The 57,671-nt window shown below is 43.2% G+C and carries 55 protein-coding genes and 1 tRNA gene (1 of these 56 running past the window's edge); 29 read left to right on the top strand and 27 right to left on the bottom strand.

Annotation, left to right across the window (positions count from 1 at the left end; all coding sequences use genetic code 11):
- The 4 genes from B3S92_RS07745 to B3S92_RS07730 all read left to right on the top strand — a co-directional run.
- Window positions 1-195, top strand: partial view of a DUF1852 domain-containing protein gene (locus B3S92_RS07745; protein WP_296204574.1) — the end only. It extends 825 nt beyond the left edge of the window; only the last 195 of its 1,020 coding nucleotides appear in the window; its start codon lies off the left edge, out of view; its stop codon occupies window positions 193-195.
- 94 nt (window positions 196-289) lie between these two features.
- Entirely contained in the window at window positions 290-1,318 is a 1,029-nt protein-coding gene (locus B3S92_RS07740) for a methionine synthase (RefSeq protein WP_296204572.1), read from the top strand.
- 67 nt (window positions 1,319-1,385) lie between these two features.
- Complete coding sequence (locus B3S92_RS07735) at window positions 1,386-1,898, top strand: flavin reductase (RefSeq protein ID WP_296204570.1); 513 nt, start codon at window positions 1,386-1,388, stop codon at window positions 1,896-1,898.
- Window positions 1,899-2,028: 130 nt separating this feature from the next.
- Entirely contained in the window at window positions 2,029-2,850 is an 822-nt protein-coding gene (locus tag B3S92_RS07730; protein WP_296204567.1) for a sulfite exporter TauE/SafE family protein, read from the top strand.
- Window positions 2,851-2,946: 96 nt separating this feature from the next.
- Here the strand turns inward: B3S92_RS07730 and glmS are convergent, their stop codons facing one another.
- The 7 genes from glmS to hisF form a co-directional block, all read right to left on the bottom strand.
- On the bottom strand, window positions 2,947-4,794 hold the full coding sequence (gene glmS / locus B3S92_RS07725) for a glutamine--fructose-6-phosphate transaminase (isomerizing) (protein WP_296204566.1): 1,848 nt from the start codon (window positions 4,792-4,794) through the stop codon (window positions 2,947-2,949).
- A gap of 177 nt (window positions 4,795-4,971) precedes the next feature.
- On the bottom strand, window positions 4,972-6,339 hold the full coding sequence (glmU, locus tag B3S92_RS07720; RefSeq protein WP_296204563.1) for a bifunctional UDP-N-acetylglucosamine diphosphorylase/glucosamine-1-phosphate N-acetyltransferase GlmU: 1,368 nt from the start codon (window positions 6,337-6,339) through the stop codon (window positions 4,972-4,974).
- 220 nt (window positions 6,340-6,559) lie between these two features.
- Window positions 6,560-7,162: a phosphatidylglycerophosphatase A family protein gene (locus B3S92_RS07715; RefSeq protein WP_296204561.1), complete on the bottom strand. Its 603-nt coding sequence runs from the start codon at window positions 7,160-7,162 to the stop codon at window positions 6,560-6,562.
- Between the two features lie 51 nt (window positions 7,163-7,213).
- A complete protein-coding gene (gene thiL, locus B3S92_RS07710) occupies window positions 7,214-8,281 on the bottom strand; it encodes a thiamine-phosphate kinase (RefSeq protein WP_296204608.1) in 1,068 nt (355 codons plus the stop codon).
- Window positions 8,282-8,449: 168 nt separating this feature from the next.
- Complete coding sequence (gene nusB, locus B3S92_RS07705; RefSeq protein WP_296204559.1) at window positions 8,450-9,184, bottom strand: transcription antitermination factor NusB; 735 nt, start codon at window positions 9,182-9,184, stop codon at window positions 8,450-8,452.
- Window positions 9,185-9,328: 144 nt separating this feature from the next.
- Complete coding sequence (gene ribE, locus B3S92_RS07700) at window positions 9,329-9,847, bottom strand: 6,7-dimethyl-8-ribityllumazine synthase (RefSeq protein WP_077451546.1); 519 nt, start codon at window positions 9,845-9,847, stop codon at window positions 9,329-9,331.
- 164 nt (window positions 9,848-10,011) lie between these two features.
- The gene (hisF, locus tag B3S92_RS07695; RefSeq protein WP_077451547.1) at window positions 10,012-10,782 is read right to left on the bottom strand and encodes an imidazole glycerol phosphate synthase subunit HisF; all 771 of its coding nucleotides are present in this window, start codon (window positions 10,780-10,782) and stop codon (window positions 10,012-10,014) included.
- 297 nt (window positions 10,783-11,079) lie between these two features.
- Here hisF and B3S92_RS07690 point away from each other — a divergent pair, with 297 nt between their 5' ends.
- The 4 genes from B3S92_RS07690 (at window position 11,080) to B3S92_RS07675 (ending at window position 15,458) form a co-directional block, all read left to right on the top strand.
- Window positions 11,080-12,918 carry a Na/Pi cotransporter family protein gene (locus B3S92_RS07690; RefSeq protein ID WP_296204555.1) on the top strand — a complete coding sequence of 613 codons (1,839 nt, stop codon included), beginning with the start codon at window positions 11,080-11,082 and terminating at the stop codon, window positions 12,916-12,918.
- A 151-nt stretch (window positions 12,919-13,069) separates the two neighbouring features.
- On the top strand, window positions 13,070-14,125 hold the full coding sequence (locus tag B3S92_RS07685) for a homoserine kinase (protein WP_296204553.1): 1,056 nt from the start codon (window positions 13,070-13,072) through the stop codon (window positions 14,123-14,125).
- A gap of 144 nt (window positions 14,126-14,269) precedes the next feature.
- Window positions 14,270-14,527, top strand: a complete 258-nt coding sequence (locus B3S92_RS07680) for a DUF2007 domain-containing protein (RefSeq protein WP_296204551.1) — start codon at window positions 14,270-14,272, stop codon at window positions 14,525-14,527.
- 16 nt (window positions 14,528-14,543) lie between these two features.
- Entirely contained in the window at window positions 14,544-15,458 is a 915-nt protein-coding gene (locus B3S92_RS07675) for a class II glutamine amidotransferase (RefSeq protein ID WP_296204548.1), read from the top strand.
- Between the two features lie 42 nt (window positions 15,459-15,500).
- On the opposite strand, the gene B3S92_RS07670 is transcribed toward B3S92_RS07675, so the two are convergent.
- Entirely contained in the window at window positions 15,501-16,070 is a 570-nt protein-coding gene (locus B3S92_RS07670; RefSeq protein WP_296204545.1) for a YchJ family protein, read from the bottom strand.
- A gap of 113 nt (window positions 16,071-16,183) precedes the next feature.
- Between B3S92_RS07670 and B3S92_RS07665 the strand changes: the two genes are divergently transcribed.
- Window positions 16,184-18,313: a neutral/alkaline non-lysosomal ceramidase N-terminal domain-containing protein gene (locus B3S92_RS07665; RefSeq protein WP_296204541.1), complete on the top strand. Its 2,130-nt coding sequence runs from the start codon at window positions 16,184-16,186 to the stop codon at window positions 18,311-18,313.
- Window positions 18,314-18,464: 151 nt separating this feature from the next.
- Here the strand turns inward: B3S92_RS07665 and B3S92_RS07660 are convergent, their stop codons facing one another.
- The 3 genes from B3S92_RS07660 to B3S92_RS07650 form a co-directional block, all read right to left on the bottom strand.
- Window positions 18,465-18,848, bottom strand: a complete 384-nt coding sequence (locus B3S92_RS07660; RefSeq protein WP_296204540.1) for a DUF2147 domain-containing protein — start codon at window positions 18,846-18,848, stop codon at window positions 18,465-18,467.
- A 254-nt stretch (window positions 18,849-19,102) separates the two neighbouring features.
- Entirely contained in the window at window positions 19,103-19,438 is a 336-nt protein-coding gene (locus tag B3S92_RS07655) for a hypothetical protein (RefSeq protein ID WP_296204538.1), read from the bottom strand.
- Between the two features lie 141 nt (window positions 19,439-19,579).
- Window positions 19,580-20,416 carry a DNA/RNA non-specific endonuclease gene (locus B3S92_RS07650; RefSeq protein WP_296204535.1) on the bottom strand — a complete coding sequence of 279 codons (837 nt, stop codon included), beginning with the start codon at window positions 20,414-20,416 and terminating at the stop codon, window positions 19,580-19,582.
- A gap of 388 nt (window positions 20,417-20,804) precedes the next feature.
- Here B3S92_RS07650 and B3S92_RS07645 point away from each other — a divergent pair.
- Window positions 20,805-20,895, top strand: a tRNA-Ser gene (locus B3S92_RS07645).
- A 268-nt stretch (window positions 20,896-21,163) separates the two neighbouring features.
- Window positions 21,164-22,453 carry an iron-containing alcohol dehydrogenase gene (locus B3S92_RS07640; RefSeq protein ID WP_077451668.1) on the top strand — a complete coding sequence of 430 codons (1,290 nt, stop codon included), beginning with the start codon at window positions 21,164-21,166 and terminating at the stop codon, window positions 22,451-22,453.
- Between the two features lie 108 nt (window positions 22,454-22,561).
- On the opposite strand, the gene B3S92_RS07635 is transcribed toward B3S92_RS07640, so the two are convergent.
- Complete coding sequence (locus B3S92_RS07635; protein WP_296204530.1) at window positions 22,562-23,470, bottom strand: LysR family transcriptional regulator; 909 nt, start codon at window positions 23,468-23,470, stop codon at window positions 22,562-22,564.
- A gap of 155 nt (window positions 23,471-23,625) precedes the next feature.
- On the opposite strand from B3S92_RS07635, the gene B3S92_RS07630 reads away from it, so the two are divergent.
- Window positions 23,626-24,036 (top strand): DoxX family protein, encoded by a 411-nt coding sequence (locus tag B3S92_RS07630; protein ID WP_296204527.1) that lies wholly within the window; start codon window positions 23,626-23,628, stop codon window positions 24,034-24,036.
- Window positions 24,037-24,122: 86 nt separating this feature from the next.
- On the opposite strand, the gene B3S92_RS07625 is transcribed toward B3S92_RS07630, so the two are convergent.
- Window positions 24,123-24,254, bottom strand: a complete 132-nt coding sequence (locus tag B3S92_RS07625; protein ID WP_296204524.1) for a GNAT family N-acetyltransferase — start codon at window positions 24,252-24,254, stop codon at window positions 24,123-24,125.
- 390 nt (window positions 24,255-24,644) lie between these two features.
- On the opposite strand from B3S92_RS07625, the gene B3S92_RS07620 reads away from it, so the two are divergent.
- Together B3S92_RS07620 and B3S92_RS07615 are read left to right on the top strand one after the other, a co-directional pair.
- Window positions 24,645-25,577, top strand: coding sequence for a pirin family protein (locus tag B3S92_RS07620; RefSeq protein WP_296204522.1), 933 nt, complete (start codon window positions 24,645-24,647; stop codon window positions 25,575-25,577).
- A gap of 252 nt (window positions 25,578-25,829) precedes the next feature.
- Window positions 25,830-26,441 carry a nitroreductase family protein gene (locus B3S92_RS07615; protein ID WP_296204514.1) on the top strand — a complete coding sequence of 204 codons (612 nt, stop codon included), beginning with the start codon at window positions 25,830-25,832 and terminating at the stop codon, window positions 26,439-26,441.
- A 135-nt stretch (window positions 26,442-26,576) separates the two neighbouring features.
- Here the strand turns inward: B3S92_RS07615 and B3S92_RS07610 are convergent, their stop codons facing one another.
- The 3 genes from B3S92_RS07610 to B3S92_RS07600 all read right to left on the bottom strand — a co-directional run bounded on the left by B3S92_RS07610 (window position 26,577) and on the right by B3S92_RS07600 (window position 29,383).
- Window positions 26,577-27,392 carry an SDR family NAD(P)-dependent oxidoreductase gene (locus B3S92_RS07610; RefSeq protein ID WP_296204512.1) on the bottom strand — a complete coding sequence of 272 codons (816 nt, stop codon included), beginning with the start codon at window positions 27,390-27,392 and terminating at the stop codon, window positions 26,577-26,579.
- Entirely contained in the window at window positions 27,371-28,477 is a 1,107-nt protein-coding gene (locus B3S92_RS07605; protein WP_296204509.1) for a hypothetical protein, read from the bottom strand. The genes B3S92_RS07610 and B3S92_RS07605 overlap by 22 nt, the downstream gene beginning before the upstream one ends.
- A gap of 192 nt (window positions 28,478-28,669) precedes the next feature.
- Complete coding sequence (locus tag B3S92_RS07600) at window positions 28,670-29,383, bottom strand: RluA family pseudouridine synthase (RefSeq protein WP_296204506.1); 714 nt, start codon at window positions 29,381-29,383, stop codon at window positions 28,670-28,672.
- A 358-nt stretch (window positions 29,384-29,741) separates the two neighbouring features.
- On the opposite strand from B3S92_RS07600, the gene trxA reads away from it, so the two are divergent.
- The 3 genes from trxA to B3S92_RS07585 all read left to right on the top strand — a co-directional run bounded on the left by trxA (window position 29,742) and on the right by B3S92_RS07585 (window position 32,973).
- Window positions 29,742-30,068, top strand: coding sequence for a thioredoxin (trxA, locus tag B3S92_RS07595; protein WP_077452036.1), 327 nt, complete (start codon window positions 29,742-29,744; stop codon window positions 30,066-30,068).
- A 1,059-nt stretch (window positions 30,069-31,127) separates the two neighbouring features.
- Window positions 31,128-32,396, top strand: a complete 1,269-nt coding sequence (rho, locus tag B3S92_RS07590) for a transcription termination factor Rho (RefSeq protein ID WP_296204606.1) — start codon at window positions 31,128-31,130, stop codon at window positions 32,394-32,396.
- 337 nt (window positions 32,397-32,733) lie between these two features.
- Window positions 32,734-32,973, top strand: a complete 240-nt coding sequence (locus B3S92_RS07585; RefSeq protein ID WP_296204499.1) for a glycine zipper family protein — start codon at window positions 32,734-32,736, stop codon at window positions 32,971-32,973.
- 180 nt (window positions 32,974-33,153) lie between these two features.
- Here B3S92_RS07585 and ypfJ read toward each other — a convergent pair whose 3' ends face one another.
- Window positions 33,154-34,023, bottom strand: a complete 870-nt coding sequence (ypfJ, locus tag B3S92_RS07580) for a KPN_02809 family neutral zinc metallopeptidase (RefSeq protein WP_296204497.1) — start codon at window positions 34,021-34,023, stop codon at window positions 33,154-33,156.
- A gap of 715 nt (window positions 34,024-34,738) precedes the next feature.
- On the opposite strand from ypfJ, the gene B3S92_RS07575 reads away from it, so the two are divergent.
- Window positions 34,739-35,101 (top strand): hypothetical protein, encoded by a 363-nt coding sequence (locus B3S92_RS07575; RefSeq protein ID WP_296204495.1) that lies wholly within the window; start codon window positions 34,739-34,741, stop codon window positions 35,099-35,101.
- 209 nt (window positions 35,102-35,310) lie between these two features.
- On the opposite strand, the gene B3S92_RS07570 is transcribed toward B3S92_RS07575, so the two are convergent.
- From B3S92_RS07570 to rpmI, 5 genes are all read right to left on the bottom strand, one after another.
- Window positions 35,311-35,637 (bottom strand): integration host factor subunit alpha, encoded by a 327-nt coding sequence (locus tag B3S92_RS07570; RefSeq protein WP_296204493.1) that lies wholly within the window; start codon window positions 35,635-35,637, stop codon window positions 35,311-35,313.
- Window positions 35,638-35,871: 234 nt separating this feature from the next.
- Entirely contained in the window at window positions 35,872-38,283 is a 2,412-nt protein-coding gene (pheT, locus tag B3S92_RS07565) for a phenylalanine--tRNA ligase subunit beta (protein ID WP_296204491.1), read from the bottom strand.
- A 73-nt stretch (window positions 38,284-38,356) separates the two neighbouring features.
- Entirely contained in the window at window positions 38,357-39,472 is a 1,116-nt protein-coding gene (gene pheS / locus B3S92_RS07560) for a phenylalanine--tRNA ligase subunit alpha (RefSeq protein ID WP_296204489.1), read from the bottom strand.
- 217 nt (window positions 39,473-39,689) lie between these two features.
- Entirely contained in the window at window positions 39,690-40,046 is a 357-nt protein-coding gene (gene rplT / locus B3S92_RS07555; RefSeq protein WP_007394884.1) for a 50S ribosomal protein L20, read from the bottom strand.
- A gap of 92 nt (window positions 40,047-40,138) precedes the next feature.
- The gene (gene rpmI / locus B3S92_RS07550; RefSeq protein ID WP_007394883.1) at window positions 40,139-40,336 is read right to left on the bottom strand and encodes a 50S ribosomal protein L35; all 198 of its coding nucleotides are present in this window, start codon (window positions 40,334-40,336) and stop codon (window positions 40,139-40,141) included.
- 491 nt (window positions 40,337-40,827) lie between these two features.
- On the opposite strand from rpmI, the gene hisIE reads away from it, so the two are divergent.
- The 6 genes from hisIE to B3S92_RS07520 all read left to right on the top strand — a co-directional run bounded on the left by hisIE (window position 40,828) and on the right by B3S92_RS07520 (window position 46,587).
- On the top strand, window positions 40,828-41,754 hold the full coding sequence (gene hisIE / locus B3S92_RS07545) for a bifunctional phosphoribosyl-AMP cyclohydrolase/phosphoribosyl-ATP diphosphatase HisIE (RefSeq protein WP_414707012.1): 927 nt from the start codon (window positions 40,828-40,830) through the stop codon (window positions 41,752-41,754).
- A 127-nt stretch (window positions 41,755-41,881) separates the two neighbouring features.
- Window positions 41,882-42,136 (top strand): twin-arginine translocase TatA/TatE family subunit, encoded by a 255-nt coding sequence (gene tatA / locus B3S92_RS07540; RefSeq protein WP_296204482.1) that lies wholly within the window; start codon window positions 41,882-41,884, stop codon window positions 42,134-42,136.
- Window positions 42,137-42,190: 54 nt separating this feature from the next.
- Window positions 42,191-42,850, top strand: a complete 660-nt coding sequence (tatB, locus tag B3S92_RS07535) for a Sec-independent protein translocase protein TatB (protein ID WP_296204479.1) — start codon at window positions 42,191-42,193, stop codon at window positions 42,848-42,850.
- Window positions 42,847-43,695, top strand: coding sequence for a twin-arginine translocase subunit TatC (gene tatC / locus B3S92_RS07530; RefSeq protein WP_296204476.1), 849 nt, complete (start codon window positions 42,847-42,849; stop codon window positions 43,693-43,695). The genes tatB and tatC overlap by 4 nt, the downstream gene beginning before the upstream one ends.
- Before the next feature lie 308 nt (window positions 43,696-44,003).
- Window positions 44,004-45,518 carry a UvrD-helicase domain-containing protein gene (locus tag B3S92_RS07525; protein WP_296204473.1) on the top strand — a complete coding sequence of 505 codons (1,515 nt, stop codon included), beginning with the start codon at window positions 44,004-44,006 and terminating at the stop codon, window positions 45,516-45,518.
- Between the two features lie 97 nt (window positions 45,519-45,615).
- Entirely contained in the window at window positions 45,616-46,587 is a 972-nt protein-coding gene (locus B3S92_RS07520) for a tRNA dihydrouridine synthase (protein WP_296204470.1), read from the top strand.
- A gap of 120 nt (window positions 46,588-46,707) precedes the next feature.
- Here B3S92_RS07520 and B3S92_RS07515 read toward each other — a convergent pair whose 3' ends face one another.
- The 3 genes from B3S92_RS07515 to B3S92_RS07505 all read right to left on the bottom strand — a co-directional run bounded on the left by B3S92_RS07515 (window position 46,708) and on the right by B3S92_RS07505 (window position 49,802).
- A complete protein-coding gene (locus B3S92_RS07515) occupies window positions 46,708-47,133 on the bottom strand; it encodes an MAPEG family protein (RefSeq protein ID WP_296204467.1) in 426 nt (141 codons plus the stop codon).
- 81 nt (window positions 47,134-47,214) lie between these two features.
- Window positions 47,215-47,625 carry an OsmC family protein gene (locus B3S92_RS07510; RefSeq protein WP_414707014.1) on the bottom strand — a complete coding sequence of 137 codons (411 nt, stop codon included), beginning with the start codon at window positions 47,623-47,625 and terminating at the stop codon, window positions 47,215-47,217.
- A gap of 287 nt (window positions 47,626-47,912) precedes the next feature.
- On the bottom strand, window positions 47,913-49,802 hold the full coding sequence (locus B3S92_RS07505; RefSeq protein ID WP_296204463.1) for an autotransporter domain-containing protein: 1,890 nt from the start codon (window positions 49,800-49,802) through the stop codon (window positions 47,913-47,915).
- A gap of 479 nt (window positions 49,803-50,281) precedes the next feature.
- Here B3S92_RS07505 and B3S92_RS07500 point away from each other — a divergent pair, with 479 nt between their 5' ends.
- The gene (locus tag B3S92_RS07500) at window positions 50,282-50,803 is read left to right on the top strand and encodes an RNA pyrophosphohydrolase (RefSeq protein WP_077448780.1); all 522 of its coding nucleotides are present in this window, start codon (window positions 50,282-50,284) and stop codon (window positions 50,801-50,803) included.
- Window positions 50,804-50,960: 157 nt separating this feature from the next.
- On the opposite strand, the gene B3S92_RS07495 is transcribed toward B3S92_RS07500, so the two are convergent.
- Window positions 50,961-52,055: an NAD(P)-dependent alcohol dehydrogenase gene (locus B3S92_RS07495; protein WP_296204458.1), complete on the bottom strand. Its 1,095-nt coding sequence runs from the start codon at window positions 52,053-52,055 to the stop codon at window positions 50,961-50,963.
- A gap of 287 nt (window positions 52,056-52,342) precedes the next feature.
- Window positions 52,343-53,173, bottom strand: coding sequence for an NRDE family protein (locus B3S92_RS07490; protein WP_296204455.1), 831 nt, complete (start codon window positions 53,171-53,173; stop codon window positions 52,343-52,345).
- A gap of 231 nt (window positions 53,174-53,404) precedes the next feature.
- On the opposite strand from B3S92_RS07490, the gene lgt reads away from it, so the two are divergent.
- From lgt to B3S92_RS07470, 4 genes are all read left to right on the top strand, one after another.
- Window positions 53,405-54,289, top strand: a complete 885-nt coding sequence (gene lgt, locus B3S92_RS07485; protein ID WP_296204452.1) for a prolipoprotein diacylglyceryl transferase — start codon at window positions 53,405-53,407, stop codon at window positions 54,287-54,289.
- Window positions 54,290-54,319: 30 nt separating this feature from the next.
- The gene (locus B3S92_RS07480; RefSeq protein ID WP_296204450.1) at window positions 54,320-55,180 is read left to right on the top strand and encodes a thymidylate synthase; all 861 of its coding nucleotides are present in this window, start codon (window positions 54,320-54,322) and stop codon (window positions 55,178-55,180) included.
- A gap of 67 nt (window positions 55,181-55,247) precedes the next feature.
- A complete protein-coding gene (locus tag B3S92_RS07475; RefSeq protein WP_296204449.1) occupies window positions 55,248-55,829 on the top strand; it encodes a dihydrofolate reductase in 582 nt (193 codons plus the stop codon).
- A gap of 165 nt (window positions 55,830-55,994) precedes the next feature.
- The gene (locus B3S92_RS07470) at window positions 55,995-57,539 is read left to right on the top strand and encodes a phospholipase D family protein (RefSeq protein WP_296204447.1); all 1,545 of its coding nucleotides are present in this window, start codon (window positions 55,995-55,997) and stop codon (window positions 57,537-57,539) included.
- Window positions 57,540-57,671: the final 132 nt, after the last annotated feature.

Here is a 57,671-nt window from a genome sequence, read left to right as displayed (position 1 = left end):
CTAAACTACCAAGATTACTCGCTGACACAAGTGGTGTATGACCGTGAAGAGCGCAATCAACTGGCCGTGAAGCAAGGCAAATTTACTGAAGAGCAGTTTATTAAGCCGCATCAAGACACGCTTGATGAGTGGGCAGCCAGTTATGAAGTGAGCTACCCTGCTGAAGCCGGTAAATCGCAAAAAAAAGCCGCTTAATGGCTTGTTAATAGTTTGCAGATAAACACCCTGCAACGAAACCTTATTAACTAAATTTTTTGAACCCCCTATTAGAATAGAGAAGATAAATAACATGGCCCTATTATTACCGACTTCAACCGCTGGCAGCTTACCCAAACCTTCTTGGTTGGCTGAGCCTGAAAAACTTTGGTCACCTTGGAAGCTAGAAGGTGATGAGCTGATTGAAGCCAAACAAGATGCGCTGCGTTTGACCTTGCAAGAGCAAATCCACGCCGGCATCGATATCGTCAGTGATGGTGAGCAGACCCGCCAGCACTTTGTGACCACCTTTATTGAGCATCTTGATGGAGTGGATTTTGAAAATCGTGAGACCGTAAAAATCCGCGATCGCTATGAAGCCAGTGTGCCTTCAGTAGTGGGCGCGGTGAGCCGTCAAAAGCCAGTGTTTGTCGAAGACGCTAAGTTTCTACGTCAACAAACCGATCAGCCCATTAAGTGGGCCTTACCCGGTCCAATGACTATGGTCGATACTCTGTATGATGGCCATTATAAAAGTCGTGAAAAACTGGCTTGGGAATTTGCCACCATCTTAAACCAAGAAGCACGTGAGTTAGAGGCCGCTGGTGTGGACATCATCCAATTTGATGAGCCTGCTTTTAACGTCTTCTTCGATGAAGTTAACGACTGGGGTATCGCTACTTTAGAGCGTGCTATTGAAGGGCTAAAGTGTGAAACCGCAGTGCATATTTGCTACGGCTATGGGATTAAGGCCAACAATGACTGGAAAAAAACTTTGGGTTCAGAGTGGCGCCAATATGAAGAGGCCTTCCCCAAACTTCAACAGTCAAAAATTGATATTGTGTCGCTTGAATGCCAAAACTCACACGTGCCAATGGAGTTGATCGAGCTGATTCGTGGCAAAAAAGTAATGGTAGGCGCCATTGATGTGGCCACTAACATTATCGAAACTCCAGAGGAAGTGGCGGCTACCTTGCGTAAAGCACTGCAATTTGTGGATGCGGATAAGCTTTATCCTTCAACCAACTGTGGCATGACTCCTTTGTCACGCCAAGTGGCTCGAGGCAAGCTAAAAGCGTTAAGTGCCGGTGCCAAAATCGTGCGTGATGAGCTTACCGCTTAAGAGCTGTAACTGTATCAAAAGTGGCTAGTCTCTAGCCACCATGTTTTTTGAATTTAGGATTAAAGTAATGATTGAAGCTACTGACTTTAGAGAGGCCATGTCTTTGTTAACCACTGCAGTCAATGTCGTCACCACCACTGGTGATTCTGGCATGCACGGGTTTACGGCCTCTGCGGTGTGTAGCGTTACCGATACGCCGCCAACCTTGTTGGTTTGTATGAATCAAGCCTCTCGCTCACATAGCTATTTTGTTGAAAATAAAATCTTGAGTGTGAATGTGTTGGGCGCACAGCATGAGTCCATCTCCAATGCCTTTGCCTCCAAGCTCACTCAGACCGAACGCTTTGAGCAAGCCCAATGGACAAAGCTGACTACCGGAGCACCAGTGTTAGAAGATGCTTTGGTCAGCTTCGATTGTGAAATTGAGCAGATCCAACAGGTGGGCACGCACAGTGTGTTTATGTGCCGAGTGGTTGACATTAAACTCCCTGAAAACCAAGATAATGCTGAGCATAGCTTGGTTTACTTTAATCGCTCGTACCATCAGTTGGGCCAAGTGGCTGAATTATCGTTTGCTTAGCCCAAACAGTTATTATTGATGGTAGCTATTTCAGTTAAAAAGTCCTATATATAATATAGCTTTTAAACTAAACGGCTACCTAAATAAATTAGCCCTTCCCTCCATCTTTTAACTGAGAAGAATTTGCCCTGTGGAATTAATCATTTTTTTAATCATTGGCGCTCTGGCAGGATTTGCTGCAGGGCTATTTGGCGTGGGCGGTGGCACCATTATCGTACCGCTACTGTTTATTGTATTTACCCAAATGAATTATGATCCTGATACCATCATGCATCTGGCGTTAGGGACGTCACTGGCGACCATTATTGTCACCTCGATAAGCTCTCTTATGGCGCACAATGAAAAAGGCTCTGTGATATGGCCGGTTTTTAAAAATCTAGCTCCTGGCATGGCGCTCGGCTGCTTTTTTGGCGCAGGATTGGCCGGTCAAATTTCGGGCGTACATCTACAGATCATTGTCGGTATCTTTTTGCTGTGGGTGGCCTACAAAATGTTTTTCGGCGGCAAAAAACAGGCAGCTAGTAGTGTGAATGCTAACCATACTCCGGTGGTACTGCCCTCGAAACCTAAGCAATTAGCTGCTGGCGGGGTTATCGGCATTGCTTCTGCCATCTTCGGTATCGGCGGTGGCAGCTTGACTGTGCCTTACTTAACACGTTATGGGGTGGTAATGCAAAAGGCAGTTGGCACTTCAGCAGCGTGCGGATTACCCATTGCTATTGCCGGTGCATTGGGCTTTATGTTATTTGGGATGCAGCAAAAAATTGATGTTCCCAATACCATTGGCTTTGTGCACATTTATGCCTTTTTAGGCATTGCTTCCATGAGCTTCTTTACCGCTAAATTGGGGGCAAAAGTAGCGCATATTTTATCACCGGCTATGCTAAAAAAATGCTTTGCAGTGCTATTGACCCTTATAGGCTGTTATTTCCTTTATAAAGGCCTGCGTTAAGCTCTAACTTAATATACTCTGCTCAACCATGCAAACAATAAAGCCCCTACCAGATTTTGGCAGGGGCTTTTTTATAATCTTCTATCTAACCGGTAATTATTCGACTGTTACCGATTTAGCCAGGTTACGTGGCTGATCCACATCAGTACCGCGCATTACCGCCACATGGTAAGACAGGAACTGCACTGGCACACTATACACAATTGGGGCTAAATGCTCATTGACGTCTGGCACATGAATCACATGTAGACGCTCATCGCTCACCAGTTGGCTCGACTCGCTAGCAAATACAAACAGCTCGCCATGACGGGCGTGAACTTCTTGCATGTTTGCTTTTAGCTTATCTAACATGCTGTCTTTTGGCGCAAGCACTACGATAGGCATGTCCTTATCAACTAAAGCCAATGGACCATGTTTCAGCTCTCCTGCAGCATAGCCTTCAGCATGAATATAGGAGATTTCTTTTAGCTTTAGCGCCCCTTCTAAAGCCAATGGGAATTGCACCCCGCGGCCTAAGAACAGGGTGCTGTGTTTGGCTTCAAACTTCTGACCCATAGCTTCGATCGCCTGATCTAAGTTTAAGCTTCTATCAAGCTGACCTTTTAGCTTATGCATCTCAGTCACAATCTCAGATAACTGCTCTGGTTCCATGCGCTGCTGAACTTTACCCACCTTCAATACCAACAGCATTAAAGCTACCAATTGAGTGGTGAAGGCCTTGGTTGACGCTACCCCAATCTCAACACCAGCCAGTGTTGGGATAAATATATCGGTTTCACGAACTAGAGAGGAAGTTGCTACGTTACAGACACTTAAAGTAGTTAAGCCTTTAATCTCACCGGCCTTAGCTCTACGCTGGGTTTCACGAAGCGCAGATAAAGTATCGGCGGTCTCCCCTGACTGAGACAGACAAATAATCAAGGTATCATCCACTACCACGGGATTACGGTAACGGAACTCGCTCGCCACTTCCACAGAGCAAGGCAGGCGGGTTAAGTTTTCAAACCAATATTTGGCAATCAAACCGGCATGATAACTGGTACCACAAGCCAAGACTTGAATGTTACGAACTTTGGCCAAAAGCGCTTCATGACGCTGTAAAAACTCTTCTTTCAAATCGTTGCCAGTCGCCCCCATTTCAACAGTACGGGCCACTGCATCAGGCTGCTCATAAATCTCTTTAAGCATGTAGTGCTTAAACTCACCTTTATCAGCATTATGGTTTTTAGCATCTAACTCAGTAATGTTACGCTCTACAGGCTGACCGTCGGCAAATACCTGAATACTGTCGCGCTTAATAACCGCAATATCGCCTTCTTCAAGATACATAAAGCGGTTAGTTACTGGCAATAGTGCCAACTGATCAGAAGCAATAAAGTTCTCTCCAATACCCACACCGATAACCAAAGGTGACCCTAGGCGTACAGTAATTAGCTCATCCGGATTGTCCACATGAATGACACCTAAAGCAAAAGCACCATGCAATAAAGGAACAATCTTCTCAACGGCCTTTAATAAATTATTGGTTTCTTTATAGGCTTCGGCCACTAAATGCGCCACGACCTCTGTATCCGTTTCAGAAGTGAAGGTATAGCCTTTCTCTATTAATTCTTCTTTTAGCGGGCCATAGTTTTCAACAATCCCATTGTGAACCACCGCCACTTTACCTGAAACGTGTGGATGGGCATTGTGTTGTGCAGGCTCACCATGAGTCGCCCAACGGGTATGAGCAATACCGATATGACCTTTAAAGCTTTCACTATCATTTTTTACAGCATCTACTAAGGCTTGTACCTTACCCACTTGACGCTCACGGTGTAGCTCACCTTCATGGATAATGGTCAAGCCAGCTGAGTCGTAACCTCTATACTCTAAACGCTTCAGGCCTTCTAATAATACATTTGATATATTACGCTCTGCTACCGCACCCACTATTCCACACATAAAAAATCCTCAAATCATGGTTACTGATAAGGTATTACAATAGAGCCCATCCTGTTTGGCCTGCTCTGCTCTTTACTCATCAATATAATTAACTGTTACTAGCTGTTTAAATTCACAAAACTTTTTAATGGGCTTTTTGAGCCCATTTTCTTAAGTATAGGGACATCAATAATTAGATTAATTCTTTTTTTCAGGACGCTGATAGTTGTCTTTTTGAACCTGACGTCCTCGGCCAATCGCTAATGCCTTGTCTTCCACATTTTTGGTAATTACCGACCCAGCACCGATGGTTGCCGTCTCCCCAATATTAACCGGAGCCACCAAGCAAGCATTGGTACCAATAAAGGCATTATCACCCACAACGGTCTGATGCTTATTAACCCCATCATAATTACAAGTAATTGCCCCAGCACCAAAGTTAACGCCCGCTCCTAGCTGTGCATCGCCCACATAGCTTAAATGGTTGACCTTACTGCCCTCGCCAATGTGAGATTTCTTAATCTCCACGAAGTTACCCAAACGGGTCTTTTTGGCCAATACCGATTGCGGACGCAAATGAGCAAAGGGCCCAATCGTTGCTTCCTCTCCTACTTGCGCTTCATCAAAGACGCAGTAGGGTTTGATGTGCACGTTATCGCCAATTTGGGTGTCTTTAATGATACAACCCGCTTCAATAGTCACGTTGCTGCCTAAGCTTACTTTACCTTTAAACACTACGTTGATGTCAACAAACACATCCTGACCGACGCTGACTTCACCACGAATATCAACCCGACTTGGGTCAGCGAACTGTACCCCTTGAACCTGTAAATCTTCTACCAATTTAGCTTGCCAACTACGCTCAAGACTGGCCAGCTGTTGACGGTTATTTACCCCTTCAATTTCAAACTCATAATCGGGTTCAATAGCAGTAATTGCAATCCCATCCGCCACGGCCATTTTCACAATATCGGTTAAATAGTATTCTTGTTGAGCGTTGTCATTAGACAAGTTTGGCAAGTACTTATGTAATAAAGTATTGTCTACACAATAAATCCCACTGTTAATTTCACGAATCGCCTGCTCTTGCTCATTGGCATCTTTTTGCTCAACAATAGCGATAATATTACCCTGCTCATCACGTTTAATACGACCCAAACCAAAAGGATTATCAACGGTTAAGGTCAACATAGACATGCCTTCAACGTTGGCCTCTTTTAGACGCGTCAAAGTTTTGGCACTGACTAGGGGAACATCACCGTATAAGATTAAGCTTTTGCCCTCAGTTGGCAACTCTGGCAAAGTCACTTGAACTGCATGGCCTGTGCCTAACTGTTCCGTTTGCTCAACCCAAGTTAGCTCGTACTCTTGCATCGCCTGCTGCACCTGATTACCACCAAACCCATAGACCACAATAGTCTTGTCTACATTCACACTTTGACAGGTGTCTAGCACATGGGCCAATAATGGCTTGCCTGCCAATGTTTGTAAAACCTTAGGTTTGGCAGATTTCATACGGGTACCTTTACCCGCTGCAAGAATAATCGTCGTTAGTGTGGTAGTCATAAGCAGTTAACTCTTAGCGAAATAAAAAAAATAGCAAAAATCAATGGCTGATGGTAAAGGACATCCAAAAGCCGTTATTTATCTAAAATAATATATCAAAACTAATAAAATGGATTCAGTTGCACTATTGTTGCTCGAGGCTTCTTGTAAAATTTTTACCCAAAGCTCTGGTATTATATTCTCTGTCTAACTACTGATGCTAGGTCCCATGATTGTAAGGCTAAGCCCCATAACTGCTAGGGTAAAATGTCACAATACTAGCCACAATCATCAACCAAGCTACTAAAGCCATAATGCCGGCTAAAATATCATCTAACATGATGCCTAAGCCGCCCGTTAGTTTTCTATCCGCCCACCTGATAGGATTGGGCTTAGCAATATCAAAAAATCTAAATAAAATAAAAGACAGAATTATCGCAAGCCAGTAGTAGCCTAGGGTTAGATATTGCGGAGCATAAGTCATGATGAAAGACAGCGGCAATAAGCTGATCCATATGCCCGCCCATTCATCCCAGACAATATGCGGGTCATCGTGGACTTGCATCAATACCGAGGTTCTATCACAGATCCAAATACCTACTATACTTGCCATTAAGCTAATAACCAAGAAGGAAATAAAACCCAAGTGCAGTAAAGGCAAAGCTATCACTAATCCGCCTAAAGTCCCCCAGGTCCCTGGTGCCCGTTTCGGCAACCCACTACCCAAACCAATTCCCAGCCAATATACCACCTTATCGAGCAGACTGGCCCCTAAAGGCAGAGGAGGACATTCATTGGCTTTACTAATATCTGGCTTGTGGTTCATATTAGAATCTAGTGACATAGTCGCCCCCTCATAATCATTGGGCTAATTATATTATAGTTAAATATTGGGTTAGCTACTAAAGTGCTGATAGCCGTGTAAATTGGGAAAGCCATCAAAAGGATAAGGCGCTTGCTCGGTAACGGCAGTGCCTTGATAGGTAAGCTTAATAGCTGATGGCCCAAAGTTAGTGGTACCGACTGACTGCTCTTCCTCTTCCTCTTCCTCTAACTCTATCACCTCACCAATACAGGTTACCGGGGTAGACACTGAAGACAGTAAGTCTTGGGATAACTGCACCGATGCCGGCAGGGTGAATACCAACTCATAGTCATCTCCGCCTGTCAGCTGACAGCGTAGTCTTTCGGCCAACTCTACATGCTGTAAGGGCTTGCTTGTTGGCAGCTGGTCCAATTGTAGACTCATGGCCACCTGACTTTGCTGACATAAGTGCCCTAAATCCTGAACTAGCCCGTCGGAGACATCCATCATCGCCGTTGCCAAGCCAGTACTGGCAAGCTTTTGACCTAAGATGCTGCGCGGAGTGGGCATATGCAGTCGATGAGCCAGCTGCTTTCCAACCTCAGTTTCAGGATGATTAAGAGCGTAACTGGCATCGCCTATAGTGCCAGAAACATAAACCTTATCCCCTACCTTAGCCCCACTGCGATAGACAGGTTGAATGGCCACAGGCAGTATCCCATTTGCAGTGATACTGATAACCAGCTTATCGTTACGGGTGGTATCCCCACCAATCAGTCTTACGCCAAACTGCTTGCACGCATGAAACAACCCCTTGGCAAACTCCGCCAACCATGGCTCATTGGCAAGACGTTCAGGCAAAGCCAGTGCCAATAGAATACTGTGAGGCCTAGCGCCCATGGCCGCGATATCAGAAATATTAACCGCAACCGCTTTATAACCAATAGCAAAGGCCAATTCAGATACCTGCTGCCAATCTTCACTAAAGTGCCGACCTTGAACTAAAGTATCAACACAAGTGACCCACTGGCTAGGCGCATTGATGGCTACTACTGCAGCGTCGTCTCCCAAATCCTTGATAATGGCCGTATGTTCAATACTTGCTCCCTCGGTATCTTGGGCTTTGAAATAACGATAAATAATCTCAAATTCAGTCATCATTCTTCATCCTAAAGTTTGATAGAGTCACTACCTATTGTAGCCGCTTATGAAGCCCTTCTCTTTTAGAGCAAAGCCAAGACTACTTAAATAAAAGGCTATCTATCGAGATCAATAGATAGCCTTGCCTTTATATAGAAAACTTAATAAGCCCAAGCCTCTGTTCGGCTATTTTTTTGGTTTAAGCCCAATCCGTGGTTTTGGCTGGCGAGGCTGTTGATCTGCCTCTACAGCTTTTGGTGCTTCAGTCGACGCTTGCTCAGCATTGTCCTGTTCAACCATCGCCTCATCTGCTTGCGCCGTACTTAGCTGCTCCGCTTTGGCTTGCTGCTTTTTCTGCTTATAGCCTGTGCCTTTATCAGCTTCTACTTCAACGGTACGTAGCTCTGCAGCTAGTTTATCCATAACCGCATTGATAAGCTTATGAGCATCGGTTGCGCCAAAATGAGTATTTAGCTTCATGGCTTCATCAAGAACAACCTTATAAGGAATGTGTAAGCTGTGCTTTAATTCATAAGCACCGATAAGCAGCACCGCATGCTCCACCATGTCAATCTGATCAATTTGGCGGTCTAAATGCTGAGCAATTAAAGCTTCTAATTCATCAATTTGCTCAGGTATTTCACGCATCATGCTGTGATAATAACCCAGGTGTACGGTGTGCATAGCATTGCTGGCACGAGTACGCGCTGCAATATCATGAGGAGGGTTTTCTTTCCACTCACTCATTCCTGTTTGCTCAAAGCGATGATCCGTCATCAACCACTCGTACAGGCCTTGTAAAGCAAAACGACGTGCCTTACGCACAGCAGCGTGACTGGTCTTGTAACTAGATTCATTTATATCAAACTGGTCGTTTGATTGAGGGTTGTCTTTAGTATGTGCCGGATTTCGAGTGCTCATGTATATAAATACCTATCATCAAAGAGCGAGCTTTGACATTACTATGGGTTATTAACTAAAAATATTTTAGGGACAAAACCACCGCAGTCGAAACTGCGGCAGCAACTAACAGGATAAAAAAATTAACCGAATAGGAAAACTGATTTAGTCTTCTTCATCATAATCAACATCAAGTTGAGACAACACAGCGATCATCTCAAGCGCTACCATCGCAGCTTCAGCGCCTTTGTTGCCCGCCTTGGTGCCTGAACGTTCAATGGCTTGCTCGATGGTGTCTGTGGTTAAGATACCGTTAATGACTGGGATGTTATAGTCCATAGAGACGCTGGCTAGACCACTTGCAGAGCTATTGGCTACCACATCAAAGTGAGGCGTACTACCACGAATTACTGCGCCCAATGCCACAACCGCATCGAAACGGTCTGATTCTGCAGCACGCTGGGCGGTCAATGGCAATTCGAATGCACCGGGCACACGAATCACACTGATATTGCTGCCAGATACCCCGTGACGCAATAACGCATCAATGGCACCGTCTACTAGTGACTCAACAACAAACGCATTAAAACGACCCACTACGATACCGATACGAGCGTCTTTATTTTGATATAAATTGCCTTCAATATGAGTAATGGCTTCACGTTGCTTTTGTAAATCTTGCATAACGACATCCTAATCCGAATGATGATATAAAATTACAGCTATGATAACATTTTTTAAAGGCGGTTTTAGTAGCAATCGTTGTGAATAACTGGGTTAATAGCGACAAAAATGTAACTATTTCACCGCAGCCACTGCTGTGCTCTGTTTTGCCTTGATGAATGGCGCTATAGACGCATCTCAATACCCTGATCTGCCATAAACTGCTTCGCCTCTCCAATGGTATATTCTCCAAAGTGGAAAATACTGGCAGCCAGTACCGCATCGGCGCCGCCTTTGAGTACCCCGTCTGCCAAATGTTGCAAATTACCGACACCACCAGAGGCAATCACCGGGACATTAACGGTGCTAGTAATGGCTTTCATTAGCTCTAAATCATAACCTTGCTTGGTACCATCGCCATCCATCGAGGTGACTAGCAGCTCGCCAGCTCCCAAGTCAGCCATCTTAGCCGCCCAAGCTACAGCATCAATCCCCGTAGGTTTACGACCACCATGGGTGAAAATCTCCCATCTAGGCTCACCGTCTACATCGGCTACCCTTTTGGCATCAATGGCTACCACAATGCACTGACTACCAAACTTAGCAGCAGCTTCCTCAACAAACTCTGGGGTAAACACCGCCGCTGAGTTAATCGCTACTTTATCGGCACCGGCATTGAGTAAATTACGGATGTCTTCAATTTTACGTACACCGCCGCCCACAGTTAAAGGCACAAATACCGTCTCAGCAATGCGTTCAACCATGTCATAGGTGGTATCTCTGCCGTGATGGGTCGCGGTAATGTCTAAAAAAGTGATTTCATCCGCCCCTTGCTCGTTATAACGACGCGCCACTTCTACTGGATCACCCGCATCCTTAATATCGACAAACTGTACGCCTTTAACCACACGGCCATTGTCTACGTCCAAACATGGAATAATTCTTTTTGCCAACATTGCCTTCATCCTGTTTCTAAAATTTTGAACAAATACTGCTTTAAGTGAGTGCTGTTTTTTTGTTTAATCAACCTGCATTATGCCTAGTATCGCTCTATACCTCTAGCCCTGCCTTCATTTTAGCAAAAAAATAACCCAAAATAGGGTCATTGTCTTTGGATAATAATTATTGAAGGACTATTGAAACACTAGAACCGATTTTTAATTGATAAATATTAGCTGTCGCACATGGTTTACTGCGGCTATTTAAGCTAATCTATAAAACCATTGGCCTGATTAGCCTGGCTGTGTGCCCTTATGAAAATGAAAAACCGTTATATTAACAGTATGGTGCCTACCTTTGTCCTGCGGCACCTCAAAAAAACAAAGTACCTTGGGCTTGCTCTGCTGCTGGTAGCCCTGGTCTACTCTTTTGTCATGAACTCAGCTTGGATGGTTCTGTGTTATGGACTGGCTTTGTTTTTATTTGGTATGCAGTGTATTGAAGAAGGGTTACACAATACTGCTGGGGGTACTTTAGAGCGAGTAATGGCTAAAAGTACGGCTACGCCGACTAAAGGGTTTTTGTTTGGTATTTTTTCGACCTTTCTTTTGCAGTCAACCACTCTGGTCTCGTTACTCACTATCGCCTTTTTAAGCACAGGCATGATTACCTTGTCTGGCGGTTTAGCCGTTATATTGGGCACTAACTTAGGGGCAACCAGTGGTGCTTGGCTTCTGGCCTTAGCTGGTCAAAGTGTCAGCTTAAGTCCTGCAGCCGTTCCGATGTTGGTGGTGGGCGTTTTTATTGGCTTTTTGGACAAGCGGCTTAAATTTTTTGGGCAAGCCTTGGTTGGTATTGCCTTAATTTTCTTAGGGATTGACTCAATTAAGGATGGCTTTGGCGCCTTTGCTACTATTGAACTCAACAGCATTGAAGCCAGTGGCATTAGCCAAGTTCTGCTATTTACCCTACTTGGCTTTTTACTGACCTGTGTTTTACAGTCCTCGCATGCCACAATAATCTTAATCTTAGCGGCACTAGCCGCCGGTCAGATCACACTCACCCAAGGTTTTGCAATTGCCTTAGGCTCCAACTTAGGCAGTAGCTTTACCACCGCTTTGGTAGGCATGCTGAGCAGCGATCGAAATGGGCAGAGACTGGCTCTCGCCCATTTAATCTATAACTGGATTACCGCACTACTGGCCCTAATACTATGGGTGCCCTTAACTTATAGTGTGGCTTGGGTCGCAAAAATGGCGGGAATGAACTCTCCCTTATTACAACTGGCTTTGTTTCACACCTTATTCAACGTTTTGGGAGTATCGGTATTTTGGGGCATTCAGAAACAGTTTATTGAAAAACTAAAGTTGTTTTTGCCCGATAAAAGACCGAAAAAACAGCTGCCTGATGACTCTGAGGCCGTTTTGCCGCTTCACCTTCACAGAAACATGTTAAAGGCCACAGACACGGCTATTTCTGCGGTCATTCAAGAAATTCAGCACTTAACTACTTTAGCACTAGAGGTGATTTGTCACGCCATTTATGTACCTAATGCTGAGTTATACCGTCCCACAGGCCGGCTACCCGACCCCAAACCTCCGCTTAAGCTAGATGTACAAACCATCTATGAGTGGCAAATAAAACCCCTTTATAGCGAGATTTTAAACTTCACCAGTAAGATTGATATCAATCCTCATGGCAAGTTACAGAAGAAGTTGACCGAGGCTCATATTGCCGCTTTCCACGTGGTAGAAATAGTCAAACAAAGTAAGCACTTACAAAAAAATATGCACCAATTTTTAAGCAATCCTGACGCTGAGGTTCATCAAGATTACATGGCGCTGCGCCAAAGCCTGTTTGAGATGTTGCTTAGCTTTAACGCGGTCCGCTCTTTGTTTCAGCCCAGCAAGGAGTTAGATCCTGAGTCTTATGCCAAACTACTTGCAGAAAAACAACGGGCATTAACCGCCTTTATTGAAAGCAGTGAAGAGACTCACTTACCTCATGCCCAGGTATTGGAAAAACTCAGAGAAAATAAAATAGACAAGATGCAGGCTTCCTCCTTAATCAATGACATGAACTATGTGCGCCGCATTAAAACGGGACTATCGGAGATACTAATTAGTTTAGACAATAGCCAGTTTAGACAATAGTAAATTATTACAGCAAATTGTCATCAAAGCTGATAGCTGCTACTTGCCGACTTTTAAGTATAATGAGAGTATAGTTAAATACTCAATTACCCCTTATTTTTTTAGTTTATCCCACTACTTATTCTTTAACCCTAACTATTAAGAGAGCCTCATGTCTGTTTATACTCACCTTTCAGATGACCAGTTCAAAGATTTTTGTCAAATGTTTGGCGTTTCTTTTGCCAAGGCCATTCCTATCACCCAAGGCATCAAAAACTCTAACTGGTTTATTCAAACCACAGAGGATACAGCAGACAGCCCCTCTTACGTATTTACCTTGTTTGAAGAGCGTCCTCCCGAAGACATTGCCAAAATGGCCACCATCTTGAACCGTCTAAAAGATACTTTGCCAGTTGCTGCGCCTCTAGCCAAAGTAGCGTCTAATACGGACGGATCTTCTACAGCTGAGGGCTCCTCAACGGCTGAAGGCTCCTCTCCTTATGTGGCTCACTTTGAAGGTAAGGCCATTACTTTAGTGCCTTGTTTATCTGGGGGACATCCCAAGCAAACCACACCAGATATGTGTTATAGCATGGGGCAGGCATTGGCCACATTACACAACGTGCTACAAAGCTTAACGCCAGCCGAGGAGTATGGCGTGCCTTTATATCCTTGGGATCAGGTGCGTGATCGTGAAACTCAGTTTATGCCCGCCGATGAAGCCAAGCTGATGAGCGATATTTGGCAAGCTTATGAAGAGCTACCGCTAGAGTCTTTACCAAAAGGCCTTTGTCACCTAGATATGTTCGCTGATAACACCTTATGGGATTTGGAAGACGGTAATGAGAAGCTAACCGGTCTCCTGGATTTCACAGAAGTTAGTGTGGAACATTATGTAATGGACATTGCCATCACTATCAATGACTTCTCTACCACCTGGGGCGACGCAAATGATGGTGAGAGCGTTAATTTTAACACCGAAAAGAAACAGGCTTTTATCGAGGGCTATCAAAGCAAACGTCCTTTGAGCGCAGCTGAAAAGCAGGCACTCCCAGTAATGTTGGCAATGGCAGCCGTGACTTTCTGGCTATTAAGACTTAATGTGATTTACTACAACCGTGAACAAGGGCGTACCGGCGATAGTATCATGGTAAAAAACCCAGATTTGATGAAGCGCTTGGCTGCTTATCACTGGAATCAAGTTGGCATAAAAATTGGTGAAGTATAAATTTGTTTCACGTGAAACATACCTGCTGAATTGCTGACTATTATCATTAAATAACAGTTACTCAGAATAGCTAATGACTTAAACCGGTTAAAAACTCAAAATAGCCAAACACTCAAATAACGTTTCACTAATAGGGATAGAACCATGAGTAATCAAGTTGATGATTGGTACAAGTTGGTAGGTTTTGATACAAATATTCAAGCCGAGCTTCATGCCAACTTACTTAGAAACAACGGTATTGAGGTAGCGTTGCAAACTTTAAGTGCGATACCGGGTATGAATTCTGGAGCTGTACTTTGGGTCCAAAAACAAGAGTTGGCTAAGGCAAAACAAATTTTAGACAGTATTGAGGTGGATCAAGTTTCTGATTTCACTCAACAACCAGATAATGAAGAAGATTAAAGGCGGTATAGTGTAAATGTGTCAATTATTAGGTATGAATGCCAATACACCAACAGATATTGGCTTTAGTTTTACCGGCTTTCATAATAGAGGCGGTAATACCGATCATCACAGTGACGGCTTTGGCATTGCTTTTTTTGAGCCGAGCGCCTGTGATCTGTCCGATCAAAGCCCCGCTCAAAAGTCTGGCAGAGGTCTTAGAGTATTCCATGACGATAAACCCAGCTTTCGCTCACCCGTCGCAGAGTTGGTAAAAAACTACCCAATTAAAGCATTAAACGTGGTTGCTCATATTCGAAAAGCCACCCAAGGCACCAATTGCTTGGCCAATACCCACCCTTTTGTGCGTGAAGTTTGGGGTGAGCAGTGGGTGTTTGCGCATAATGGCCAAATGAATGAAGGCTTTATTAAGCGCTGTCAACGTCTGCAAGACAATGGCAATAGTGAGTATTGTCGCCCTGTGGGCACCACAGATTCTGAAGCCGCTTTTTGCTATTTGATCAATCGCTTGAAGTCTACTTACAAGCAGCGTCCATCGGACCAAGAGCTGTTCAAATTTTTGACCACTCAATGTCGATATTTGGCTGCCAATGGGTTATTTAACTGTTTATTATCGAATGGGGATTGGCAGCTGGCTTATGCTAATTCGCTGCTTTTTTATTTAACCCGTAAAGCCCCTTTTGGTGAAGCCAAGCTTGCCGATGATGACTTATCCATTAACTTTAGCGATGTCACTACCGATAAAGACAAAGTCAGCATCATTGTTACCGTCCCTTTAACAGAAAACGAAGAATGGCAACAGTTGGCAGTTAATGAATGCTTAGTGTTCCGTGATGGGGATATTGAATTTAGAGACACGCCGAGCTTACGTAAATACTTGACCATTGAAGAAGGCATCGCTATTGCTAAAGAAGTGGGCGCCAGCTTATAGCGTCTAAGCCTAAATCTCCACAACGGTATCCATTTGGGCAGCCTATAAAAACGGGCCACAACAGCGTTTGACCTTCTCTCCTGACCCACAATTACAAGGCTGTTTTTGGGTCAGGGTCATGCCGACGGTAGGGTCTAAAAAATACCAGCTCTCTGCCCCATTAGTTTCATTTTTTGATGAAGATTTGCGGTCTTTTATTTTAACGAAAGTCGACAACTCATGATGAGCCGATAACTTAGGACTGCCTAACTGGTCCTCATAATAATAAGCTTTAAATTCTACTTGAGCATGGCGCTTACTTACTTTGGGGCTATGATTGATAATCTCCAATCCCGCCCATCTGGTCTGCTCTGCCCATGCTTTAATTGCCGGTTTGTCTAATAAGGCTTGCTGGGCTGGCAGGGTGGTTTTTATGATATAGTCGGTCAAAACCATCACAAAAGCTGAGTATCGTGAGCGCATTAGAGCCTCGCTACTATCAGCACGCTTCTCACCTTGATGTAACGGCTGGCAACATTCACTGTAGGCCAACTCATCGGAGTTTGAGGTAGCTGGCACAGTAGCGTTAGGAGTAATACGACAGGGACAAGTTTTCGATACTTTCGAGACCATAGGGGGAACCCAAATATAAAAAAGAGTAGTTATTGTATTCAGTGATAAATTAAACACTTAAACTTCTACTTAAGCAATCCCATGCCCCCTCATTTTTACCAAGAGCAATTGTTATGCTACTTACTTCACTTTGTGCTGCCACCGTTACTTTGAACTCAGTCGCCTGTCTTAGTGACGTAGACAACTCTACCGCTGATTTACCCTCTGTTTCAGCCCAAACTATGGGCATAGACTCCCCCTCTATAGCAAAACCTACCGCCTCAGAATATTTAGTAGGCGCTGGCAAAGCGGACATTACCGGTCCTGCGGCTGAGACAGGCATGTTTGGTTATGCCGCAAAGCAAGTCGTAACCGGCATTAATGACCGCTTATATTCTCGAGCTTTTATTATTGCTGAAGCCGATGCGGAAACAAATCGCATTGTTTATGTCTCTGCCGATTTGGGGGCCATGTTCACCGCAGTAAAAGTTGAAGTGATTAAACGTCTGCAAGTGGAATTTGGCACACTTTATACTGATGAGAACGTTATGCTCACGGCGATTCATACTCATGTGGGCAATGGCGGTTACTCTCATCAGAAGCTGTATCAGCTTGCCAGTCAAGACGATACACAAGCAGGCTATAGTCAGCAAACCTTTGAGGCCATAGTTGACGGTATCGTCCGTTCAATCAAACGAGCACATAACAGCCTAGTCCCTGGTAAATTAAGCCTAGCTCAAGGTAAGTTAGCAGAGGCCACCCGCAACCGCTCTTTGGTCGCTTATCACGCCAATCCAGAGGCCAAAGATTTTGACAGTAGTGTCAATGAAGTTATGACTCAGCTGCGCCTTGATGCCGCAGATGACACCCCTTTAGGACTCATTAACTGGTTTGCGATCCATCCCACCAGCTTTAGCAACCAGTTTAGTCATTTGAGTGCTGACAACAAAGGTTATGCCCAATTGGGCATGGAAGCTAAGCTGCGCCAACAACATAACCCTAATTTTGTGGCAGCCTTTGCTAACGCAGATGAAGGGGATGTGGTAGCCAGTGGCGGTAATGCCTATTCAGCGCCTGGCTATGAGGGAAGTGAGAATGAATGGGAAAACGTAATTCGAGATGGGTCTTTGCAGCTAAAAAAAGCAACTGAACTGTGGAACCAAGGTCACCCGGTCTCAGGACCCATTGATACTCGATCGCGCTGGATAAACCTGGCAGGGTATGAGGTCAGTGAAAACTTTACCCAAGGTGACGGGCCCCAAAAACTATGTGTTCCTGCTCGTGGCTATTCGTTTGCATCCGGTGCTGAAAATGGGCCTTCCGATATACCCGGCATCTATGAAGGCATGACCAAAGACACTCTGAGCATAAGTGATAAAGTTAATAAGACAGATAGATCCGTATTAGGCAGTGCCACTCGAGCTGCTTTTGGGGTGGTGGGCTCGGTTAGCCAAGATGCGTGTCAGCTTGAGAAGCCCGTTCTATTACCGACGGGTAAATGGGGCTGGGTCAATAGTCAGCAGCCTGTGCAGTTAATGCGTATCGGAAACTTGGGGCTCATTGCCATACCTGGCGAGCCCACCACCATGGTCGGACGTCATTTACGACAAGCCGTAGCTAAAGAGTTAGCCCCTATAGGGGTAGATACTTTGGTGGTCGCCGGTTTGGCCAATAATTACAGTGGTTATGTTACTACTCGAGCAGAATATGCACAGCAACACTATGAAGGGGCTTCTACCGAATTTGGCCCGTACCAAGCCAGTGCGTATCAGCAAGAATATGTACAGCTGGCTCAAGCCCTGCGTGAGGGTAGCAAAGTAACCAGTGAAATTAAGCCACCAGACCGCTCTAATAAGCGTTTCGCCGAAAGACCTGGCGTGACCTTTGATGATAAGCCAGTGAATCAAGCTTGGGGACAAGTACTTATTCAGCCCAAAGATAGTTATCATCATAATGAGTTGGTCAGTGTTACCTTCCGGGGAGCACACCCAAAAAACAACTTACGCACTGAAGATACTTTCTTAAAAGTACAGCGTTTGCATCAAGGTAAATGGAGGGACTATTTAACCGATACTGATTTTGAGACCCGCTATACCTGGGAGCGTGAAGGCATTGCTTATAGCAAGGTAACCATTGATTGGCATATAAATTCGGATACCCCGCCAGGCACTTATCGCATCATGCATTTAGGAGACTGGAAAAATGGTTGGGACGGCACCATTACCCCGTATGCAGGCGTTTCTCACTCTTTTAAAGTAGAGTAACTATCAACATCTCTTTTCTGTCTTACCTTCGGAAAGCCATAATCCCTAAAAAAACAATCCCTCAAAAGCAGTCCCTCAAAAAACAGCCACAAAAAAAGCCAGATATCACTATCTGGCTTCTTTCTTAATTTAGCTAATTAACTTGGCTAAATTATTTTTTCTTCCACGTTTGGCTACGTGAGAATGGACCTAAGTGGCCTTTTAGTTTTAAATCACTACCTTTTAGCTCAGCAGTTAAACGATACGTTTTATCGTTTTCTGGGTCAGTGATTTGACCACCGCTATATTTGCCACCACCGTCAGCTTTTAGACCTGACATCACAGTACGGCCTACGAACTTCTTGCCTTCAGGACGGTTGGTAGAGATAATCTTACCAGTTAACACACCGCCAGATTCTGTGATTTTAACAAGTGCTTTTGGTTCGCCATTGTCATAAGTTTGCCAAGTGGTATTGGCTAATGGATCAGCAGCCATAGCTACTGTAGCAAGACCTAAAGCTGAAAGTGCTAATACTGATTGATTTAAAAGTTTCATACTACGATTCCTTTCGAAAAAATATTCAAAGTTAGTTTTTGCAGTAACCTAATTGACTTGGAGTTCAAATATGGAAAACCACTACTTACTATTATTGCTTCGTGATTGAGATATCTTAGACACTGAATTTGATTCGGTCAAGACGTTTTTTTATTAAACTACCCTGAAAGGTATAGTTAATTATAACCATTAATCATTAAAAAAAAAGTTTTAAATCAATTAATTATTACCCTTCTATTTTTTAACGGTTATAGTTATGAAAAAGGATTGTCTACTTCCTTACTGAATGAGTCTTGGTTATCTAATAAGCCTTGTTTATTAGAATTTTCTGTAAAATCACCTGCTTGCTTAGCAGACTGCAGCTCGGCAACAATAAGATTAAATAGCTGTTGTAGCTTTAATGCTTCGCTCAGCCCCTGCTCATTTTTAGTAATCTCAATATCACCATAAGCAATAACTCTATCAGTTTGGTTCTCAAAGACCAGCTCACCGATTTGTAGACTTTGATGATCATTCTCATAGGGTTTGAAAGCAAATGGTGCAGCATTCAACGTTTCTTGTTCTGCACTATTTTCAGTAGATTGCGTCATAGCGACTCACTCCTTTGGTCTATTTAACCTATTTAGATGGGGTATCAGTGCTTACTTTTATCATGAATTAGGTTGTTATCAAAGCATTACTTCGCCTTGCCAATCTCCATTAACCAACCCACAGGATTTAGGGTCAAGCCCTTATTTTTTCAGAAAATTATCGACAAACCAGCGTAAAATCTCAATTAATATCAAATACCACAGTGGCTCATCCTCAGGCGGCTTTGTTTGTTTTTCTCTATCGGCAATATCTCCCACCTTGACCGGTAACGGCATCGCTGTCGACTTTGCTGTGGCTTCGATACCAGGAAAAACATCAATATTAGAGCGTAGGGCTAGCTCATCAACACTAATTATCTCAACCCGCTGTGTCTCGTCATTGGGCGCATAGTAGACACCAGCCTGGCCTGTGGCAGGGATATAGACCGCTTTAAAAATATGGGTCGGTATTAATACGCGGTTGTTTAATTGGGTTAGCTTTTTGCCACTAAACACCACTCCAGTAATGACATAGGCCTCCCCATGCTTTTTGGTTAAGTAACGGGTGACCGACTCAATATTTCTCCAGAGATAACGGTTGTTTTCCGGACTCTGAGGAATAATATTGGCCAGACTAAAGCTGTCATATTGTTGATTGACATTGGCCATGTCCCCATTAGGGGCTAAGTGTCCTCGATCATAGCCTGAGCCTTTGTAATCAGAAAGCTGAGCCCGCATGGCACTTGGCAACCGACTTTCACTGTGGAAACTGTCCTCACGTGGCAAGTCTTCGGCTTGATACAGGCGCTCACGGGTTAAATACTCTGCTGACCATAATGGCGTTCTCGACAGACCTGAATATAAGGTGGCAAATCCATTAAAGCATAAAGGGACGCTTTTATTCAGTATTTTTTGATCTAAGTAATCTGGTGCCTGAGCTTGATAAAAGTTCTGACCACAGTCTTTAAAGTCTGTGGCCCAAGCTGATATTGAAAACATCAAGCTCACAATTATTATCAACTTCGTGATAATCTGTCCAGACAGTCGATAGAGACTGACTTCTCTTGAGTCTACTTTCAAGACAGCTGTATTGCCCTCTCTCCTTTCTGGCCGATTTTTTATCTGTATTTGGCCTGTTTTGTTTCCCACTTTTATCGCCTCTAGTTAACCCCACCGAATCCTACTATTTTATGGTAACCGCTGTCTTTCGGTTACTGCTTACCCAAAGGTAGGCTATGCTAGCAACCAAGGTAGACCCTGTAAAGTTTTTAACCACATTAAGCGTCAGTATATGACGTCCAAGAAAGTTATTTGTTATTAGTTTCGAATTAAACCCATCAAAGATGACAATTGTTTTGGGTTTAGGTATACTATGGGGCTTCAAAACGGTGAAGTGGCTGAGTGGTCGAAAGCGCACGCCTGGAAAGTGTGTATACGTTAATAGCGTATCGAGGGTTCGAATCCCTCCTTCACCGCCATTATTTTTATCTCTTCTGTTTTACCTCTTTTGTGTTTATCTCCGCTCTCTAAATCCATATATCCTCTTATCTGCCTGATATAACGGCAAAATAATTTCTAACCGTATTTAATGCCTGGTTTTTACCGCTCTTTAACTTTGTTACTTCAAAGTTAGACGCTATAGTCACGCTCTTTTACCTACAATTTATTTCCTTAATGCTTGCAACCTGTTTACTATATCTATACTGTTATTACTCTTACATTTAGCAATATGAAAAGGATTTTTGTATGCCAGTTAGCAAGGCAGTTGCCACTTTACAACACGCTTTCACTCCCAAAAAATTGAATCATGCTGGTTATCTGGCCGTCGCTAAAACTCGCGCCAAAGCCTTGCATGCCTTCGCCTTAGTGGTTCCTATTCCTAGACCTCAGCTATTTATTGGTGATCAGTCCTGCTTTGAGCTGTGCGATATGATGATCAACGAAGGGGCGACTAAAATTTTAATCGTCACCGACTCTGTTCTAAATCAGCTAGGGATCCCTGATAAAATAACCGACTACCTACAACAAAAGGGAATTGGTTTTCATCTATACGATGGCATTACCCCAGACCCCACTTTTAGCGTGGTTGAGGCCGGTATCAAGCACTCAGTAGATAATAACTGCGACGCCATCTTAGCATTAGGTGGGGGGTCGGTGATTGATGCGGCAAAAATTATTGCCATGAGTCAGGCCAGCAAGCGGAAACCACAAAAACTAATGGGACTACTTAAAGCCGGGAAAATGATGCCCCTTTACTGTATCCCTACCACAGCAGGGACGGGCTCTGAGGCTACGCTAGGGGCGGTGGTTTCTGATGACAAGACACATCAAAAATCTCTATCTATTGACCCAAGAATGGTGCCGCGAGCGGCTGCCATTGATCCGGTCATCATGAAAGGTATGCCACCACATATTACTGCTGATACCGGTATTGATGTGCTAACCCACGCTTTAGAGGCCTGGATGAGCGTTAATGCCAGTAGTGAAACTGACTATTACGCGGCTTCTGCAACCCGCACTGTATTTCAGTATTTACCCGTGGCCTATAAAGACGGCGAAAACTTAAAAGCCCGAGAAGAGATGGGTATTGCTGCCCATTATGGCGGTATTTCTTTTAATAAAGCCGGTTTAGGCTACGTGCATGCCATTGCTCACCAGTTAGGTGCCTTTTATAGCATTCCTCACGGTCGCGCCAACGCCATTGTTCTACCGCACATCCTAGATGCCAACCGGGATGTTTGTGAACACAGACTGGCTACTTTGGCTAAAAAAGCTGGGGTGGTAGATACCGCTCAATCTAAAGCTGATGACGGTAAACTGGCAGATTATTTAATCGCTCAAGTCAGAGCTTTAATCGAAGAGACCAATATTGATCGTAGCGTAAAAGGCATCAATGAAGCTGACTTCATAAAGATTGCTAAAGCAGCAGCCGTAGAAGTGAGAGACACTTATTCAGTGCCAAGATACTTCACCCAAGCTGAGATTGTTAAAATCTTACATGACATCAAGGACATCAGCGACTCGCTAAGTAAATAACAGCCTTAATAAATGGGTTTCAAAGCCCATTAATAGCAATAGCCCCTTACCATCTTGATAAGGGGCTATTTTTTATTTACTCATCTCAGATAAGCTTTAGCAAATATTTTAAACATTGTCCCAGTAAGGCTCATCCCCAATTTGCTCAATAATATAGTCAATTAATAACCGGCAACGCTGTGATAAAAATCTATTTTTTGGGTACACCGCATACGCATTTAAGGTGGGAAACTGATGGTCTTCCATAATCGGAACCAGCTCCCCTTTTGCCAGACTTTGATAAGCAATAAATGTCGGAGTAAACGCAATACCATGCCCTTTAATGGCCATATCTAGTAAGAAGTTGCCATTATTGGCTTTAAACCTTGACGTCATCTCTACCCTATGTTTTTTTCCTGTAGGGTCGATCACCTCTAATTCGCCTTGCTTATTGGTTAATCCATACTGTAAAAAGGCGTGCTGTTTTAATGCCTCTACACTGTCAGGCACGCCGGCCTGTTTCAGGTATTCAGGACTGGCACAAAGCACCCGCCGAATCACCGTCAGTCGCTTGGCCTGATAAGAGGAGTCTTTCAGCTCACCAATACGGATGGCCAACTCATAGCCTTCCTCCACTAAGTCAATGTGCCGGTCAGAAAAGTCGAGTTCAAAGCTTAACTGGGGGTGCTGCTGAGCAAAGTTATGAATGATTTCATCTAAATGCATTAATCCAAAAGACAAAGGAGCGGTCAGTCTCATCTTGCCTTCTAGCTGAGAGGACAGACCACTGATTTGCTCATTTAACAGATCCACCTCGCTGAGAATACTACAGGCCTCTTGATAATACTTCTGACCCGCTTCTGTCAGAGTCGAATTGCGGGTCGTGCGGCTAATTAACTGGGTATTCAAACGCGTCTCTAACTCTTTTAAGCGTCTACTTACTGCAGATTTTGCGATATTAAGTTGGTCAGCTGCATTGGTAATGCTTCCAGAATCAACCACCTTGATAAACATTGCCATGTCTTCGAACTGTCCCATAACCTCTCCCCTGTGTCTTTATTACGACTCTATTGTTCTTATAAAAAGAACTATCATTTGCAATTATTGATGTTTATTGAAATAAAATCAACAATTATAATGGCTTCATTACTTAGCAACTGTAAACAAAATTATTTTATATTTAAGGAATTGTTATGAACACTTCAGTAAACAATGCCAGCGCCCTATTGGGTCGTTTTTTATTAGTAGCCATCTTTATCTTTTCAGGTATTGGCAAAATCACCGGTTATGCGGCCACTCAAGGCTATATGGAATCCATGGGCGTACCGGGCTTCATACTGCCTCTGGTTATCCTGTTAGAAGTCTTTGGGGGTTTAGCCATTTTGGTTGGCTTTAAAACACGTTTGGTCGCTTTCTTAATGGCCGGATTTAGTATCGTTTCCGCCCTTATCTTCCACGCTGACTTTGGGGACCAAAATCAAATGATGAACTTTATGAAAAACTTAGCGATGGCAGGTGGCTTCTTAATGATTGTGGCTCATGGCCCAGGCGCTTATTCAATCGATGCGCGTAACCAGACACAGCCTACAACACACGGTTTATAGGTCGATACACAGCATAAAAGTCTAAGTTAGCGGCTGGGTTAGTTAAATCACCCAGCCTATATATAACCTATAACTAACTACCGTTATTATGGCGCTGCCTTATGAAATACAGAGTTATCTTGGTACTCAGGATGCTTATCAATATAAGACTTAACGAAAGGACAAATGGGTTTAACGCGTAGATTTTTTGCTGCTGCATCTTCTAAAAGAGACTTCACTCTTATTTTTAGTTAATTTGCGCTAATCCAATTGATTAAATTTAAGGGTGGTTTTTAGAGTGTTGCGAACAAACAATAAACGGTTATCAGCACTACTTGCAATAATAATTATAACCATTATTATGTAGTCATGTTAAATATCTATCCTATTTTATTAATTTTTTATTGTTTGTCTTAATAGTGAAATAAGGATAAGTTATGAAAACAATAGATCAAGTGGCTAATACCTGATAGTGCTCAAAGGGGTCGGATAAAAAGAAACCATAACTTTGGTTTTGCTGATTATTACGCCCTTACGAGATTGACGATGCGTAAGATTTACACCATGAATATGCCACATAATCGTTAACTGCTAGCCCTTACCCCCTTAATAAAAATGATAGGTGCTTTATGAAAACTGAAATATTAGACCCTCGTTTGGCAGATGTTGGCGGTATTCCTATCGCTCGCTTTTTACCCAATAAAGGAAAAGAGCCTATTGGCGCTTGGTGCTTTATGGATCACGCAGGCCCTGCCGAATTTGGCGATGAGGAAGAAGGTATGCAAGTGGGTAGACACCCGCATATTAATTTGCAAACTTTCAGCTGGATGATTGAGGGAGAGGTGCTTCATAAAGACAGCCTAGGGAACGAGAAAGTCATTACCAAAAACCAAGTGAACGTGATGACTGCTGGTACCGGTAACGATCAAGGCATTAGCCACACCGAACAGAGTGTGTTCCCTGATACAGGTGGCTCTGCAGAGGCTTGGCGGGGTATGAATATGGTGCAACTGTGGATTGCGCTACCTCTGGATCAAAAAATAGAGCGAAATTTTCATCACTACCCTGAGCTGCCAAGCTGGAAAGAGCAAGGCGCTGAATATGTGTTGACCACAGGGGATTACACCACCCCTGAAGGAGAAAGCTATAGCGCTCCAACTATTCAGTACAGCAAACTTATTGGCTTGGATGTGCATTTGGTTGAAGATACCGAAGTATCTTTGGTGCTAGAGCCAGGCTTTGAGTACGGAATCTTAATGGTCGTTGATGGCGTCGAGTACCAGGGCAAAAAGTACGAACAAAATCAGCTGATTCGCTTTGATGACGTTAGTCAAAAGACCGTTATTAATGTTAAAGGCCACAAAAGTGCCCGCTTTATGCTACTCGGCGGCGAGCCTCTAAATCAAAAGGTACTGCTGTGGTGGAACTTTGTCGCTGACAATAAACAAGATATAGAGCAAGCCATTATCGACTGGAACAATCATCACCCTCGTTTTGGTGAGGTCGATTCTGAATTAAAAAGATTAGAAGCACCCACGTTACCAGAAGGTTTTAAAGGCTGATTGTGTAACCTAAATTCACTATAAATAGCTATTGTTAAATAATTTTTACATAAATTACATGGCAGTTTAGGTCTAATATTTTATAATTAATCCCAATTAATTCATCAAAATATTAAGCAAGGCACAGACCTTAACTGAGCACAGTAGTCCTAAAAAAGTCTTATTAAAAAAGCTTTAAAAAGGAGCAACTACTGACAGTAATTAAACCTTAATGTTTTAACCCCATCCCTATAAATATATCGGAGAATAATTATGTCAAACTTACAAAATTTACAAACACTGGCTGAAGCCCGTCGTTCAATCTATGCTCTAAATGATCAGCTACCGGTAGACAAAGACCAAGTTGTGGCTCTGGTAGAGCATGCTATCTTGCATACCCCTTCTTCTTTTAACTCTCAATCCACTCGTTTGGTGGTTTTATTCGGGGAAGACCATAAAAAACTATGGCAAATCACTGAAGACACGCTACGTAAGATCGTAAATGATGACGAGAAATTTAAAAGCACGGAACAGAAGTTAAATGGTTTTAAAGCTGGTGCAGGTACGGTGCTTTTCTTTGAAGACCAAAATGTTGTGAAAAACTTGCAAGAAAACTTTGCCTTATATGCTGACCGTTTCCCAGTTTGGTCAGAGCATACCAGTGCCATGCATCAGTATGTCATTTGGACCGCCTTAGCCAGCCTAGACATCGGGGCAAACTTACAGCATTACAACCCAGTAATCGATGAAGAAGTGGCCAAAACTTGGAACATTGACCCTAGCTGGAAACTTACTGCGCAGATGGTATTCGGTGGTATTGAGCAAAAAGCAGGCGACAAAGAGTTTGCACCAATCGACAGCCGTTTAAAAGTTTATGGTAAATAATTCAATAAACTAGCTCTAAAATTCAAACTAAGTCTAACAACCAAAAAAGCAGCCCCAGTTCTGGGGCTGCTTTTTTATGACGATAGCTTTTTATAATGATCGCTTTTTAGTAACTATCACAATAAGACTATATGGTTATCTACTTTTGGCCTGACGCTTAATGCCTTGCTTCTGGAAGATATCGATGAAGCGTCCTGAGGTTTGCGGAAAAATATTGGCAAACTTAGCCACTACGCCGCGGCTTTGGGGCAGCATTATTTCCATAGGACTGCTTTTTAATGCGGTCCCTAATATCGCGTCTACCACCTCATCGACCGTTAAAGTACGGTTACCAGAGAAGGTTAAGGCCGCTTGTTCCTTGTCTTTTTGCTGATCAAGCATGGGGGTTTGAACCGCATCAGGACAAATTGTGGTTACTGCAATACCATACGGTGCCAACTCTATACCGGCTGCCAATGAATAAGAGCGTACCGCATACTTACTGGCGCTATATAAAGACAGACCTGGAACCGGTGACAAGGCGGCCATAGAAGCCACATTAATAATATGTCCTTTGCCCTGGTTGCGCATCGGCTCTATGACGCTTTGAGTTCCGTAAATGGTGCCCTTTACATTGATGTCAAAGTGGAAATCCACTTCATCTGGAATGACAATATCTGTCACCCAATTGTCTTTCAACACGCCCGCCACATTACACATAACATCGATGCTTGACCACTGGGTTAATACCTTACTTATTAACTGTTGCCACTGCTCAACACGCCGTACATCAAGCGGATACAACATTAAGGTGCCGCCGTCATCAACCAGCTTATGCTCAGTATAGTGGCTTTTTAAAGCCTCATAATCAATATCACAAGCACAGACTTGCTGCCCTTGATCGAGTAAACGCTGACATAAAGCCAGACCAATCCCTGAGGCAGCCCCGGTTACGATATAAGTTTGCGCCACAGGCCACCTCGCTTGCTATTGGTTTCAGTTTTTGGGGTGAAGGTCCCAAACTCTAACTCGCCCATCCGTGCAGTCGGTGTGGTCCCTGGGAATAAGTAGTATCCGGCTGACTCAGAAGACAGGGCCATATTAAAGAAGCGCTCATCTTTTGGATAAGGTCCTGCCACAGTTTTTTCTTGAATCATGGACAGATATTGGTCTACCCCAAACTCCAAGGTATTGCCATTCATCACCACCTCAGACTGCGTCAATTCAGCGTAACGGGCTAGGCCTTTAATTTGGGAATGTTGCGGTGCATATGAGTCCATACTTACCCCGTTTTCTGAGGTAACCAACAGACCTTGATCAGTATGGGCAACAATAGAGTGATTGCCTTCGGTATGACCTTTGGTGCGCATCAGCGCTACTGAGCCATCGCCTAACAACACATCCCCATCGAGCAATTCAATACGGCTGTCGTCAATACCCTCGATGCCGTCAGGACAATACCATTGGTTTTGCCAAGGCAGTAAGGCTTGGGTACTCTCCCACTCCTCTCTCATCACCAACAATTTGGCATTGGGGAATATCGCAGCTTGTCCTGCTCCCCCAAGCCAACGGGTAAGATTCTGGGTATGTAGATGGTCATAGGTGATGTAATCGACATCTTCCGGTGCCAATCCTAGGCTTTTTATAGCCTCCAGCACGGTATTGCTTTCTTTGACAATCATTTTTTCGACAGGCTTTGAGAACATGCCCATGTCTTCTGACATCTGATAGAAATAAGGGGTGTCTCTTTGGTGTTCCCAGTCAGAAGGGCTGACCAAAAGTGTCTTTAACCCCTCTTCGCTATCAAACTGAATAACAAACAGCTTATTACAGATATGAATATAAGGCGTCGGCAGCGCAAAGGCATTAAGATAGCCATACTTGCTGGGATAAGGAATGCGAATTAACTCAAAAGTCTTATAGAATTTAACTTTTGGGTTGGCAAGCATTGTCTTGCGAAAATCTTCGGCCGCAGCACGCACATCCTCAACCCTATCTAGGGGCTTGGCAGCGTCACGGGCCGATTTAAAGTGAGAAACTGAGTGAATAATACTCATGATACGGTCCTTGTTATCAGTGGGTTATAACATCCTTATATAAAATACTACTTGTGACAAACTATTAAAAGCCTCAATTGAGACTTTAGCAGTTTTTAATAACAAAAAATTAGTAAACCTCTAACTAACCAGTCGTAGCTACCCCTTAATCCTAGCTACTATTTAACTATATACTATTCAACTAGCTACCTTTTAAAAGGGGACTGCGCTTTCCCAAGCCATCCAAGTATTTCTAGTAGGATGCTTGAGACGCAGCTTATGGGCGTGTAAGTTCAGTCTTGGTGACAACTCAAGCGCTTCCCCTTCCGCATAGATAGGATCACCGATGATGACATGGCCTAAATGCACCATATGTACCCGCAATTGGTGACTACGTCCGGTCACTGGATGTAAGGCGACACGAGTAACCGGCTTACCTTTGCGTAGCTCATGATGTAGCACTTCATAATGGGTTAAAGCATGTTTCTTCCACTCAGGGTCAGCAACATGCTTGGGTTTAATGCTCGGCTCATAACGCACTGGGATATCGATCTCGCCCTTTTTGCCCGGTACCGCCAACGTGCCTTCGACAATCGCCTGATATTCTTTTTGGGGAATACGCTCGATAAACTGTTTGCTAATGTGGGTCTGAGCTGCTTTGTTTTTGCCAAATATCATCAGTCCCGAGGTGTCCATATCTAAGCGATGAATCAGCTTAATTTCTGGATTGGCGCGCTCTAAACGAGAAAGCAAGCTGACCTTTAAATCTTTGCCATCAATACTTAGCAAGCCCGCAGGCTTATCTACCAACAGCAAATCTTCATCTTCATAGACGGTAACTTCCGTCATAAAGTCTTTAAAAAACTGCTCATCACGTTCAGCTTCTTCTAGGTTTAATTGGTTTACAGTTTCGATCGATATTGCCATAACAGGTCACAAATTTAAGAATAAAAAGAAATAAGCCTCGTGGCTTTTTTACCAAATAACAAGGCCTCAAAAGCTTCAAAAATAACAATGTCTCAAGAAGTAGGCCACAATAAGAAGGCGTCAAAGTATACCATCAATCCAACTGATACCAATTATTAACCATACTTAACGGGGCAAAGACATAACTTGGGACAATAAATGGTAATATAGACATCATGATTCAGGCTAGGCGGCTTTTAGCGATAACTCTATAAAACTCAGCAATGAGGATTGCTAATATAAAGCAGTAAATTATAAAATCACCGCTTTTGTCTGTACTTATTTACCAAGATTTTAACACCAATAAAAGGAATAAATTATGTCAGATTTAATCGTTAACTCAACCGACTCAAACTTCGAACAAGATGTGGCTCAGTCTGATGTGCCAGTATTGGTAGATTTTTGGGCAGCTTGGTGTGGTCCTTGTAAAGCCATTGCTCCAGTACTAGAAGAGCTTGCTGAAGACTACAAAGGTAAAGTAAAAGTCGTTAAAGTTGATGTGGATGAAAACCCAGAAACTGCTAGCCGTTTTGGTATCCGCAGTATCCCAACTTTAATGGTATTTAAAGGTGGCGAAAAAGTAGATATGGTTATGGGCTTACAGCCTAAAGCTGATCTGGCTGCCTTATTAGATAAGCACCTATAATTAATCAACTGGTTATTTTAGTTGATAAAGGGTGATGTTGTTATAAATCACCTAGAAAGCGGTTGTCGTTGACAGCCGCTTTTTTTTGGGCCTAAAAGCAGTAGAGGTAGGTGATATTCTCAACATTGTTCCCATATTGATAATTGCCCTAGCCTGCCATAAACCTTGCTAATACAAATGGTTAATCTTAGCCAAATCGCCATTAAAATATATTTTAAGCCAACAAAACCATTGACATGACGCGGGTAAACACCGTATAGTTTGATTCCTAGAGAATATCTATTGTCAATTTGCGAATCTCAATAGAGAGTCCCCCCTACTTAAGGGGCTTTTGTTGCGAATATATGCTTATCTGCACAAAATCATCACTCAATTATCCCTGTCTTAATACCTCTGTTATCCCTTGCGTATTAGCTAACTGACACGCCTATTGAGAGTTAATCACTGATGATTTGATGCCAGATATTGACAACCAAAATATCTTTTCTCGCTTTCTAGTTTTACCGTATATCCTATCTGTATCCAATAACCGATTATTACTAAAAAATAGGTTTGGCCCTTATTTAGAGATTTATTTAAAAATTATCTGCTAGATTTTGTTTGTCTTATTGAGTCCTTCTAGTCTCGATATTTATATATAGACATAAAATATGTAGACATTAACTTACTCCAATCATTTGTTAGAGCTAAGGGCTGATCCAGTCTACTCCCGCAAGTGATTAATCAATCCTATTTAAGCTTAATACAGATAGCAAAGCCTTCTTTATCTTTATTCACTTTTCTGGCGGTTATTTAACCAGTGGCTTTGGCTAGAAACAATAAATACAAGCAGTAATGCCTCTAAACTTACACCTAATGGAAATTAGATCTTATTGAGCTAAGTAAGAACTATTCATGTTAATGACGCACTCTTTTTCCTATCTTTATTTTTCACCAACTCTATCAACGTGTGGCGATATTTTACGATCGCAGGCACTTTTATAACCTATTGCATATGCTTAATTTAAATAGGCGTAACGGCAGCTGACTATGACTCAACAACAATCAAACGAAACCTCTATGAACCTCACTGAACTAAAAAAGAACTCCGTTGCTGATCTGCTAAATATTGCCAAAGAAATGGGGCTCGATAACCTTGCGCGTAGTCGCAAACAAGACATCATTTTTGCTATCTTAAAAAAACATGCCAAAAATGGGGAAGCCATTTATGGTGATGGCGTGTTAGAAGTCCTTCCTGATGGATTTGGCTTTCTTCGCTCTTCAGAAGGCTCTTACTTAGCGGGTCCTGACGATATTTATGTTAGCCCGAGCCAAATAAGACGTTTCAGTCTAAAAACTGGGGACTCTATTGCCGGGACTATTCGCCCACCAAAAGATTCAGAACGTTATTTTGCCCTACTTAAAGTCGGTGAAATTAACTTTGATACCCCAGATCGCTCACGCCACAAATTAATCTTTGAAAACCTAACCCCGCTATTCCCTACTGAGCAATTAAAGCTTGAGATGGGTAATGGCACTACCGAAGACTTGACGGGCCGTGTAATCGATTTGATTGCTCCCATCGGTAAAGGTCAACGCTCTATTATCGTCGCCCCGCCAAAAGCTGGTAAAACCGTCTTATTACAAACTATTGCTCAGTCCATTACTCGCAATAACCCAGAGTGCTATCTGATTGTGCTGCTTATCGATGAGCGCCCAGAAGAAGTGACCGAAATGCAGCGCACTGTGCGCGGTGAAGTGGTTGCCTCAACCTTCGATGAGCCGCCACAGCGTCACGTTCAAGTGGCTGAAATGGTAATCGAAAAAGCCAAACGTCTGGTAGAGCACAAACAAGATGTGGTCATTTTACTGGACTCTATTACCCGCCTGGCACGTGCATACAACACCGTGGTTCCCTCCTCTGGTAAAGTCTTGACCGGTGGTGTGGATGCCAATGCCCTAGCCCAGCCTAAGCGCTTCTTTGGGGCGGCTCGTAATATCGAAGAGGGTGGCAGTTTAACCATTATCTCAACGGCGCTGATTGATACGGGTAGTAAAATGGACAGCGTTATTTTTGAAGAATTTAAAGGTACTGGTAACCAAGAAATCACTCTTGAACGTGATTTGGCGGAAAAAAGAGTCTTCCCAGCGATTAACATCAAAAAATCGGGCACCCGCCGTGAAGAACGTTTGTTAGATGAGGATACGCTACGTAAGGTTTGGATTCTACGTAAGCTACTGCAGCCTATGGATGGGGTTCAAGCCACTGAATTCCTACTAGATCGCTTAAAAGAATCTAAGACGAATGATGATTTCTTCGATCAAATGAAACGTAAATCGCAAAACTAGTCCTTAATCAAAAGTAATTAAAAGCTTAAATAAAAGACTGCCTTCGAGTGGTCTTTTTTTTATGCCCCTTTTTCCGCAACCTTTCTTCATCATTGTCACATCAGTGTAACAAGCGTTACGTATCAGACGCAAAGCCCAGTCATTTTAATACACTTAAATATTACAAATGTTCTAATATAGGGTTTATATACTCAGTGACTCACCAAAATTTAAGTAACCTTCCTTATAGTATTTAAGCATAATAGTATTTCAGCTTATACTTATAGTAGGTCTGCTTATAACAGGTAAGCTCTCCTCCCTTTTTATTTTTTGTTTATCTTTTGACAAGGAAGACACCATGAAACTATCTAAATCTATTGCTCTAGCGACCATGACCAGCTCTGCCCTGTTTTTAGCAGGCTGTAACTCTACAGGTGGCTACAATACCATGAACAATACTGCTAAAGGTGCTACTGCCGGCGCGGTTGCTGGTGCTCTAATTAAATCTAAAGGCAACAGTAAAGATATCGCTAAAGGTGCCGCAACTGGTGCAGCTATTGGTGGTATCAGTGGTTATGTAATTGACAACACTAATTAATAGTCGTCCCTACTATTAATTAGTTGACTATATAAAGTTAAATAAAAAAAAGAGCCTGCAATGCAGGCTCTTTTTTTGTGTTGGACTTTAATTTTATAAAAGAGAATATTATTAAAAATTGCAAAGCAATGGGCTACCTATCTACACAGTCTATAATTAAACAGCCCCTAAAGTATTTGTTTAAATAGCTCCGGAGAAGGTGTCGCAACTGCGTATATCGCCACTTTGAAGACCACGAGTGAACCAATTTACACGCTGCTCACTGGTACCATGGGTGAAATTATCTGGCATAACAGTCCCTTGAGTTAATCGGTCATCACCAATTTGACTGGCCGCATTCAAGGCCTCTTCAATATCCCCTTCTTCTAAGAACTGAACCCGCTGTTGGTTGCGGTTGGCCCAAACCCCAGCATAACAGTCCGCCTGTAACTCTTGACGTACTGAAAGTTGGTTGCCTTGAGTTTCACTAAGCTGACGACGGGCTTCATTCACTTTTTGAGAAGTGCCTAACAAAGTCTGTACATGGTGACCCACCTCATGAGCAATCACATAAGCTTGGGCAAAGTCACCTGCTTTGCCTTGGTTTTCAGCATCCCCTGAACCTTGTTGATCCCCAGCAATCCCTAAGTTATTGCTCATTTCAGCAAAAAACGAGGTATCCAAATAAACCTGCTGATCTGCTGGACAATAAAAAGGACCTGTGGCTGAAGTAGCACTACCACAAGCTGAGTTCACTCGGCCATTAAATAAAACCAGTTGAGGCTCTCTATAACTACTGCCCATCTCTTGGAATATTTCTTGCCAAACGGCTTCAGTATCTGCCAATACTACAGCGACAAACTGAGAGTCTCGGCTCTCGTCATTCAAGGGCTGAGTACTGGTGCTATTTCCCGCGGTGATCGATTGACCCGTCTGGAAGGCAGTCATTGGGTTAACCCCAAACACCAACCATAACACCAGACCAATAATAATACCAAAGATACCGCCACCAGCAGCCTTACCGCCACTCATACGTACGTTTGAGCTACCACTTCTATCACGCCATTTCATAGACCTTCGCCTTAATCATTACTTTAATGTTAGGGGGATATTCCTAATAGCCCCAATATTTTTTCTAGCTATAAACTGTTTTTATATGGCTATCTTATGGTTATCTTATAATTTTGCCAATTACCCTAATAAACAGGTTAATCTCATAGTAAGTCAACCCTCATAGGACGGTCTCTAAGCCATTATCAGATAAATAGCGATTATATAAACCGCTTTTTTTGAAAATATACAATCTTTTACTGCTCATCATTATAATAATTTGATGCACGTCGTTATAATAAAAAGTATAATTAGCAGATATTGGACAGTTAGGCCATAAATTATTGCCTTAACACCCCTATATTTACATTTAGTCACTTTTTAGCTAAATTATTTTGTGGCTTTTTACAACTAAATCTATATTATATACAGCCATATAACGTTAGAGTTTAGTTTACCTGCCAATTTTATAAATAGCTGTTTTGTATATTTATGGGCTTGGTAGTTGAAACAAAGTGGTAAAATTTTTCCGTGAGTTTCGTTAAAAATTGTATCTAAATATAATGTTTAACCAAATTTACTTTAATTTGTAATATTAGTGATGTATAATCGCTAACGAATTCTGACCCTGCAAAATTATATTTATTTAAAGTTAAATGACAGCAATACTTTCTATTTCTGCGTAACTTTTTATAAATTGTTGTGTCAGTTATATTTCACTTTCTTGGAGAAAATTATGAAACTTAAGCTACTTGCACTTTCAGGCTTAATGGCAGCTACTATGGGTTTAACAGCTTGTGACAGCAACAAAGAAAACGCTGTTGAAGACATCAACGACGCTCAAGAAGAGCTAAAAGACGCAGAAGTACAGTTAGACCAAGCTGAAGCTGAAGGCGAAACTGTTGGTGCTGAGCAAGAAGTTGTTGCTGACGCTCAAGACGCTGCTGCTGAAGCTGAAGTTGCTGCTGCTGCTGGTGATGCTGAAGCTGCTGAAGAAGCTAACAACATCGATACTGATGCTACTGACGCTGCTGCTAACGAAGCAATGGCTGAAGGCGAAGCTGCTGCTGACGCTACTACTGAAGCTGCTGCTCAGTAATTTAGCTATAAAAAATCTATTGTCTAGTGAATTTACTAACAATAGTGCAAAAAAAGAGAGCCTTTTGGCTCTCTTTTTTTATTTCTACAATGAGTTTGTTAAGGTGCGGCTGATTAATTGATGGCCATAAAAAAACCAATGACTGATAAAGAGTACTGCTATCCGACTCTTACTCTATCATTGGCTTATTTTAATTTTTAATGTCTAGGCTAAGCTTCAGACTGAAGCTGATAATCCTCTACTTGGCGACGTAGCTTTTGCCCCGCTTTAAAAGTAACCACGCGACGAGCGGAGATTTGCACCTCCTCACCTGTCTTAGGATTGCGTCCTGGTCGGCTTTTTTTATCTTTTAAAATAAAATTGCCAAAGCCAGAAAGCTTAACATCTCTACCCTCGACTAAATTATCATAAATCTCATCAAAGAATGAATCTACTAACAGCCTTCCTTGCTGTCTTGTAAAACCAAATTTGCCAACCAAATGATCAATAATATCCGCCTTGGTTAACGTCTGTGTTTCTGAGTTTTTTACTGTCATTACGGCTTCCTTATCGTGTAAAACTCTTGAAATGGTCTAAAAAGACCTAGAATTATTATAATACAAACGCCTTTTAAGCTTCCTACTCGCCAGGCCTTCTCCTAATACGTCAATTAATTTCAACGCAAAATTTAGGAAGGGGGCACTCCCCCTCCTAAAATAAGTTAACCGCTAATTGATAGGGTTAACTGTATTCCAAAATTAAACAATGCTTTTTAAATCAAAGACGGGCTGTTAGCTGTCTCTTAACTGCGCCCCATGTTGACTTTGTAAGGCATCAATGACACGCTGCATAGCTTGATTCACAACTTCATCAGACAAGGTCTGAGTAGCATCTTGCCAAATTAAGGCAAAGGCTACTGAACGCACGCCTTCTGCAGTATGTTCACCTTGATAAACGTCAAATAACCAGTGCTGCTGTAACAGCTCACCACCCGCTTCACGAATGGTTTGCGATAAAGCCTGACGCGGGATCTCTGCGTCAACTAATAAAGCAATATCACGACGTACCTGTGGGAACTTAGAAGGACTAACAATATTTTGAGTCGCTCTAGCCTCTTCCAAGATAGGCGCTAAGGCCAATTGAGCTACCCAAGTCGTAGGTAGGTCAAGCTTTTGTGCCACGGTTGGGTGCAATTGACCCAACCAGCCCACTACTTCGCCATCAATCAGTAACTCAGCGCTTTGGCCAGGGTGTAAAAATGCCATCTCACTGCGCTGATAGCTTATGCGTGACTCTTCTAAAGTTGCCGGTAATAACTGCTGCACATCACGCTTCAAATCAAAGAAGTCCATAGCACGGTTGCTGTGTGCCTGCTCTGGATTAACCTCTCCCGTAGCCACAATCGCTATGCTTGGGGTTTGTACCAACTCATCTATGGTAGCCCCCACGAAACTTAGGCCCGTTTCAAAGAAGCGGACGCGAGGCTGCTGACGATTCAAGTTGTACTGAACACAAGGAATTAAGCTTGATAACAACGTACGGCGCATCACTGCCAAATCTGCAGAAATAGGATTGGCCAAGGCTAACACATTGCCTAACTTAGCATCATCTAAGGCCTTTTCCATTTTTTCATCGCTGAAACTAAAGCTGATCGCTTCCATATAACCGGCATCTACCATGGCTAGCTTTAAGCGGTGGGTTAAGTCTGCGCTATCATCGTAACGCATATCAACGCCCAAGTTAGGCAGAATGCTTGGAATATTATCATAGCCGTAGATACGCGCAATTTCTTCAATCAAATCTTCTTTGATTTCAATATCGAAACGATGACTTGGGGGCAAACAGCTTAGTACCGTTACGCCATCTTGTTGTTGCTCTTCTACTTCAATCTCAAGCTTGGTCAATATTTCAATAATACGCTGTTTTTCAATCTCTATGCCAATTACTTCTGACACTTTATGCAGAGGTAGCTTAACCGCGCCTCTTTTTGGCAGCTTATCAAGATTTTCAACCACAGTAATATTGCCTGCTTTGCCGTTGGCGACAGTGCTAATTAGGTTAACCGCACGATTTAAAGCCTGCCTAGGCAGCTCAAAATCCACCCCACGCTCAAAACGTTGTGAGGCATCGGTATGCAGTCCAAAGCGGCGGGCACGGCCGGCTATGGCCAACTGATCAAAGAAGGCACTTTCTAACACAATATTGGTAGTGCTGTCGGTGACACTGCTGCGCATGCCGCCCATGATTCCGGCCAATGCCAACGCCCCTTCGTCATCGGCAATGACCAACTCATCACCTTTGAAAGTGATGGTTTGTTCGTTTAGCAGCTCAAGGGTTTCGCCTTCTTTAGCAAGACGAACCTGAATGCTGCCCACCAGCTTATCAGCATCAAAGGCATGTAACGGCTGACCTAACTCTAACAGTACATAGTTGGTCACATCCACTAAGAAGTTATGCAAGCGCTGACCACTTTGTAATAAAGCTTTTTGCATCCAATCTGGCGTTTCAATACTGCGATCAATGTCCAAAATAGGCTGGACTAAATAACGGGGACAAGCTTCAACAGCATCAACGGTTACCGCTTGTGTCGCTTCCACTTCGCCTTGCTGCTCACTGATCTCTGGCGCTGTGACTTGTAGACCATTAATGACACCTATTTCACGAGCAATACCGCGCACACTAAAGCAGTCGCCTCGGTTAGGGGTGATAGAGATGTCTAACACTTTATTATCTAATCCAAGGTACTCACGGATATCAGCGCCAATAGGAGCATCTTCTGGCAGCTCTAGTAAGCCATCTACAACGTCTGGTAAATCAATCTCTGAGGCGCCGCATAGCATGCCTTGTGACTCGACACCACGCAGCTTGCTCTTCTTAATCTTAAAGCCTTTACCATCTTCCGTAGGCAGCTTAGCGCCGATAGTTGCTACAGGGGCACGCATACCGACTTTAACGTTGGGCGCCCCACAAACAATCTGTAGTGGCGCATCGGCATTGATATTTACTTGAGTCACTCTTAGCTTATCTGCGTCTGGATGCGGCTCAACACTGATTACCTCACCCACTACCACGCCACTAAACTCTGCAGCAACGGCTTCAATATCATCAATTTCGAGGCCAGCCATAGTCAGTTGATCGGCTAGAGCCTGCGTATCATTATTGGGGTTTACCCACTCGCGTAACCATTGTTCGCTAATTTTCATAGAATTCTCAAAAGGCTGTCAAATTATTATGTCTGTTATTGGTAGAGTATGATTGAATAATAACGGTTTTGGCTTATCCAAACTGGCGTAAGAATCGCACATCGTTTTGGAAGAACAAACGCAAATCATCAATACCATAATAAAGCATGGCAAAACGCTCGATACCCATACCAAAAGCAAAGCCAGTGTATTTTTCAGAGTCGATACCACAGTTGCTCAATACTTTAGGATGGACCATACCGCAGCCCATCACCTCAAGCCATTTACCATTATCTGCTAGGATATCTACTTCTGCTGATGGCTCGGTGAAGGGGAAGAACGAAGGGCGAAAACGCACTGTTAACTGCTTACCGAAGAAGGCTTCCAAAAACTCGTTAATCAGCCCTTTTAGCTCTGCAAAAGTGGTGTGCTCAGTCACCATCAACCCTTCTAGCTGATGGAACATGGGAGAGTGAGTCTGATCCGAGTCACAACGGTAAACACGGCCCGGGCAGATAATACGAATTGGTGGCTCACCCGCTTCCATGGTACGAATCTGTACCGGACTGGTATGGGTACGTAATAAATAATGGGCATCAAAATAGAAGGTGTCATGCATAGCGCGTGCAGGGTGATGCGACGGAATATTTAACGCCTCAAAGTTATAGTAATCACTTTCAACTTCAGGACCCGTTGCCACGTTAAAGCCGGCTTGCATGAAGAATTGCTGCATGCGCTGAGCCGTCATAGTCACCGGATGCAATTGACCTTTTTGTTGGCCACGAGCTGGTAAGGTAATATCAACACGTTCTGCTTCAAGCTTGGCGTTAAGAGCCGCCTCTTCTAATACTTGTTGCTGCGCATTTAGGGTATCAGTAATCTGAGTTCTTACTTGATGCAACCAGCCTCCTAGCGTTTTTCTGCTATCGGCATCAAGTTTACCCATTTGCTTCGACCAGCCGGTTAAAGCACTCTTTTTGCCGGTAAGTGTCACTCGCATTTGCTGTAAATCTGCACCGTTAACAATCTCGCCAATGGCAGACTTAGCTGCTTCAGCATAGCCTTGCAACTCGGCTTCGGTTAACTCGCTTAGCACCTCAGATAAGCTCGGTAAGCTGGCTGTCAGCTCAGCTAAGCTGCGCTTATTGCTAGCAGCAGTGTCTGGGGCATTTGAGGTAGGATCAGTTGATGAAACGTCAGATTGAGTCATGTAAGCATTCTCAGAGTTTGTTAGCTAGTGGCAGCCTTAATAAAGCGTCAGGCACCTAGATTTTAAGGATAGCAAAGTCGGGGCTGCAACTTAAGCGTTTGTATAATAGTTATAAATGTTTAGTTGCAGTAATTGTAAGCAAATAAAACAAAAAAAGCCATCATATGCGATGGCTTCTTTTATAACGATAATAACTACTTAGGCTTGGTTTTAATAATTAAGCCAAGGCAGCTTTTGCTTTTTCAGTCAATGCAGTGAAGGCAGCAGCATCATGCATAGCGATGTCAGCTAGAACGCGACGATCGATTTCGATGTTTGCTTTTTTCAAACCATTGATGAAACGGCTATAGCTTAAACCATTTAAACGTGCACCAGCGTTGATACGAGCGATCCATAGACGACGGAAAGTACGTTTTTTGTTGCGACGGTCACGGTAAGCATACTGACCAGCTTTAGTTACTGCTTGTACCGCTACACGATAAACTCTTGAACGAGCGCCGTAATAACCTTTAGCGCGCTTTAAGATTTTTTTGTGACGACGGTTTGCTTGAACACCACGTTTTACACGGGCCATAAAATACTCCTAATAAATTGATTTGCCTGAACTTATACCGGTTAATTAAATAAATTAGAAAATAGTATAAGAACGTTAGAAATTAAGTGGGTTTATAAATAAGGGCACATACGGCGAACCGCAGCTACATCAGCAACATGTACCAGTTTCGTACCACGTAATTGGCGAATACGTTTAGGAGACTTTTTGGTCAGAATGTGACGTTTGAACGCTTGTTTGCGCTTGAAGCCGTTAGCAGTTTTTTTGAAACGCTTGGCAGCGCCACGCTTAGTTTTCATTTTAACTTTCATAAGAACCTCTTATTCTTTGTTGCTAGTCTATGCCATTATCTGAGACAGATAACTGCTGACTTAACAGCCAAGGGAAAACCTGTTCGTCAGTGGGATTATCTTACTATTATAAATAGCAATTAAATGCTCGTTATAAAGAGAATTCCAGCACTGCCTTGAGGTGGGAAGCGCGCATTATATCAGATACGAAGCTTTTAACCAACTAAATTCACTGCCGTTAAGTGGCTTTTAATACTTCTTATTAAAAATAATATCCACCTCTTTGCTCGCAATCCCAGTTTTTATTGGTTTTTTGCCTTTTATCAGTCAAATCAGGGCTTACTATATAATGCCGACTGAATGATAAACCTATATACTAAAGCTAGATGCTAAAAGATTTTATAATACCAAACTTATCCTCCTCTAAAGTCCAGAGGAATCTGGGTTTGATTTACACTGTAAAACCTAATATTTAGATGTTTAGCTTTAACTGATTAATAGGGTGCTGCCTCATGTCCAACCCCAACACACCAATGACTGATACTAGTGTTAACCCCAATAACCACAACAAGAATGCCAGCTGGTTAGATGAAATTAGCTATACCGCAGAGGGGCTAATCCCGGCGATTGCTCAAGATAAGAGCACCGGTGAAATCTTAATGATGGCGTGGATGAACCGAGAGTCTTTACAACTGACAGCTCAGACCAAAACGGCGGTCTATTTTTCACGCTCACGCGGTAAATTATGGCACAAGGGAGAAACATCAGGGCATACCCAAATTGTGCACGACATTCATCTGGACTGTGATGCCGATGTGATTGTATTGTCTGTGACTCAAATTGGTGATATCGCTTGTCATACTGGCCGCAAATCTTGCTTCTATCGTAAGCTGGATTTAACCTCATCCTCACCCAGCTGGGAGACTGTAGCCCCTGTTATTAAAGACCCCAATGAGATTTATGGCACTACTGTCTCTGAGGCATCGAATGCTATAATGGCCACAGATAATAGAGATGTCGGCCAACCTACAGAAGCTGTGGCCTCTATTGAAGCCAGTACCGTGCTACAACACCTAGATGCTGTGATGGCTGAACGCAAACAGGCCGATGCCAAAAGCTCTTATGTCGCTAGCCTGTACGCCAAAGGTCTTAATAAAATTTTAGAAAAAGTAGGTGAAGAAGCGGTTGAGACTATCATCGCCGCTAAAGATCTGGCCTTTGCTAGCAATACTACAGAAGCCGTGGTCAACACAGAGGATGACCTAGCTGCGGAGCACTCGGCCCTAACCGATGATCTTATTTATGAGATAGCCGATGTCTGGTTCCATACAATTGTCACATTAGCTTGGTTTAATATACGGTCTGATCGCGTTTTAGTAGAGTTAGCAAGACGCTTTGGACTGTCTGGTATAGATGAGAAAAACAGCCGTACTCAATAAAGAGTCTGGTGGGTCTATTTAGTTGTATATATATCTATTTATATCTCTATGGTAGACAGCACCAGCTTGAATCATAAACCGTTAAAAAGTTTTTATAAATTAATGAGTTAAATAAAAGGACACTATCATGAGCCTATCTCCAATGCAGTTATTAATTATTCTAGGCATTGCTCTGCTAATCTTCGGTACCTCAAAACTAAAAAATGCCGGTAAAGATTTGGGCGGCGCCGTAAAAGGCTTTAAAGATGCGGTAAAAGATGAAGAAGAGGCCCATTCCAAAGCCAAAAACCAGCCAAAAGTTATTGATCATGACGCTTCTGAAAACACAGAAGTAAAAGTAACTGTAGAAAAAACCAAAGCTGAAGATACTCATCAATCTTAATGATTATTATAGAGTTCTGGGCGACTAAATACAGTGACAGGATATTAAGCGGTTATGTTTAACTTCAGTTTTTATGAGCTTATGGTGTTTGGCATCATTGCGCTCATCGTTTTGGGTCCCGAAAAGTTACCGCAGGCGGTGCGTACGGTAGGTACTTATTATTCTAAGTTCCGCCGGACCATAGGCACTTTGAAGGCTGAGATGGAAGCTGAGCTGGATTTGGCAGAAACCCGGCAATTAATGCAACAAGAGCTGGCTAAAATCCGTGAGTCAGAAGCTGAGATGCAAAAGGAGATGGCCCAGTTGCGTGGCAGTATTCAAGAGTTTGAGCAACAACAAAACTCTCAGCTGAGACAATTGCAATCGGGCAAGCCTACGGGCAACACTGGAGAGAAAGAGTGGGTGCATCCTGTTGCTAATGCCAATCCAAATAGTGATAGCGATACCGATTATGCCTATGGCTCTGTAAACAACGCTAACTCATCAAAAGCGGATACCTCTGTTGCAGCGCAGCCTGTTGAACCTTCTGCACCGCAAATGACCCGTCCTTGGGAAAACATGTGGTTTTTACTGGGAGACTATGACCGAGTGAGACGCTTGCCACCACCCCCTTTTCTTCCTAACTATACCGCCAATCCGTTGTTATACAATACACAAGTGATATCAACAGAAACAGACACTGGCTCAGCTAAGCCGACTGAGGTCAGACCATGAGCTTATTCAAAAAAAAGAAGCAACGCTTCGCCTCTACAGACAAAGAGTCGGTAACAGATAATGATGCCAAGAACTCCTCTGATACAGCTGCTAATGAAGACGCTTTAGCAGATATGCCGCTTACTGAGCATTTGGTCGAGTTAAGGGCGCATCTGATTAAAATTATGGTGGTGGTTTCGGTTATTTTCTTAGGCTTAGTGGGCTTTTCGCGCGAGCTGTACGATATTATTTCTGAGCCCCTAGTAGAGATATTACCCACAGCTTCTACCATGATTGCCATCGATCCAGTGGCCAACTTCATGGCGCCTATTCGGCTGACGCTGCTTACCTCAGCTTTTTTTGCGATGCCTTTTATTCTGTATCAAATCTGGGCTTTTGTTGCTCCAGGCCTATATAAGCATGAAAAACGAATAGCCATACCTATTCTACTCTCCTCCATCGTCTTGTTTTATACCGGTGTGGCTTTTGCTTACTTTATTGTTTTAAAACGCGCACTTAGCTTTTTGATTGCCTTTTCTCCCTCAAATATCGTCCCTATGACCGATATTGAGAGTTATCTTAGCTTCGTGACCAAGCTATTGATGCTGTTTGGGATTACCTTTGAGATCCCTGTGGTGGTTCTGATTTTAGTCGTTACCGGCATTGTGTCCGTCGCCACACTGGCTGATAAAAGACGCTACGTAATAGTGGCTTGTTTTGCGGCTGCGGGGGTTATGTCACCTCCTGATGTGCCTTCTATGTTTTTACTGGCAATTCCTATGATTTTATTATTTGAGATTGGCTTGTTATTGGCCCGTATCTTGGTAAAAGAGAAGAAAGCTGCTCTCACTGATGAAGAACAATGAGTGCCAAAGATAAAATCCAATTACTGCCAATTACTGATGGGTCTCTGCTAAATACACCGTTTAAATTTTCAGCCACTTTAATCTGCTATAATAATCTTCGACTCCTTGTGACCCACTCGGAGTCGTGATTAGTCACCCAGCATCTAGCCAAACTTTGGCTCCTATATCCTTTTTTCGATCGCTCTATTTGAAGACTTTATAGCTTTTTAAATAGACAACAAACCGCCATTTCATCAATGAGCTTTGCCAGCTACCATTGCTTCGTCAATGGTTTTTTAGCCCTCTTTTTTTTATCCATAGGTAATAATATGTCTGTAACTGCTTTATCGTCAGCACCCATGCCGGCTTATATGAGTGACCCGACCGATGAGCAGTTGGCTGCTTTAAATATGGCCATGGACGGTAAGTCTTTTAAAATAGTGGCCTATGCCGGTGCGGGTAAGACTACCACGCTAAAGCTTATCGCTGAACGTCTGCGCGGTCGTGGCTTATATTTGGCTTTTAACAAAGGCATTGCCAATGAAGCCAAACAAAAATTTCCTGGTCACGTAGACTGTCGCACCTTTCACTCTTTGGCCTACCGTCATGTGTCTCGAGATATTACCGCTAAGCTGTCACTACCGCGTTTTTCGCCCAAACGTTTGGGCGATGATCTAGGACTACGTACTGTCCAAGTACGTCGTCAAATGGAAGGCAAAACCACTTATGTCAATTTAACCCCTGCCCGCCAAGCTCGGTTTGTCAGTGATGCCGTTAGCAACTTTTGTAGCACTCATGCCAGCTATCCCGCGCCACGCCACTTAATTTTCCCCAGTTGGATGTCGGCTGCTGACGAAGAGCAACTGCGTGAGATACTTTATCCTGCTGTAGAGAGACGTTGGGAACAATCGATAGATCCCAGACACCCTGCGGGCATTGGACATGATATTTATCTGAAGCTATGGGCACTGTCAAAGCCCATTATTCCAGCTGATTTTATTTTATTTGATGAGGCCCAAGATGCCGACCCTTTAATGATGGGGATTTTAACTCAGCAGTCGCGTCAAGTAATCTATGTTGGGGACGCTCATCAGCAAATTTATGAGTGGCGCGGGGCAATCAATGCCATGAAAAAACTGCCTTTACCGCAAACCCTGCTGACTCAGTCTTTCCGTTTCGGTGAAGACATTGCGGATATCGCTAACTTGTTTTTAACAGCGCTACAAGAAGAGGTGCCCTTAAGAGGCAACCCCAATAAGACCTCTAGTACCGACAAGATAACAACGCATGGTAAAAAAGACGCTATTTTATGTCGTACTAACGCCGCGGCGATGGCACAACTGTTGTCGGGGCTGAAAAATGGCCATAAAGTGGCCTTACAAGCTGATGCCGACAGAATGCTCAAGTTCTGTAAAGCGGCGGAGAGTTTAAAGGCAGGTAAATCTGCTTACGGGGTACCAGAGCTTGCTTATTTTTATAACTGGGGTGATGTTCAAGATTACGCGGAGACCAATGAAGGCAGCGACCTTAAGACATTGGTAAAGTTGGTTGATGACCATGGTACGGAAGTGCTGTCACAAGCGGTAAATAGCCTGACCGATGTGCGCGATGCCGACTATGTTATCTCTACTGCCCATAAAGCCAAAGGTCTCGAATGGGATCGGGTACAACTTGACGATGACTTCTATTATGACGTTACCACCCATGGGCTAAAGATTAGCCCTGAAGAGCTGCGCCTACTTTATGTGGCCTGTACCCGAGCCAAAGACAACCTTGATATTCACAATATTAGAGACTTAATCTCCGGCTTTAAATCGGGTAAAAAAGTCATTTATGGGACTTAGTGGTTATCCCCTATCCTGTCCCAAACCATAAGGTGGTGGCTGTCTTACTACAGATAAGCTATCATGCCCCTTTTATTTCTGCGTCTGTGTAATCGCCATGTCCTTTTCCGCCCAATTCTTCTCAAATCCTGTGCGTCTACTTGCTCCTATGGAAGGACTCACTGACCCATTAATGCGTCAGATCCTAACCCAAATTGCGAGCGACTTGGGACGGCCCTACGATTGGTCTGTCAGCGAATTCATTCGTATTACCCATCATGTGTTACCAGAGCATGTCTTTTATCGCTATGTTCCGGAATTAAAAAACGATAGCCGTACCGAGAGTGGCACCCCGATTCACATTCAGCTGTTAGGTAGTAATCCGGAGCTGATGGGGGAAAACGCTCTAGTCGCAGCTGAGTTAGGAGCACCAGCAATAGACATTAACTTTGGTTGCCCCGCTAAGACCGTAAACAACCACCGTGGCGGAAGTGTCCTTCTCGATGAGCCTCACCTAATGCGCGATATCATCTCGGCGGTACGCGATAAAACACCGAGCCATATCCCGGTTTCAGCAAAAATACGTTTGGGCTATACTGACAGCAGTAATTTGCAAGGCATTAAAAGTGCCATTGCCGACAGTGGGGCTGACTGGCTAACCATCCATGCCCGCACTAAGACTCAAGGCTACAAACCCCCGGCTTATTGGGAAAAAATTGTCAGCTTTACAGAGCTTAAGATACCGGTGATTGCCAATGGCGAGATCTGGAATCATGACCATGCCTTACGTTGTAGCACCCAATCGAATACCGCGCACCTTATGTTGGGTCGAGGCGCTGTGACCAGACCAGACTTGGTGGCCCAAATTGATAATCCAGACATCACGCTACCCTGGCAGGCACTAATTGTGCATCAAATTGCCTTTCTTCAAGGCGAAGCAAAAAGTGATTTGGCATTAATCGGTCGTTATAAGCAGTGGCTAGGCATGCTCAGTAAAGGCTATGTAGAAGCCAAAGAGTTGTGGGAAGACATTAAAAGGGTACGCGATAAACAAAGCATTATAAATAAGCTTGAAGCACAAATGGGGTAGCTTTAGCTTTCAAATTTTGTCTGTAGTAAATTAATAGTCAAAAAAAGGAGCTTGATTGATATCAAGCTCCTTTTTTTGACTTTTTTTACAGCTTATTAAAGCCTTCAACCTGTCTAGGTTTTAGAAGGCCATTTTTACCGCTAAATAAAACAGCATAAAGCAACAAGCCATTGATAAGGCCCAAATAATAGAGCGTAAAGTTGGTAGGTTGACGATATAGGCAATGGCATAAATTAAGCGTAAAGCCACATACATCACAGCTAGGTAGTTCACCACAATCTGGGGCACGAAAAACAACATGGCAACGATCACTGAGGCCAGGAATACGGGCAAACTCTCAAAGCTATTTTGCTGAGCGGCATTAGCACGCGCTGCCCTGCCAGTAAATTTAGCGACTGCCTCACGGGGATGACTATTGTCAGCCATACCAAACCCACCCAGCGCCTTAGCCAACATGGCAAGCAAAAAAGGGAGGGCACTGGCAATCATCATCGTCCAGATAGCCACATTTGCCGTGCCTGGTATTAAGGCAAAGAACCAACTCATTATATCTTCCTTAGGTTTCGACTGATCATTTACTGCCTATTTAATTTATTAGTTAGCTATTATGATAGCTATGGCCTGAGATTAACTGGCAACGACTTCAAAGCTATGGGTAACATGTACCCCACCGTCCGCTAGCATTTTGCTGGCTGAGCAGTATTTGTCTGAAGACAATGCCACTGCTTTTTCTACTTGTTTTTCTTTAACATCATTACCGGTCACCACAAAGTGCAAATGAATGTCGGTATATACCGCGGGCACAGTATCGGCGCGAACCGCGGACAACTCACAGCGCACATCTTCGATATCTTGACGGCTCTTTTGCAAAATACCGACCACATCATAGCTGGCACAGCCGCCCAAACCCAATAAAACAAGCTCCATAGGACTGGCCCCAGCGACTTTATTGGCATCAATATCAACGGTCTTACCCGATGGCGCAGTCCCAATAAAGTGTTTATCTTCTTTCCAAGTCACATCGCCTTGTAGTGGCATAGATTTTGGGTCTAGTCTTGGGGTGTCATTACTCATGATGCGGTCCTATTTATCTGTCTTAAGATTGTTATATTTCTATAATAAGCTGGCTTATTCGCCAAAACAAAGGTAATCGTACCACGCTATGGGTGGGATGCAAATATGCTTCACGTAATCGTTGTATTCAGCTTAGCTTATCGGCTATCTCTCTCTGGCTTACTTACTTTTAAAACTAAAAGGCTGAATAGTGTTAACTATTCAGCCTTGGTATTATTTTACGATAATCAGGAAAATTCAATCAGAGAATACTACTTAATTAGCTCGATAAATACGCTGGTGAGTTCATCTTTATCCCCTGAAGCATATGACACGCCGGCACTGCCTAAGAATGATTTAAACTGACGAGACAAGCCAAGGCTAGCCCCAAAGCTGTCATCATCAAGGCTGGCTTTTGGTGCTGTAAATGACATATCAGATAAGGTATTTACTCGTGCTGTGACTTCTTTATGATTATCATCCAACTGCTTTTGATAATGAACATCGCCAAAGACATTTAAGGTGTTGCTCAACTGGCTACTGGCTTTGACCCCCAACGTCCCATAAATAGTATTGTATTTTTGCTTATCGAACTGCATGGCAATCGGATCGTCCGAGGTGCCTTCTTTAATCGCATCGAGCTTAACTCGGTTGGCTGTAGCCCCTAGATAGGGGGTTATGGTGGTATTGGCAAACTGAGTCAGGTCATTTAGCACCATAGGATAACCCGCTTGCAACGACGCATAATAGCGACTGCCATCGACATCTGACTTATAATTCTCAGTATAGTTATCTAGACTCACTTTACGATTTAGTTCCATATCGATAGTGCTATAACCTAGCGCGCCATTCAACTGAACTTTGCCTAAATTATGGCTATGATACAGGCCTAACCCCAGCTCATCAAAATCAACCTTATCAAGGCCATTACGCTTGCTACTGTCTAGTTCTGATCGACTTAAATTGGCATAAACCCCGGTCATCGCATTGGGTAAGCTGCTATGAGTAAAGTCAAGTCCCATTAATAGCTGTGCATTACCACTACTCTCAAATCCAGCCACATCTAGTGCATTGATATTCGCCGATATCCACCCTTCTGGGCTCATGCTTTGAGTGCTATGATTTTGGTTTTGACGCTGATTGATGTGGGTTTGCAAACGCTCATTAGTGGCTAAGCCCGACTGGGTAGCGATATGAGGTAACACACTCACCTGGCCGGGTGCAGTAACTACCGCATTGGCATAATCGGCAATCATGCGGTGCGCACGTCCTGTGGGATGAATGCTATCGGCAAAGAAGTAATTGTTTTCTGCCCCTGGCTCAGCTAAGTCCGTTCTTCCACACTCTAGTGAGCTGACCGAGCCACAAGCTGTTTCATTCATATTGCTAAAACCGTAAGCCGATGGGTTTTTTGCAACTTTTTGCAATAAGCTAAAAGTGTCTAACGGAATAACATTGGCTCCAGTGCTTTTTACCCCTTCATATAAGGCATCATTGTATTGAGCAGACATCCCAGTACCAAAAGCTTGTAGACTCTCCCCTGCTGCCGCAAGATAGGGTGTTAATCCAACATCAGGGATATTAGGTGCTAAAATATAGTTAGCCCCATTGGTATGCAACTTGTTGATAACGGCCACTTGGTCCTGTACAGCTTCAGAGATGATTGTATCTTTGCTTGGCAAATCCTCTACTACCGCCAATAGGTCATTGGCTCCAATCCAAACTGAATATAGCCCGTTAGAATCTACCGTATTATTTTCTAAATAGCTATCTAGCTGAGTTTTTGTAGAAGCAACAGGCAACCCTTCTCTTTGCACATCTTTTCCTGCTCGTGCTCCCCCAATGGCATAGTTGTTTCCTGTTCGACTACCATCTATGGTATTAGCAGTGGAAGTTAGACCTAGACTCTCTGCGAATGGCGTGGCCCAAGTATTATCAGGGTTGGTTGTAAATTGACCGGACTCTTCTTTATCCAATACCGGTTTAAAGTAGCCCCCATCGGTCAAGCTGTCCCCAAAAAAGGTGACACTACTATAGTCACTCGCATGAGCCACACCCATACCCGATAAAGTAATGGCCAATATCGCTTTTGATAGGCTTTTTAGGGCAGGGAATTGAACTCTTTTTGTAGAGCAATGAGAGGTGGGTTTATATGTAGACATCTCGACTTCCTTGTCGTTAATTAACGGTTAATTGTTTACTAAATGAATCACATAATAATAGTGAACAAGTGTACACAATAATCCTAATATAGGCAATAAATTCGGCATTTATTTGGCAATACCTAACCCTATTATAGCAATTGCAACACCGCGCCTATTCTTTAATTCTCCTCTTATTTCATGTCTACTCTATGCAAAGATACTATATTGATTTCATTGAAATTTATAACTTATATGTCAATCTCATTGTTAAAAACTGCTAATTGCTAGATTGCAACCTTCTAGCGAGGCTGTGAAACATTTTATATCAAAATATAGTTACCATTTAACGTCAAATACTGGTTTAATATAGGCAATGATTTATCAGTTTGTCTGATTTCTGTTAAGCCGAGGCAATTAAAACGATAACAGATAGCCAAAGTTAATTTTGAAACAGAAAACTGATGGTATTTCAACATTTTTAAATTAAGGTTTTCGTCATGATTGATGCAGACGGCTTTAGAGCTAATGTCGGTATCATCTTGGCAAATACACAAGGACAAGTACTATGGGCGAAACGAGTTGGTCATGATTCTTGGCAGTTTCCGCAAGGCGGTATCGATGAGGGAGAAACGCCTCTAGATGCCATGTACCGAGAGCTGTGGGAGGAGGTAGGCTTATATCCTCGACACGTTAAGCTTTTGGCGGCGACTGACAACTGGCTAAGGTATCGCTTACCCAAACGTTACATACGTCATGGGCAGCATCCTTTGTGTATTGGGCAAAAACAAAAGTGGTTTTTGCTGCAGCTAGATGAGCCGAATACTGAACATATCCGCTTTGACACCGCGAAGCCAGAATTTGACCATTGGGAATGGGTCAGCTACTGGTATCCGCTGGGTCAAGTAGTTCATTTTAAGCGAGGCGTGTATCGCCGTGCACTGCGAGAGCTGGCACGTGAGTTACCGCTAAAAAAAGAGCTGATTTTACCTGAGACTACCAACCATCTTTTACAGGTTTAATAGTAACAGGTTAATCATCTAAATCTCTTTTGCTTAATTTGATTAATATTTGTTTTATATTTTACTATTTTATGAAAAGAGGCCCGTATCTATTGATACGGGCCTCTTTTTTGCATGGTGATCTTTATAGATTAGATAGAGTAATAATAGAAAGCATTTAAGGTTTAATAGCTACTTTTAACACTCCGTCACGTTGATGCATAAATAAATCATAAGCTTCCACGATATCATCTAACTTATAGGTGTGAGTTACCATCTCAGAGAGATCAATGCGTCCTGACTCAATAACATTCAGTAAACGACGCATGCGCTCTTTACCGCCTGGGCATAAAGCAGTTCTTATGGTGTGATCGCCCAGACCGGCCGCAAAATGAGCCATAGGAATGGTTAAGTCTTCTGAATAAACGCCTAAACTTGAAAAAGTACCACCAGGTTTGAGTATTTTTAGACCTTGCTCAAAAGTCGATTGCAACCCAAGCGCTTCAATACTACTGTCTACCCCGCGCCCACCGGTAAGCTTCATAATCTCATCGACCACATCGACTTCTTTAAAATTAAGCGTAACATCGGCGCCCATTTTTTTGGCCATAGCAAGTCGTTCGTTATTGCCATCAATAGCGATGATGGTGGACGCTCCTTTTAACTTGGCCCCTGCTGTGGCACATAACCCAATAGGCCCTTGCGCAAAAACAGCCACAACATCGCCAATTTGAATATTGGCATTCTCAGCCCCTTTAAAGCCGGTCGACATGATATCAGGGCACATTAAAACCTGTTCATCGGTTAGGCCATCAGGAACTGGAGCTAAATTGGCCTGCGCATCAGGAACCAATACATACTCTGCTTGCGTCCCATCTATAATATTGCCGAAGCGCCAACCGCCCGTGGCTTTATAACCATGGCAGGCGCAAGTCCCATCAGGTTGAATATAACCGCCGTCTTGAGAAGGGAATCCATCTTGGCAAGCATAAGAGCTAAAGCTGGGACAAATAGCACCAGCGATAACCCGCTGCCCTTCTTCATACCCCATGACAGCACTGCCTAACTTTTCAATAATCCCCACCGGCTCATGACCGATCGTCAATCCTTGGGCAACGGGATATTCTCCTTTAAAGATATGAATATCCGTACCACATATGGTGGTCGTGGTGATTTTAATCAGAGCATCGTTGGGACCTACGTCTGGTATTTTCTTTTCAGTCAGCTCAATTTTGCCTGGTTCAACGAATATTAATGATTTCATCATACTCATGTCGTACTCCTTGTGTGTTTGTCCTTTTTATCCTTTTTTCCTTTTGACCCTTATTGGTAATAAGCAGTGGCGATAATTTTTTAATTAACCCTAAACTATTACTCAACACAACCAGTATAACGAATAAAACATGTCTAAATAACCACATAACCCTAATTTTATTAGGGAATTTAGTAACTGTATTTTACCAAGCAATCCGAAGGTGTTTTAAAAGACGGCATTTTATGAGACAACCCCTTATAAGAGCGTAGTTTCTAAGAAAACTCTTTATAAAAATCTTACAGATATTACGAATGTTTAATCAGATACTCACGGCTTTGTAATATTAATTTCGATAAGGGTACAGCGGTTTTATTATTACTATTGGGCTGCTTACTGAGGGTCAAAATACTTTGAGTCCTCGTGCCATAATTCGGCAACTCTGGAGTATCAATACAAATAGAAGATAAAGCCTGCTCTAAAGCTGGAGGCATACCGGTATCGGGCAGCTGCTCATCAGGAGCTTGTAGCGTATCGGTTAGTACGTTCCACGCCGCAGGTAGCCAATAATCCTTATCTCCCTGATGAAACTGTAAGCTTTCACTGATTAAAGGCAACACTTCTTGGCGCACCCTCCCCCGCAGACGCTCAGATTTGAACCAAGCATCATCGGGTTGACCATTAGAGATAATATGTAGCCCACTGTGCAGCGATGTGGGCGGATAGCCACGGTTGTTAACCAGCACTGCTTGTTTATCATCGCCGATAATTAAATTGAAGCCCGCATAAGCCTGCAACTCCACTTGCCGAGCATAGGCCAAAGGCGATAAATCACTACTCAAAAAGTTGGTAACCAGCTCCCCTCGAGAACGTTGATCGGGAGCAGCCTGCACCCCATCCCGAAAATTCAATACCGCTGCCCAACGTCCATTTTGAGTAAATTGTTTACTTGAAGCTAATGGTTGCTGATGAATACCGAGCCAAGTGCCGCCACTTTGATCATCACGACCGGCATAAATAGGTAGATCAGACCATTGGTGTGCCGATGTGGTGGGCCGCTGCAAAAACTCATCGCGGTTAGACAAGATTACTAAGGGCAGCTCATCAAATAACTGCCAAGCAATGGCGGCAATACACATAGGTTTTCCTTAATAGAGACAGGGGGAGAGATAGTATAAGTCCTTTATATTATGGGGCAGTCTCAGTGATTTATCCATCTGATAACTGACTATGACTCATGTGAATGAGGGCTTTTTTACCTGAGAGATTGGCTTATTCTTTCCCCCACTCAAATACACTTTACAGTTAATGTCTTAATGGTCTATTTTTGCTATTATGACAGCCATAATATAATCAGGTAGACCTTGCTCATGATGATTCATCCTCAATTCGACCCTGTCGCTTTTTCACTTGGCCCCCTTCAAGTGCACTGGTACGGTTTTATGTACCTGCTCGCCTTTGTCGCCGCCTATGGACTGGCTTGGTACCGCAGTACCAAACGTGAAGGCTGGAGCACAGAGATGGTTTCCGACCTAGTGTTTTTTGGGGCCTTGGGTGTCATTTTGGGCGGCCGTATTGGTTACGTACTTTTATATCAATTTAGCGAGCTGCTACAAAACCCGATGTATCTGTTCCGGGTATGGGAAGGAGGCATGTCATTCCATGGTGGTTTTATAGGCGTTGCCCTAGCCATGGTTTACTTTGCGAAAAAATACAAAAAGCCCATCTTTAATGTTTTAGACTTTATTGTGCCTTGTGTGCCTACAGGCTTACTCTTTGGTCGAATTGGCAACTACATCAACGGCGAGCTTTGGGGCCGGGTCTCAGACGGGGGCTACAACTGGCTGACCTATTTCCCTCAAGCGGTGAACTTTGATGCCGCATTGATTGCCACCAACCCTGCACTACAGTCTTTGATGACAGATGTGAACGGTAATTATCTGCTTCCTCGTCATCCCTCGCAGCTGTATGAAGCCTTTGCAGAAGGGTTATTAACTTTCATATTGGTATGGTGGTTCTCATCCAAACCACGCCCACGTATGGCCGTCTCTGCTTTATTTATGTTGTGCTATGGCATTAGTCGTTTCACAATCGAATTTTTCCGTCAGCCCGATGAAGGCTATGCCCTGATTTTTGGTTGGATGAGTAAAGGCCAACTTTATACTCTGCCCATGATTATTATTGGGGCGGTATTAATGGTTCTGGCCTATCGTCGCCAGCAATACGACTGGGGCAAATACGCCACTCACTCTTAATTTACCTTTTGATAATTTGACAGTATGACTATGATAACTAGCAAAAATGAAGCCGCCTATCTTGATTTAATCCGCTACGTGCGTGACCACGGTACCGAAAAAGGGGACCGTACTGGTACTGGCACTCGTAGTCATTTTGGCGCCCAGTTGCGTTTTGACCTAAAAGAAGGCTTTCCGCTATTAACTACTAAAAAAGTTCATATGAAATCGATTACTTATGAGCTATTTTGGTTTTTAAAAGGCGATACCCATGTGAAGTACTTACAAGACCATAATGTCCGTATTTGGAACGAGTGGTCAACTGCTGAACAAACCGCTCGCTTTGGTCGTCCTGAAGGGGAGCTTGGCCCAATTTATGGTCATCAGTGGCGTAACTATGGCGCCAGTAAGGCTGAAGATGGCAGCTATAATCAAGATGGTATCGATCAAATTAGCGAAGTTATTGAGCAAATTAAAAGCAATCCAAACTCTCGCCGTTTGATTGTTTCGGGCTGGAACCCTGCGGAAGCCACGCAAGTTGCCCTGCCCCCTTGTCATACGCTATTCCAGTTCTTCGTCGCAGATGGCAAGCTGTCTTGTCAGCTATATCAGCGTTCAGCAGACTTATTCTTAGGCGTACCATTTAATATTGCCAGCTATGCTTTATTAACTCACATGATTGCCCAAGTTTGTGATTTAGAAGTGGGTGAATTTATTTGGACTGGCGGCGACTGTCACTTATATCAAAACCATATTGAACAGGTAAACGAGCAGCTGTCTCGAGAGGCTTATGAGCTACCCAGCTTATGGTTAAACCCTGAAATCAAAGATATTTTTGATTTTACCTTTGATGACATTCGAGTAGAAAACTATAAATCGCACCCAGCTATCAAAGCACCAGTAGCGGTATAGGCCAAGAGCTCCACCCCTGTAAGCGATCTATAAACGCAATAATTTATTATTGATTAAGGACATTTTTATGAGCTATGCCCATACTCAAGTTGCCCAAATCGCTGCCATTAGCAGTAACCGTTGTATCGGCAAAGGTAACGACTTACCTTGGCATATTCCTAACGATTTAAAGCACTTTAAAGCCATGACGACTGCTGAGACCGATACTTATGTCGACACTGGCTTAAAAGGTATCGTCATTATGGGCCGTAAAACCTTTGAATCTATGGGGTCCAAGCCACTGCCAAAACGCGTGAACTTTATTATTACCACCCAACTAGATTATGCGCAGCAAAAAGGGTTAGAAAACCTGCAAGATGTGCACGTGGTCCATAATCTGGATGATGCTTTGACTCATGCTGCCAATGTCGCTCATGGCTTAAAGTTTGAAACTATTTGGGTCATCGGCGGCGAAAGAGTGTTTAAAAACGCGTTAATATTTACTGACCGTATCGAGTTGACCGTGGTGGACACTGTCATTGAAGAGGGGGATGCTTTTTATCCAGAAATACCAGATAACTTTGAGCTAACCGAAGAATCAGAGACCTTCACTGATGAAAATAGCGGCTTAAGCTATAAATTTGTGACCTATATGCACAAAAAAGATTAGTTTGACGCTTAACCTAGATTAGGTAAATAAAGGTTATATGGCATAAAACTCATCAACTTAAGCCTGCTGCTTTTAGCGGGCTTTTTTATTCTTATTCTCCTGCTATTATGACTAAGATGTAGACCCTTTCGTCACAATACTGTGTTATCCCAAAAGAGCAGCCCTATGTTAATAAAGACCTTAAAAATAATTTTGCTTTTTATTGTCAGCTTAATTGCTCTGTTGAGTCTTGTGGCAATCCTTACTTATAAAAGTTTGCCTGATAATACGGGTCGCACTGTATCTCATTATTTACCAGTTGACCCTAATACTACTTTGGCCCAAAAATTTCTGCCCTCGATGCAGCAACACCCCGGGCTCAGTGGTATCTATTTGCTCGATGATAGCCACGAAGCGTTTTTGGCCCGATTGTCATTAGCGGCTTCAGCCCAAAAGACCTTAGACGTCCAATATTATATTTGGCATGATGACACCACAGGCCATCTATTGATGCAAAGCTTATATCAAGCTGCTGAGCGCGGCGTCCGTGTTCGCCTGTTACTCGATGATAATAATACTGGCGGCATGGATGATTTGCTTGCCAGCGTCAATGCTCACCCTAATATTGAGATACGCTTATTTAACCCCTTTATGCAGCGTACTTTTCGTCCTTTGGGCTACTTAAGTGACTTTTTTCGGTTAAATCGTCGTATGCACAATAAGTCTTTTACTGCCGATGGGCTGGTGACGGTAACTGGCGGTCGTAACGTAGGCGATGAATACTTTGGTTTTGGTAGTGGCGTATTATTTGCAGACTTAGATATGACTGCAATAGGCCCAGCCGCCAAGGATGTGGAACAAGACTTTGACCGCTACTGGGCCAGTGAATCATCTTATCCGCTACAAAGTATTGTAAAGCATATCCCTTCCGACCCTTTTGATACCACCCCTGCAACCGATAAAGAAACGCAAATTTTCTTAGAAGAATTGGGAGAATCAAATTTTGTTAAGCAACTGCATGACGGGTCACTGCCCCTAATTTGGACTGAGGTAGATCTCATCAGTGATGATCCCGCCAAGGTATTACAGAAATCAAAGGAAGCGGACTCAGTATTGGCGCATATTGTGCCCTTAATGCAAGACACCAAAGAAGAGTTGCTGATTATCTCTCCTTATTTTGTTCCAGCCAAACAAGGATCCGCTCTATTTCGTCGTTTGGCCAACGAAGGTAAAGAGGTCGCTGTACTGACCAACTCTTTAGCTGCTACCGACGTAGTCCCAGTACACGCAGGTTATGCCAAATATCGCAAACCTTTACTGCTTGCCGGTATCTCCCTATACGAGCTGAAGCCTCAGGCGACGGTCGTTACCAAAAACCATGGCGGTATCATCAAAAGTAGTGGTGCTAGCTTACATGCCAAAACTTTTATTATTGATAATAAAACGCTATTTGTCGGGTCTTTTAATATGGACCCTCGTTCAGCAGCGTTAAATACCGAAATGGGGTTTGTTTTTGATAGCGAAGAGATGGCCCGTTATTTGGCAGACAACATGAAACAAAAACAAATGGAATACAGTTATAAGGTGAGTAAAACCTCGAAAGGTAAGTTGCACTGGGAGACCCTTGAAGACCATCAAATAGTTGAGTTTGACGATGAACCGCATAGCACAGTCTGGGCCCGTATTGGCGTATGGATATGCTCTTTATTGCCCATTGAATGGTTGCTGTAGCCCGTTAAGTTTATACTGACCCATGTCAATAGGTATCAAATCAATAAGCATCAAAAAATATCAACTACCTACTCGCAGACTAATATACCAGCCTAAAAAAGCCGCCCCATTTTGAACTGACCCCCAAATGTT

Origin of the sequence: Psychrobacter sp. UBA3962 (assembly GCF_002385225.1) — a bacterium.
In the GTDB taxonomy this organism is placed as follows: Bacteria; Pseudomonadota; Gammaproteobacteria; order Pseudomonadales; family Moraxellaceae; genus Psychrobacter.
This window is presented reverse-complemented; position numbering and strand designations above follow the sequence as displayed.

Bases quoted from the DNA above. Each gene is read 5' to 3' on its own strand.
- B3S92_RS07740 (WP_296204572.1), top strand. From the start codon at position 290: ATGGCCCTATTATTACCGACTTCAACCGCTGGCAGCTTACCCAAACCT.
- B3S92_RS07735 (WP_296204570.1), top strand. From the start codon at position 1,386: ATGATTGAAGCTACTGACTTTAGAGAGGCCATGTCTTTGTTAACCACT.
- glmS (WP_296204566.1), bottom strand. From the start codon at position 4,794: ATGTGTGGAATAGTGGGTGCGGTAGCAGAGCGTAATATATCAAATGTA.
- glmU (WP_296204563.1), bottom strand. From the start codon at position 6,339: ATGACTACCACACTAACGACGATTATTCTTGCAGCGGGTAAAGGTACC.
- B3S92_RS07715 (WP_296204561.1), bottom strand. From the start codon at position 7,162: ATGTCACTAGATTCTAATATGAACCACAAGCCAGATATTAGTAAAGCC.
- thiL (WP_296204608.1), bottom strand. From the start codon at position 8,281: ATGACTGAATTTGAGATTATTTATCGTTATTTCAAAGCCCAAGATACC.
- nusB (WP_296204559.1), bottom strand. From the start codon at position 9,184: ATGAGCACTCGAAATCCGGCACATACTAAAGACAACCCTCAATCAAAC.
- ribE (WP_077451546.1), bottom strand. From the start codon at position 9,847: ATGCAAGATTTACAAAAGCAACGTGAAGCCATTACTCATATTGAAGGC.
- hisF (WP_077451547.1), bottom strand. From the start codon at position 10,782: ATGTTGGCAAAAAGAATTATTCCATGTTTGGACGTAGACAATGGCCGT.
- B3S92_RS07690 (WP_296204555.1), top strand. From the start codon at position 11,080: ATGAAAATGAAAAACCGTTATATTAACAGTATGGTGCCTACCTTTGTC.
- B3S92_RS07685 (WP_296204553.1), top strand. From the start codon at position 13,070: ATGTCTGTTTATACTCACCTTTCAGATGACCAGTTCAAAGATTTTTGT.
- B3S92_RS07680 (WP_296204551.1), top strand. From the start codon at position 14,270: ATGAGTAATCAAGTTGATGATTGGTACAAGTTGGTAGGTTTTGATACA.
- B3S92_RS07675 (WP_296204548.1), top strand. From the start codon at position 14,544: ATGTGTCAATTATTAGGTATGAATGCCAATACACCAACAGATATTGGC.
- B3S92_RS07670 (WP_296204545.1), bottom strand. From the start codon at position 16,070: ATGGTCTCGAAAGTATCGAAAACTTGTCCCTGTCGTATTACTCCTAAC.
- B3S92_RS07665 (WP_296204541.1), top strand. From the start codon at position 16,184: ATGCTACTTACTTCACTTTGTGCTGCCACCGTTACTTTGAACTCAGTC.
- B3S92_RS07660 (WP_296204540.1), bottom strand. From the start codon at position 18,848: ATGAAACTTTTAAATCAATCAGTATTAGCACTTTCAGCTTTAGGTCTT.
- B3S92_RS07655 (WP_296204538.1), bottom strand. From the start codon at position 19,438: ATGACGCAATCTACTGAAAATAGTGCAGAACAAGAAACGTTGAATGCT.
- B3S92_RS07650 (WP_296204535.1), bottom strand. From the start codon at position 20,416: ATGTTTTCAATATCAGCTTGGGCCACAGACTTTAAAGACTGTGGTCAG.
- B3S92_RS07640 (WP_077451668.1), top strand. From the start codon at position 21,164: ATGCCAGTTAGCAAGGCAGTTGCCACTTTACAACACGCTTTCACTCCC.
- B3S92_RS07635 (WP_296204530.1), bottom strand. From the start codon at position 23,470: ATGGGACAGTTCGAAGACATGGCAATGTTTATCAAGGTGGTTGATTCT.
- B3S92_RS07630 (WP_296204527.1), top strand. From the start codon at position 23,626: ATGAACACTTCAGTAAACAATGCCAGCGCCCTATTGGGTCGTTTTTTA.
- B3S92_RS07620 (WP_296204522.1), top strand. From the start codon at position 24,645: ATGAAAACTGAAATATTAGACCCTCGTTTGGCAGATGTTGGCGGTATT.
- B3S92_RS07615 (WP_296204514.1), top strand. From the start codon at position 25,830: ATGTCAAACTTACAAAATTTACAAACACTGGCTGAAGCCCGTCGTTCA.
- B3S92_RS07605 (WP_296204509.1), bottom strand. From the start codon at position 28,477: ATGAGTATTATTCACTCAGTTTCTCACTTTAAATCGGCCCGTGACGCT.
- B3S92_RS07600 (WP_296204506.1), bottom strand. From the start codon at position 29,383: ATGGCAATATCGATCGAAACTGTAAACCAATTAAACCTAGAAGAAGCT.
- trxA (WP_077452036.1), top strand. From the start codon at position 29,742: ATGTCAGATTTAATCGTTAACTCAACCGACTCAAACTTCGAACAAGAT.
- rho (WP_296204606.1), top strand. From the start codon at position 31,128: ATGAACCTCACTGAACTAAAAAAGAACTCCGTTGCTGATCTGCTAAAT.
- B3S92_RS07585 (WP_296204499.1), top strand. From the start codon at position 32,734: ATGAAACTATCTAAATCTATTGCTCTAGCGACCATGACCAGCTCTGCC.
- ypfJ (WP_296204497.1), bottom strand. From the start codon at position 34,023: ATGAAATGGCGTGATAGAAGTGGTAGCTCAAACGTACGTATGAGTGGC.
- B3S92_RS07575 (WP_296204495.1), top strand. From the start codon at position 34,739: ATGAAACTTAAGCTACTTGCACTTTCAGGCTTAATGGCAGCTACTATG.
- B3S92_RS07570 (WP_296204493.1), bottom strand. From the start codon at position 35,637: ATGACAGTAAAAAACTCAGAAACACAGACGTTAACCAAGGCGGATATT.
- pheT (WP_296204491.1), bottom strand. From the start codon at position 38,283: ATGAAAATTAGCGAACAATGGTTACGCGAGTGGGTAAACCCCAATAAT.
- pheS (WP_296204489.1), bottom strand. From the start codon at position 39,472: ATGACTCAATCTGACGTTTCATCAACTGATCCTACCTCAAATGCCCCA.
- rplT (WP_007394884.1), bottom strand. From the start codon at position 40,046: ATGGCCCGTGTAAAACGTGGTGTTCAAGCAAACCGTCGTCACAAAAAA.
- rpmI (WP_007394883.1), bottom strand. From the start codon at position 40,336: ATGAAAGTTAAAATGAAAACTAAGCGTGGCGCTGCCAAGCGTTTCAAA.
- hisIE (WP_414707012.1), top strand. From the start codon at position 40,828: ATGTCCAACCCCAACACACCAATGACTGATACTAGTGTTAACCCCAAT.
- tatA (WP_296204482.1), top strand. From the start codon at position 41,882: ATGAGCCTATCTCCAATGCAGTTATTAATTATTCTAGGCATTGCTCTG.
- tatB (WP_296204479.1), top strand. From the start codon at position 42,191: ATGTTTAACTTCAGTTTTTATGAGCTTATGGTGTTTGGCATCATTGCG.
- tatC (WP_296204476.1), top strand. From the start codon at position 42,847: ATGAGCTTATTCAAAAAAAAGAAGCAACGCTTCGCCTCTACAGACAAA.
- B3S92_RS07525 (WP_296204473.1), top strand. From the start codon at position 44,004: ATGTCTGTAACTGCTTTATCGTCAGCACCCATGCCGGCTTATATGAGT.
- B3S92_RS07520 (WP_296204470.1), top strand. From the start codon at position 45,616: ATGTCCTTTTCCGCCCAATTCTTCTCAAATCCTGTGCGTCTACTTGCT.
- B3S92_RS07515 (WP_296204467.1), bottom strand. From the start codon at position 47,133: ATGAGTTGGTTCTTTGCCTTAATACCAGGCACGGCAAATGTGGCTATC.
- B3S92_RS07510 (WP_414707014.1), bottom strand. From the start codon at position 47,625: ATGCCACTACAAGGCGATGTGACTTGGAAAGAAGATAAACACTTTATT.
- B3S92_RS07505 (WP_296204463.1), bottom strand. From the start codon at position 49,802: ATGTCTACATATAAACCCACCTCTCATTGCTCTACAAAAAGAGTTCAA.
- B3S92_RS07500 (WP_077448780.1), top strand. From the start codon at position 50,282: ATGATTGATGCAGACGGCTTTAGAGCTAATGTCGGTATCATCTTGGCA.
- B3S92_RS07495 (WP_296204458.1), bottom strand. From the start codon at position 52,055: ATGAGTATGATGAAATCATTAATATTCGTTGAACCAGGCAAAATTGAG.
- B3S92_RS07490 (WP_296204455.1), bottom strand. From the start codon at position 53,173: ATGTGTATTGCCGCCATTGCTTGGCAGTTATTTGATGAGCTGCCCTTA.
- lgt (WP_296204452.1), top strand. From the start codon at position 53,405: ATGATGATTCATCCTCAATTCGACCCTGTCGCTTTTTCACTTGGCCCC.
- B3S92_RS07480 (WP_296204450.1), top strand. From the start codon at position 54,320: ATGATAACTAGCAAAAATGAAGCCGCCTATCTTGATTTAATCCGCTAC.
- B3S92_RS07475 (WP_296204449.1), top strand. From the start codon at position 55,248: ATGAGCTATGCCCATACTCAAGTTGCCCAAATCGCTGCCATTAGCAGT.
- B3S92_RS07470 (WP_296204447.1), top strand. From the start codon at position 55,995: ATGTTAATAAAGACCTTAAAAATAATTTTGCTTTTTATTGTCAGCTTA.